This window comes from Kingella sp. SNUBH-2017 (assembly GCF_028680565.1).
GTDB classification, from domain to species: domain Bacteria; phylum Pseudomonadota; class Gammaproteobacteria; order Burkholderiales; family Neisseriaceae; genus Kingella_D; species Kingella_D pumchi.
This window is the reverse complement of record NZ_JAPHVK010000003.1, coordinates 1-55,234: the sequence shown is the minus strand read 5'-3', so window position 1 is coordinate 55,234 and position 55,234 is coordinate 1. Positions and strand designations below refer to the sequence as shown.

General features: G+C 59.6%; 56 protein-coding genes. 34 read left to right on the top strand and 22 right to left on the bottom strand.

What is annotated here, in order from left to right; translation table 11 throughout:
• The first annotated feature begins 24 nt into the window (after positions 1–24).
• The 7 genes from OP500_RS03695 (at position 25) to gap (ending at position 7,730) form a co-directional block, all read left to right on the top strand.
• Entirely contained in the window at positions 25–1,467 is a 1,443-nt protein-coding gene (locus OP500_RS03695) for a surface lipoprotein assembly modifier (RefSeq protein ID WP_238746186.1), read from the top strand.
• Between the two features lie 130 nt (positions 1,468–1,597).
• A complete protein-coding gene (locus OP500_RS03690) occupies positions 1,598–3,586 on the top strand; it encodes a transglutaminase family protein (RefSeq protein WP_274070209.1) in 1,989 nt (662 codons plus the stop codon).
• A 139-nt stretch (positions 3,587–3,725) separates the two neighbouring features.
• Positions 3,726–4,823, top strand: coding sequence for a TerC/Alx family metal homeostasis membrane protein (locus tag OP500_RS03685; protein WP_238746190.1), 1,098 nt, complete (start codon positions 3,726–3,728; stop codon positions 4,821–4,823).
• 27 nt (positions 4,824–4,850) lie between these two features.
• Positions 4,851–5,390 (top strand): KdsC family phosphatase, encoded by a 540-nt coding sequence (locus OP500_RS03680; protein ID WP_274070208.1) that lies wholly within the window; start codon positions 4,851–4,853, stop codon positions 5,388–5,390.
• Positions 5,387–5,965 carry an LPS export ABC transporter periplasmic protein LptC gene (lptC, locus tag OP500_RS03675; RefSeq protein ID WP_274070207.1) on the top strand — a complete coding sequence of 193 codons (579 nt, stop codon included), beginning with the start codon at positions 5,387–5,389 and terminating at the stop codon, positions 5,963–5,965. The genes OP500_RS03680 and lptC overlap by 4 nt, the downstream gene beginning before the upstream one ends.
• Positions 5,943–6,458: a lipopolysaccharide transport periplasmic protein LptA gene (gene lptA, locus OP500_RS03670; protein WP_274070206.1), complete on the top strand. Its 516-nt coding sequence runs from the start codon at positions 5,943–5,945 to the stop codon at positions 6,456–6,458. Before lptC ends, lptA begins: the two co-directional genes overlap by 23 nt.
• A 240-nt stretch (positions 6,459–6,698) precedes the next feature.
• Positions 6,699–7,730, top strand: coding sequence for a type I glyceraldehyde-3-phosphate dehydrogenase (gene gap / locus OP500_RS03665; RefSeq protein WP_238746196.1), 1,032 nt, complete (start codon positions 6,699–6,701; stop codon positions 7,728–7,730).
• Positions 7,731–8,150: 420 nt separating this feature from the next.
• Here the strand turns inward: gap and OP500_RS03660 are convergent, their stop codons facing one another.
• The gene (locus OP500_RS03660) at positions 8,151–10,142 is read right to left on the bottom strand and encodes a TonB-dependent copper receptor (protein WP_274070205.1); all 1,992 of its coding nucleotides are present in this window, start codon (positions 10,140–10,142) and stop codon (positions 8,151–8,153) included.
• Positions 10,143–10,340: 198 nt separating this feature from the next.
• Between OP500_RS03660 and OP500_RS03655 the strand changes: the two genes are divergently transcribed.
• From OP500_RS03655 to tpx, 3 genes are all read left to right on the top strand, one after another.
• Complete coding sequence (locus OP500_RS03655; protein ID WP_238746199.1) at positions 10,341–10,613, top strand: type B 50S ribosomal protein L31; 273 nt, start codon at positions 10,341–10,343, stop codon at positions 10,611–10,613.
• The gene (ykgO, locus tag OP500_RS03650; protein ID WP_238746201.1) at positions 10,613–10,738 is read left to right on the top strand and encodes a type B 50S ribosomal protein L36; all 126 of its coding nucleotides are present in this window, start codon (positions 10,613–10,615) and stop codon (positions 10,736–10,738) included. Before OP500_RS03655 ends, ykgO begins: the two co-directional genes overlap by 1 nt.
• Positions 10,739–10,862: 124 nt before the next feature.
• Positions 10,863–11,357, top strand: coding sequence for a thiol peroxidase (gene tpx, locus OP500_RS03645; RefSeq protein WP_238746202.1), 495 nt, complete (start codon positions 10,863–10,865; stop codon positions 11,355–11,357).
• Positions 11,358–11,439: 82 nt separating this feature from the next.
• Here the strand turns inward: tpx and hscB are convergent, their stop codons facing one another.
• A complete protein-coding gene (hscB, locus tag OP500_RS03640; protein ID WP_238746204.1) occupies positions 11,440–11,946 on the bottom strand; it encodes a Fe-S protein assembly co-chaperone HscB in 507 nt (168 codons plus the stop codon).
• Between the two features lie 93 nt (positions 11,947–12,039).
• Positions 12,040–12,432, bottom strand: a complete 393-nt coding sequence (locus OP500_RS03635; RefSeq protein WP_238746206.1) for a winged helix-turn-helix transcriptional regulator — start codon at positions 12,430–12,432, stop codon at positions 12,040–12,042.
• Between the two features lie 139 nt (positions 12,433–12,571).
• Between OP500_RS03635 and OP500_RS03630 the strand changes: the two genes are divergently transcribed.
• On the top strand, positions 12,572–13,117 hold the full coding sequence (locus OP500_RS03630) for an NAD(P)H-dependent oxidoreductase (RefSeq protein WP_238746208.1): 546 nt from the start codon (positions 12,572–12,574) through the stop codon (positions 13,115–13,117).
• Between the two features lie 66 nt (positions 13,118–13,183).
• On the opposite strand, the gene OP500_RS03625 is transcribed toward OP500_RS03630, so the two are convergent.
• The 7 genes from OP500_RS03625 to OP500_RS03595 form a co-directional block, all read right to left on the bottom strand.
• On the bottom strand, positions 13,184–13,660 hold the full coding sequence (locus tag OP500_RS03625; RefSeq protein WP_238746210.1) for a CYTH domain-containing protein: 477 nt from the start codon (positions 13,658–13,660) through the stop codon (positions 13,184–13,186).
• Positions 13,661–13,684: 24 nt separating this feature from the next.
• The gene (locus OP500_RS03620; protein ID WP_238746211.1) at positions 13,685–14,098 is read right to left on the bottom strand and encodes a CopD family protein; all 414 of its coding nucleotides are present in this window, start codon (positions 14,096–14,098) and stop codon (positions 13,685–13,687) included.
• Positions 14,099–14,681: 583 nt separating this feature from the next.
• Positions 14,682–15,065 (bottom strand): Fe-S cluster assembly scaffold IscU, encoded by a 384-nt coding sequence (gene iscU / locus OP500_RS03615; RefSeq protein ID WP_238746213.1) that lies wholly within the window; start codon positions 15,063–15,065, stop codon positions 14,682–14,684.
• A gap of 63 nt (positions 15,066–15,128) precedes the next feature.
• Entirely contained in the window at positions 15,129–16,343 is a 1,215-nt protein-coding gene (locus tag OP500_RS03610) for an IscS subfamily cysteine desulfurase (RefSeq protein WP_238746215.1), read from the bottom strand.
• A gap of 32 nt (positions 16,344–16,375) precedes the next feature.
• The gene (gene iscR / locus OP500_RS03605) at positions 16,376–16,822 is read right to left on the bottom strand and encodes a Fe-S cluster assembly transcriptional regulator IscR (RefSeq protein ID WP_238746216.1); all 447 of its coding nucleotides are present in this window, start codon (positions 16,820–16,822) and stop codon (positions 16,376–16,378) included.
• Positions 16,823–16,978: 156 nt separating this feature from the next.
• Positions 16,979–17,179, bottom strand: a complete 201-nt coding sequence (locus tag OP500_RS03600) for a hypothetical protein (RefSeq protein WP_238746218.1) — start codon at positions 17,177–17,179, stop codon at positions 16,979–16,981.
• A 255-nt stretch (positions 17,180–17,434) separates the two neighbouring features.
• Positions 17,435–18,418, bottom strand: coding sequence for a J domain-containing protein (locus tag OP500_RS03595; protein WP_238746220.1), 984 nt, complete (start codon positions 18,416–18,418; stop codon positions 17,435–17,437).
• Between the two features lie 219 nt (positions 18,419–18,637).
• Between OP500_RS03595 and fdx the strand changes: the two genes are divergently transcribed.
• The 11 genes from fdx (at position 18,638) to OP500_RS03540 (ending at position 29,001) form a co-directional block, all read left to right on the top strand.
• Positions 18,638–18,979: an ISC system 2Fe-2S type ferredoxin gene (fdx, locus tag OP500_RS03590; RefSeq protein WP_238746222.1), complete on the top strand. Its 342-nt coding sequence runs from the start codon at positions 18,638–18,640 to the stop codon at positions 18,977–18,979.
• A 142-nt stretch (positions 18,980–19,121) separates the two neighbouring features.
• On the top strand, positions 19,122–20,498 hold the full coding sequence (gene argH / locus OP500_RS03585) for an argininosuccinate lyase (RefSeq protein ID WP_238746224.1): 1,377 nt from the start codon (positions 19,122–19,124) through the stop codon (positions 20,496–20,498).
• Between the two features lie 191 nt (positions 20,499–20,689).
• Positions 20,690–21,031, top strand: coding sequence for an iron-sulfur cluster insertion protein ErpA (gene erpA / locus OP500_RS03580; RefSeq protein ID WP_238746226.1), 342 nt, complete (start codon positions 20,690–20,692; stop codon positions 21,029–21,031).
• 164 nt (positions 21,032–21,195) lie between these two features.
• Positions 21,196–22,314: a phospholipase A gene (locus OP500_RS03575; protein ID WP_238746228.1), complete on the top strand. Its 1,119-nt coding sequence runs from the start codon at positions 21,196–21,198 to the stop codon at positions 22,312–22,314.
• A gap of 143 nt (positions 22,315–22,457) precedes the next feature.
• Positions 22,458–23,132, top strand: a complete 675-nt coding sequence (locus OP500_RS03570) for a DUF502 domain-containing protein (RefSeq protein ID WP_238746229.1) — start codon at positions 22,458–22,460, stop codon at positions 23,130–23,132.
• A gap of 15 nt (positions 23,133–23,147) precedes the next feature.
• Positions 23,148–23,642, top strand: coding sequence for a hypothetical protein (locus OP500_RS03565; protein ID WP_274070204.1), 495 nt, complete (start codon positions 23,148–23,150; stop codon positions 23,640–23,642).
• 164 nt (positions 23,643–23,806) lie between these two features.
• Positions 23,807–24,283, top strand: a complete 477-nt coding sequence (locus OP500_RS03560) for an Ivy family c-type lysozyme inhibitor (protein WP_274070203.1) — start codon at positions 23,807–23,809, stop codon at positions 24,281–24,283.
• A 118-nt stretch (positions 24,284–24,401) separates the two neighbouring features.
• Positions 24,402–24,938 carry an Ivy family c-type lysozyme inhibitor gene (locus OP500_RS03555; RefSeq protein ID WP_238746234.1) on the top strand — a complete coding sequence of 179 codons (537 nt, stop codon included), beginning with the start codon at positions 24,402–24,404 and terminating at the stop codon, positions 24,936–24,938.
• Positions 24,939–24,968: 30 nt separating this feature from the next.
• Positions 24,969–25,313, top strand: a complete 345-nt coding sequence (locus OP500_RS03550) for a hypothetical protein (RefSeq protein ID WP_238746236.1) — start codon at positions 24,969–24,971, stop codon at positions 25,311–25,313.
• Positions 25,314–25,371: 58 nt separating this feature from the next.
• The gene (gene aspS / locus OP500_RS03545; protein WP_238746238.1) at positions 25,372–27,180 is read left to right on the top strand and encodes an aspartate--tRNA ligase; all 1,809 of its coding nucleotides are present in this window, start codon (positions 25,372–25,374) and stop codon (positions 27,178–27,180) included.
• Between the two features lie 366 nt (positions 27,181–27,546).
• Positions 27,547–29,001, top strand: coding sequence for a TrkH family potassium uptake protein (locus OP500_RS03540; protein ID WP_274070202.1), 1,455 nt, complete (start codon positions 27,547–27,549; stop codon positions 28,999–29,001).
• Between the two features lie 205 nt (positions 29,002–29,206).
• On the opposite strand, the gene era is transcribed toward OP500_RS03540, so the two are convergent.
• The 4 genes from era to OP500_RS03520 form a co-directional block, all read right to left on the bottom strand.
• Complete coding sequence (gene era, locus OP500_RS03535) at positions 29,207–30,112, bottom strand: GTPase Era (RefSeq protein ID WP_238746241.1); 906 nt, start codon at positions 30,110–30,112, stop codon at positions 29,207–29,209.
• Positions 30,113–30,188: 76 nt separating this feature from the next.
• Positions 30,189–30,632 carry a peroxiredoxin gene (locus OP500_RS03530; protein WP_238746243.1) on the bottom strand — a complete coding sequence of 148 codons (444 nt, stop codon included), beginning with the start codon at positions 30,630–30,632 and terminating at the stop codon, positions 30,189–30,191.
• Between the two features lie 93 nt (positions 30,633–30,725).
• Positions 30,726–30,908: an oxidoreductase-like domain-containing protein gene (locus OP500_RS03525; RefSeq protein WP_238746245.1), complete on the bottom strand. Its 183-nt coding sequence runs from the start codon at positions 30,906–30,908 to the stop codon at positions 30,726–30,728.
• On the bottom strand, positions 30,895–31,125 hold the full coding sequence (locus OP500_RS03520; RefSeq protein ID WP_238746247.1) for an RNA-binding S4 domain-containing protein: 231 nt from the start codon (positions 31,123–31,125) through the stop codon (positions 30,895–30,897). Before OP500_RS03520 ends, OP500_RS03525 begins: the two co-directional genes overlap by 14 nt.
• A 338-nt stretch (positions 31,126–31,463) precedes the next feature.
• On the opposite strand from OP500_RS03520, the gene mgtE reads away from it, so the two are divergent.
• From mgtE to OP500_RS03495, 5 genes are all read left to right on the top strand, one after another.
• Complete coding sequence (gene mgtE, locus OP500_RS03515; protein ID WP_274070201.1) at positions 31,464–32,897, top strand: magnesium transporter; 1,434 nt, start codon at positions 31,464–31,466, stop codon at positions 32,895–32,897.
• Between the two features lie 203 nt (positions 32,898–33,100).
• Entirely contained in the window at positions 33,101–34,339 is a 1,239-nt protein-coding gene (locus OP500_RS03510; protein WP_274070200.1) for an NAD(P)/FAD-dependent oxidoreductase, read from the top strand.
• A 61-nt stretch (positions 34,340–34,400) separates the two neighbouring features.
• A complete protein-coding gene (locus tag OP500_RS03505; protein WP_274070199.1) occupies positions 34,401–35,114 on the top strand; it encodes a hypothetical protein in 714 nt (237 codons plus the stop codon).
• Positions 35,115–35,139: 25 nt separating this feature from the next.
• Entirely contained in the window at positions 35,140–36,330 is a 1,191-nt protein-coding gene (locus OP500_RS03500) for an NYN domain-containing protein (protein WP_274070198.1), read from the top strand.
• Between the two features lie 257 nt (positions 36,331–36,587).
• Complete coding sequence (locus OP500_RS03495) at positions 36,588–36,839, top strand: peptide ABC transporter permease (RefSeq protein WP_238746256.1); 252 nt, start codon at positions 36,588–36,590, stop codon at positions 36,837–36,839.
• A gap of 228 nt (positions 36,840–37,067) precedes the next feature.
• Here OP500_RS03495 and OP500_RS03490 read toward each other — a convergent pair whose 3' ends face one another.
• From OP500_RS03490 to OP500_RS03480, 3 genes are all read right to left on the bottom strand, one after another.
• Positions 37,068–38,420 carry a DUF2868 domain-containing protein gene (locus OP500_RS03490; protein ID WP_274070197.1) on the bottom strand — a complete coding sequence of 451 codons (1,353 nt, stop codon included), beginning with the start codon at positions 38,418–38,420 and terminating at the stop codon, positions 37,068–37,070.
• A 285-nt stretch (positions 38,421–38,705) separates the two neighbouring features.
• Positions 38,706–40,202, bottom strand: coding sequence for a S41 family peptidase (locus tag OP500_RS03485; RefSeq protein WP_238746258.1), 1,497 nt, complete (start codon positions 40,200–40,202; stop codon positions 38,706–38,708).
• A 196-nt stretch (positions 40,203–40,398) separates the two neighbouring features.
• Positions 40,399–42,060 carry an NAD(P)-binding protein gene (locus OP500_RS03480; protein ID WP_238746259.1) on the bottom strand — a complete coding sequence of 554 codons (1,662 nt, stop codon included), beginning with the start codon at positions 42,058–42,060 and terminating at the stop codon, positions 40,399–40,401.
• A 173-nt stretch (positions 42,061–42,233) separates the two neighbouring features.
• Between OP500_RS03480 and OP500_RS03475 the strand changes: the two genes are divergently transcribed.
• Positions 42,234–43,559: a DUF2130 domain-containing protein gene (locus OP500_RS03475; protein ID WP_238746260.1), complete on the top strand. Its 1,326-nt coding sequence runs from the start codon at positions 42,234–42,236 to the stop codon at positions 43,557–43,559.
• A 71-nt stretch (positions 43,560–43,630) separates the two neighbouring features.
• Entirely contained in the window at positions 43,631–43,972 is a 342-nt protein-coding gene (locus OP500_RS03470; RefSeq protein ID WP_238746261.1) for a PepSY domain-containing protein, read from the top strand.
• On the opposite strand, the gene OP500_RS03465 is transcribed toward OP500_RS03470, so the two are convergent.
• On the bottom strand, positions 43,969–44,133 hold the full coding sequence (locus tag OP500_RS03465; protein ID WP_274070196.1) for a hypothetical protein: 165 nt from the start codon (positions 44,131–44,133) through the stop codon (positions 43,969–43,971). The genes OP500_RS03470 and OP500_RS03465 overlap by 4 nt on opposite strands.
• Here OP500_RS03465 and pseG point away from each other — a divergent pair.
• Entirely contained in the window at positions 44,132–45,718 is a 1,587-nt protein-coding gene (pseG, locus tag OP500_RS03460) for a UDP-2,4-diacetamido-2,4,6-trideoxy-beta-L-altropyranose hydrolase (protein WP_238746265.1), read from the top strand. The genes OP500_RS03465 and pseG overlap by 2 nt on opposite strands.
• Before the next feature lie 47 nt (positions 45,719–45,765).
• Positions 45,766–46,404, top strand: a complete 639-nt coding sequence (locus OP500_RS03455; protein WP_238746267.1) for a rhomboid family intramembrane serine protease — start codon at positions 45,766–45,768, stop codon at positions 46,402–46,404.
• Positions 46,405–46,481: 77 nt separating this feature from the next.
• Here OP500_RS03455 and ubiT read toward each other — a convergent pair whose 3' ends face one another.
• The 3 genes from ubiT to ubiU all read right to left on the bottom strand — a co-directional run bounded on the left by ubiT (position 46,482) and on the right by ubiU (position 48,958).
• Positions 46,482–46,928, bottom strand: coding sequence for a ubiquinone anaerobic biosynthesis accessory factor UbiT (gene ubiT, locus OP500_RS03450; protein ID WP_238746268.1), 447 nt, complete (start codon positions 46,926–46,928; stop codon positions 46,482–46,484).
• Positions 46,915–47,835: a U32 family peptidase gene (locus OP500_RS03445; protein ID WP_274070195.1), complete on the bottom strand. Its 921-nt coding sequence runs from the start codon at positions 47,833–47,835 to the stop codon at positions 46,915–46,917. Before OP500_RS03445 ends, ubiT begins: the two co-directional genes overlap by 14 nt.
• Positions 47,836–47,950: 115 nt before the next feature.
• On the bottom strand, positions 47,951–48,958 hold the full coding sequence (gene ubiU, locus OP500_RS03440; protein WP_274070194.1) for a ubiquinone anaerobic biosynthesis protein UbiU: 1,008 nt from the start codon (positions 48,956–48,958) through the stop codon (positions 47,951–47,953).
• Positions 48,959–49,588: 630 nt separating this feature from the next.
• On the opposite strand from ubiU, the gene OP500_RS03435 reads away from it, so the two are divergent.
• Entirely contained in the window at positions 49,589–50,581 is a 993-nt protein-coding gene (locus OP500_RS03435) for a TonB-dependent siderophore receptor (RefSeq protein ID WP_274070193.1), read from the top strand.
• A gap of 422 nt (positions 50,582–51,003) precedes the next feature.
• On the opposite strand, the gene pepN is transcribed toward OP500_RS03435, so the two are convergent.
• The gene (pepN, locus tag OP500_RS03430; protein WP_238746276.1) at positions 51,004–53,667 is read right to left on the bottom strand and encodes an aminopeptidase N; all 2,664 of its coding nucleotides are present in this window, start codon (positions 53,665–53,667) and stop codon (positions 51,004–51,006) included.
• Positions 53,668–54,164: 497 nt separating this feature from the next.
• Between pepN and coaD the strand changes: the two genes are divergently transcribed.
• Both coaD and OP500_RS03420 read left to right on the top strand, forming a co-directional pair.
• Positions 54,165–54,674: a pantetheine-phosphate adenylyltransferase gene (gene coaD / locus OP500_RS03425; RefSeq protein ID WP_274070192.1), complete on the top strand. Its 510-nt coding sequence runs from the start codon at positions 54,165–54,167 to the stop codon at positions 54,672–54,674.
• Between the two features lie 104 nt (positions 54,675–54,778).
• The gene (locus tag OP500_RS03420; protein ID WP_274070191.1) at positions 54,779–55,150 is read left to right on the top strand and encodes a hypothetical protein; all 372 of its coding nucleotides are present in this window, start codon (positions 54,779–54,781) and stop codon (positions 55,148–55,150) included.
• Positions 55,151–55,234 lie beyond the last annotated feature (84 nt).

Below are 55,234 nucleotides of genomic sequence, written 5' to 3'. Positions count from 1 at the left end.
CTACCCGATTTCGATTGGCCGAATATGAAACGCCCAACCCTTTTGCTTTGCAGCCTGATGCTGCTGACGCCGCCGCTTTTGGCCGATGATGTCGTTAAAACCGACGAACCGGAAACCCGCTTCGATATGACGAAGCCGACCAATCCCGACCAAACGCCCGCAAGCGCGCCGCAGCCGGCGGCGCAGGGCGGCGATACGCTCAATATCAGCCCCGAAGAGCTGCTCAAGCAGCCTGAACTTTTGGAGCGGGCGCTGTTTTCGTCGGTGCTGTTTAACAATGTTGAAGCGGTGAAAGTGCTGCTGCCGATTTATCTGCAGCTGCCGGAGCAGTACCGCCGCGGCGCCGATGCCGAGCTGCTGCTGATTTTGTCCCGCGCGATGGTGGCGCGTGCCGACGGCCGTTACGGCGAAGCGGTGCGGCTCTACCGCGAAGCGCTCGCGCGCAAGCCGGAGATGTCGATTGTGCGGCTGGCGCTGGCGCAATCGCTGTTTGAAGACCGCCAAAGCGAAGCGGCACGCGACCAGTTTGTCCGCCTGCGCAGCGAGCCGGAGCTGCCGGACAATATCCGCAGCCTGTGCGACCAATACATCGAAGCCATCGACAAGCGCGGCGGCTGGTCGGTTTACGGCGGCATGAACTATACCCGCGACAACAACATCAACAACACCCCCAGCCGCCGCCAGGTACGGCACGGCAACGGCGTATGGACGCTGCCCGAGCCCGAGCGCGCGCAGGGCATTTCCTATCAGGCCGGCGCCTCGCGCGACTGGAATCTCAAAGGCCGCTATTCGCTGCGCACCGCCGTCGATGTTTACGGCAAAAGCTATTGGGACAACCACAAATACGATGATTTGAACCTGCGCGCCACCGTTGGCGGCGTGTACCGCACCGCCCGCACCGAAACCGCCATCCTGCCCTATGTCGAGCGCCGCTGGTACGGCACCAAGCCATATGGTCGCGAAACCGGCCTGCGGCTCGAATGGTCGCGCTGGCTTACACCGCGCACGCAGTTTCAGACTGCCGCCGAGTGGGGCAAAGAGCTCTACGACCGGCGCAAATACCTTGAAGGCTACCATGTCAATGCCTCGGCTACCTGGCTCTTTGTGCAGAACGCGCGCCAATATTGGATGGCCGGCGTCGACGTCAGCCGCAAAACCGCACAAGACGACAGCGATGCCTACTTCCGCCGCGGCCTGCGTGTGGGCTGGACGCGCGAATGGGGCAAAGGCTTTTCCACTTCGCTTACCGGCAGCGTCGGCGAGCGCCGCTACGACGGCGTGGATATCACCAACGTGATCCGCAAAGACATGGAATACTCCGGCAGCCTGGCGCTGTGGAACCGCCGCATCCACCTGTGGGGCATCACGCCCAAGCTGGTGGCGGTGTGGCAGAAAACCCGCAGCAACCATCCTTTCTACGGCCACCAAAAGGCCAATGCCTATCTTCAGTTCAACAAAACCTTTTAAGGTTTTCAGGCTGCCTGAAAGCGTAACAGCAGGCAGCCTGAAAAGTGTTTTGCGCGCCGTTTAACCCCAAAAGCAGCCTGAAAACCCCGCCTGCCGCTTTTCAGGCTGCCTTTTTCCCGCTTATCCGACAATGAACAGCTACCATCTACCGGGCATCCGCCCCGCCTTCCTCGAAACCCAACCCGCGCTCAGTACGCTGCTGCTGGCGCTGGGCGCTTTATCGGTGGTGTCGCTGCCGCTGCTGCTGCAACTGCCCTTAAGCGTGGGCGTGCTGTTCGGCCTGCTGCTGGCGGTGCGGGTGGCGCTGCTGCTGGCCGGCGTGCGCGCGGTGGACAACCGCCTGCTGCTGCCGCTGCTGGGCGCCATCGTCGCCGCAGTGTGGAAGCTGCTGGGCAGCATTATCGGCCTGCAGGGCGGCATCGCTTTTTTGCTGCTGGTGGCGCTGCTGAAGTCTTACGAAGGCAAAAGCCGGCGCGACTGGCAGGTGCTGGTGCTGGCGATGCTGTTTCTCACCGCCGGTTCGGTGCTGTTCGACCAGGGGCCGGCGGCCGGTTTGTGGATGCTGCTGTGTCTGGTGGTGATGGCGTTGGTGCTGGCGTTGTTGAACGAAATGCCGTGGCGGCCGGCTTTGCGCCAGAGCCTGACCGGCTTTCTGCTGGCGCTGCCGCTGATGCTGCTGCTGTTTGTTGCCATGCCGCGGCGCGAATCGCCGCTGTGGCAGATGCCCAACCCGCAAAACAAGGCGGTTACCGGCCTTTCCGACCGCATGAAGCCCGGCAGCATCAGCGATCTGGTGCAAAGCAACGAACCGGCGTTCACCGCCACTTTCGATCAGGGCTATATGCCGCAGCGCCAGCAGCTCTATTGGCGCGTGCTGACCCTGTCCGCCTATGAAAACGGTGCCTGGCAGGCGGTGCGGGACGTGGCGGATGACGCCGTGCCGCAGGAAGGCAAACGCATCGGCTATCAGATGATTGTTGCCGACGAGCGCGGCATGTTACCCGCCCTCGACTATCCGCCGCCCTTTGAAAAGCGCGGTTTCAACCGCGAATTGGGCAATGTGTTGCGCGTGCCGGAAAACAGCGGCGTGCGCCGTGTGCGCCTTGAAGCGCTGCCCGACAGCCTGCTCTACCAGCGGCTGACCCGCGGCGAAGCCGATTTCTACCGCCGCCTGCCGTCGGCCGCCAGCAATCCGCGCACCGTCGCCCTTGCCCGCAAGCTGGCTGCCGCCAGCAACGGCAGCGTCGAGCGTTACGCCCAAAGCGTGCTCGAATATTTCCATCGCGAGCGTTTTGCCTACACCCTGCAGCCGCCGCAGATGCCCGATGCCGATGCCACCGACCGCTTTTTGTTCGAGCACCGCCGCGGCTTTTGCGAACACTATGCCGATGCCTTTGTCAGCCTGATGCGCGCCGCCGGCATTCCCGCCCGCGTGGTTACCGGCTATCAGGGCGGCGAATACGATGCCGAAGGCGGCTTCTGGCAGGTGCGCAGTAAAGACGCCCATGCCTGGGCGGAAGTATGGCTGCCCGAGCGCCAGGCCTGGCGGCGTTACGATCCCACCGCCGCTGTTTCCGCCGACCGCATCGAACAGGGCGTGGCCGCCGCCCTGCCCAGCGGCGAAGCCGAAGGCATGATTGCCAACACCGGCCGCTGGAGCGCCTGGCTCGACCGCAGCCGTTTTTACTGGCAGCAGTGGGTGGTCAATTACGACGACAACCGCCAGAAAAGCCTGTTTGCCTCGCTCGGCCTCGGCCGCGTCGGTGTGTTCAGCATCCTGGCGCTGCTGGCGCTGGGCGCGCTGCCGGTGCTGCTGCCGGTATGGCTGTGGTGGCGCCGCTCGCGCCGGCAGGATGCCGATCCGCTGCGCGACGGTTTCGCCCTGCTCAAATACCGCCTGCTCGGCGCCGACTATCCCGAGCTTGCCGCCGTCGGCCCGCAGGAATTGCGCCGCGAGCTGGCACGGCAAAACCGGCTCGAAAGCAGCCTGAAAGCCTTGATCGACGACTATATCCGCCTCAATTACGCCGCTGCCGGCAGTCCGGCCGCCGCCGTGGCGCAGGCATGGTTCCGCCGCGCGCGCCGGCTGTCGAAAAAATACCGCCTGGCCGACGGCTGAATACCGCTTTTCAGGCTGCCTGAACGCAGCAAAGCAGCCTGAAAAAGCCCTGCGCCAAAGCGCGAAAATAGATTAGAATGGCGGCCTTTTGCCCCGCCTTTTTTCCGCAACCACCACACTCCACACAAAGGAAAAGCACATGAACCATTTAGGCTTCCCGCTGGAAACCGTTGCCGTATTTGTCCTGCTCTCGGTCGGCGCGATTGCCATCGACCTTTTCGCCCATAAAAACGACCAGCCGATGTCGCTCAAAAGCGCTTCGCTGTGGTCGGTGTTTTGGGTATTGGTGTCGCTGGCCTTCGGCGGCTATCTGTGGGTTCACCACGGCAGCGAAACCGCCAGCCTGTTTATCACCGGCTATGCGCTGGAAAAAGTGCTGTCGGTGGACAATCTGTTTGTGATGATGGCGATTTTCGCCTGGTTCAAAGTACCGGAAGGCTACCGCCACCGCGTGCTCTACTGGGGCATTATCGGCGCGATTGTGTTCCGCATGGTGTTCGTGGCCATCGGCACCGGCCTGCTGGCGCTGGGGCCGTATGTCGAACTGGTGTTTGCGCTGATTGTCGGCTGGACGGCGGTGATGATGCTCAAAGCCGGCGACGATGAAGAAGAAAACGAAGACTACTCCGACCACCTGGCCTACCGCTGGGTGCACCGCTTCTTTCCGGTATGGCCGCGCCTGTTCGGCCACAACTTCTTCCTGAATACCAAAGAGCTGGAAGAAGCCCGCTCCGCCCATCCCGACGTGCATCTGGAATTGGCCGGCGAAGATGTCAAACATCCCGAAAAAAGCCATCCGCACCAGATGAAAAAAGGCGCCTGGGTGGCCACGCCGCTGTTTCTGTGCCTAGCGGTGATTGAGATTTCCGACGTGATGTTTGCCTTTGACAGCGTGCCGGCGGTGATTGCGGTATCTAAAGAGCCGCTGATTGTGTACAGCGCGATGATGTTCGCCATTCTCGGTCTGCGTACCATGTATTTCGTGCTCGAAGCGCTCAAAGGCTATCTGGTGCATCTGGAAAAAGCGGTGATCGTGCTGCTGTTCTTTATCGCCGCCAAACTCGGCCTGGCCGCTTCCGAGCATATTTTCGGCGTCGGCTACGAGATTTCGCCCAATGCTTCGCTGCTGGTGGTGATTGTGGTGTTGGCGCTGGGCATTGTCGCTTCATTCGTTTTCCCCGAACGCGAAGAAGCCGAAGACAAGCCTGCCGACGGCAACGATGCCGCCGGCGAATAAACCCCGTTTTTCAGGCAGCCTGAAACCATGTTTTCCCACTTGCCCCGCCCGCTTATCGAACGCGCCGAACGCATCCGCCTGCTGATTATGGATGTGGACGGCGTGCTGACCGACGCCAAGCTGCTGTTTGACGCCGACGGCCGCATGAGTAAAGCCTTCAACACGCTCGATGGCCACGGCATCAAAATGCTGCAGGAGAGCGGCGTGCAAACCGCCATCATCACCGCCCGCAGCGATGCCGCCGTCGATGCGCGCGCCGCGCAGCTGGGCATCGGTTTTTACCGCAAAGGCAGCAGCGACAAAAAAGCCGTTTATCAGGCGCTTCTGGCCGAAACCGGCCTGAGCGAAGCGCAATGCGCCTATATCGGCGACGATGTGATCGACCTGCCGGTAATGATCCGCTGCGGCCTGCCGGTGGCGGTGCCCAACGCCCACGCCGAAGTGCGCAAACGCGCCGCCTACACCACCGCCGCTGCCGGCGGCAACGGTGCCGTGCGCGAATTGTGCGATCTGATTATGTACGCTCAGGGCAGCTTTCAGGCTGCCTTAGACAGGTACCTGCAATGAGCCGCCTGCGCAATCTGATGTTTCCGCTGATGCTGGCGCTGATACTCGGCGGCCTGAGCGCCTGGCTCGGCCGTATCAGCGAAGTGAAGCTGGAAGAAGTAAAGCTTAAAGCCGACGAGCCGCAATACCTGATGACGCAGATGCGCGGCGTGCGCTTTGCCGAAGACGGCAGCCTTGGCGAGAGCCTCAGCGCCGAGCGCGCCTGGCAGTTGCCGGAAAAACGCTACGTCCATTTCCAAAGCCCCGAGCTGCACCTTTACCAAAACGGCCGCCAGCAATACCAAGTACGCAGCGCGCAGGCGCGTTACGACACCGAAACCCGCCAGGTATTGTTCGACCGTGAAGTGCTGCTCGACAAACCGGCCGACGGCGAGCGCCCTGCCGCCCAAGTCAGCACCGCCTCGCTTACCGTCGATACCCGCGCCCAAACCGCCTACACCGACCAAGCCGTTAACTACCGCTACGGCCGCTCCAGCGGCAGCGCCCACGGCATGCGCTACGACCACAAACAAGGGCGGCTCGATCTGCCCGCCAAAGTGAAAGCCCTGATTTATGACACCGACTCGCAACGCTAAATTCCTGCCTGCCGCCCTGCTCCTGCTGGCGCTCAGCTTCAGCGCCCACGCGCTCGAGAGCGACCGCAAACAGCCGATTTCCATCGACGCCGACAGCGGCTCGCTCGACCAGAAAAACCAAGTTACCGTGTTCAGCGGTAACGTCATCATCAAACAAGGCAGCATCAATATGCGCGCCGAGCGCGTGCGCCTGACCCGCGACAAACAGGGCAACCAAACCCTGCAGGCCGAAGGCAGCCCGGTCAAATTCGGCCAGCAGCTGGAAAACAAAGGCTATGTCGAAGGCCAGGGCAACCGCGCCGAATATTCGTCCGCCAGCAATATGATCCGCCTGTCCGGCAACGCCAAAGTCCAGCGCGGCGGCGATGTCGCCCAGGGCGAAGTCATCACCTACAACACCAAAAGCGAAGTCTATACTGTGCTCGGCGGCAAAGCGGCAGGCACCAAAAGCGGCCGCCGCGTCAGCGTGATTATCCAGCCCAGCGCCAAATAAAACTTTTACAGGCAGCCTGAAAACCCTTTGCGGCGGTTTTCAGGCTGCTTTTTTGTTTTGCCCAACCTTTCAGGCAGCCTGAAAAATCTCGATCGCAGCCGGCGGCAGGCAGCCTGAAAAGCTCGGCGGCAGTTTGTAGCCCGCTGTAGTTTTCAGGCTGCGTTTTCGGTATAATCCGCGCCGCCCGGCAACGCGAGTTTTGCCGTTTTTGTTTGTCCGCAACCCGTCAAGGAAACACTCATGTCTATCAAAATCGCCATCAACGGCTACGGCCGCATCGGCCGTCAAATTGTCCGCGCCATCTACGAATACGGTTTGGGCGACCAACTCAAAATCGTCGCCATCAACGGCAGCGGCGATCTGGCCACCAACGCCCATCTAACCCAGTTTGACACCGTGCACGGCCGCTTTGCCGCCAAAGTTGAAGAAGACGGCAGCAATCTGCTGATCAACGGCGACAAAATCCCCTTCTTCTCCACCCGCAACCCGGCCGAGCTGCCGTGGAAAGCGCTGGATGTCGATCTGGTAATGGAATGCACCGGCGCTTTTTGCAGCAAGGAAAAAGCCCAAGTCCATCTGGATGCCGGCGCCAAAAAAGTGCTGATTTCCGCTCCCGGCAAAGGCGATGTCGATGCCACCGTGGTTTACGGCGTCAACCATCAGGTACTCAACCCCGGCATGACCGTGGTGTCCAACGGCTCATGCACCACCAACTGCCTGGCACCCGTCGCCCAAACCCTGCACAATGCGCTGGGCATCAACAAAGGCCTGATGACCACCATCCACGCCGTTACCAACGACCAGGTGCTCACCGACGTGCGCCACTCCGACCTGCGCCGCGCCCGCAGCGGCATGCAGAACATGATTCCCACCAAAACCGGCGCCGCCAAAGCGCTCGGCCTGGTGCTGCCCGAATTGCAGGGCAAACTCGACGGCCTGGCTATCCGCGTGCCCACCATCAATGTTTCGCTGGTCGATCTCACTTTTGAAGCCGGCCGCAACACCGATGTCGAAGAAGTCAACGCGCTGATCAAAGCCGCATCCGAAGGCAGCCTGAAAGGCATACTCGGCTACAACACCCTGCCCCTGGTTTCCGGCGACTTCAACCACAACAGCCACGCCAGCGTGTTTGACGCCACCCAAACCAAAGTCTCACAAGGCAATCTGGTCAAAGTCTTTTCATGGTACGACAACGAATGGGGCTTCTCCTGCCAGATGCTCAACACCGCCCGCGCCATGTTCGGCGAAACCGTCCGCCTGCCGCTGGCCTAAGCCTTTCGCTTTTTATCCAAGATGCGCCCTGCCCCGTTTGCAGGGCGCGTTTTTTTTTTCAGGCTGCTTTTGTGTTTGAATCCCACAAAGGCAGCCTGAAAATCGTCTGATGCTGTTTTCAGGCTGCCTTTTGGCTTTCAGGCTACTTTTCAAATGCCGGCAGTTTGGGATGAACAACCAGCAAACGGCAGTACAAAAGCAGCCTGAAAGGTTCAGGCTGCCTGGTTTGAAACCCAAAGGCAGCCTGAAAAACTTTTGCTACTGCTTTCAGGCTGCTTTTTCGAGTGCCGGCATTTAGGTGGAAGACAAGGCAAACGACAGCACAAAAGCAGCCTGAAAAGTTTTCAGGCTGCTTTTGACTTATTGCCGATATAAACCGCCGCCGCATGGGAAACCATACGGCGGCGGTTTTACGCGCGCTTAGAAGCTGGCCTGCAGGCGCAGCCAGACTTGGCGGCCGGGTTCGTTGACGCGGATGGTCTGGGTACCGGCGGCGGGGTTGCCACCCTTGCTGACAAACTCGGCGTAGGTTTTGTTGAACACATTGTCCACGCCGGCCTGCAGTACGGCCTGTTTGTGGAAGCGCCAGCCGGCGTTGAGCGACAACACGCCGAAGCCGGCGGACGGGCCGATGTCGGTGCCGACGATGTTGCCTTGGCCGCGGGCGTAGCGTTTCTGTGCGGCCACCACGCGCCACAGGGCGCCGGCGCTGAAGGTACCGTTATCCCAGTTCAGGAAGGTTTTGGCTTCCAAGGGCGGGGTTTGCGCCAGCGGCAGGCTGTCGCTGCGGTTTTTGCCGTAGGTGTAGGCTAGGCTGCCGCCCAGCTCCCAGTTGCGGGCGAATTTCCATTTGCCTTCGGCTTCGCCGCCGTAGCGTACGGCTTTTACGTTGTCTGCGCTGGCGTCTTTAACCAAAATGAAGTCTTTGATGTGGCCGGCAAACAGCGATACCGAGCCTTGGACATTGCCGCTTTGGAACTGGTAGCCGGTGTCCAGCTGGGTGTTGCGCTCGGCTTTGAGACGGTAGGAGCGGTTGCGCTCCCAGTAGTCCGGCGCGCGCTCGGCCATGCCGAGGCCAACATAGTATTTACCGGACTCGCCCAGCTGCTGTTCGTAGCGGGCAAAAGCGGCTTTCAGATTGTAGGTTTGGTTGCGGTGGGCGTTGTAGAGCGCGTCGGGATCGGCGGGGGCGAGTTTGCGCAAGTATTCGGCTTTAACTCGGTCGTAGCGCAGGCCGCCGATTACTTTACTGCCGGCTTTGGGTGCCAGCGTGGCTTCGGCAAACAGGCCGTATTGGCGGAAGTCTTGGTCGCCAACAAAGGGGAAGGACGACAGACGATCGACATTGGCACCGCTAATGCGCATCATGCCGTTGGCCATGCGGCTGTTGTGGCGGTCGTGCGTCCAGTCGAGACCGGTTTGCAGCTCGAGGGCGCTCCAGTTCATGGTGGCGCGCAACTGGGCGGTATCGACGATGCGCTCGGGATTGATCAGGGCGCGCATATTGGGCGCGCGGCGGCGCATGGTGTAGTTGTCCATGATGTGATCGACTTTGCTGCGGCCGTAGCTGGCGGAAATTTCGCTGAGCCACGGAGTCAGGCTGCGCTGTTGGGCTTTAAGCGTCCAGGCGTCGCGGTCGAATTTGCTGCCGTCCATCATGCGGTCGGCGTAGGCCGCTTCGCCGCGGCTGCGCTCGTAGCCGGCAGAAAGCACGGTGTTTTCGGTGGGGGTAACGCCCAGTTGCAGCATTTGGTTGTGGCGGCTGAAGTGCGAGTGGACGCGGTTGCCGTCGCCATCGCGGTAATTGCCGGATTTGTTGTAGCTGGCATTGGCGCGCAGATAGCCGTAGCGGTTGTTCAGCTCGGCATCGGCGAAGATGTCGAAACGGTCAAAGCTGCCCACGGTCAGGCCGGCATTGCCGTGCGCTTTGAGTTCTTCGGCCTTGGGCGGCGTTTTGCGCACAAAACGCACCGAACCGGCCACCATGCCCATGCCTTCGCTAACGCTCTGCGGGCCTTTGGTTACAATCACTTTGTCGAAAGAGGCGGGGAAAATATAGGCGGTGGGCGGATCCATGCGGTTGCCGCAGCCGCCGTAGATAAACTGGCCGTCGGCCTGAATGCTCAACCGCGAGCCGCCCAAGCCGCGCAGCAACGGATCGCCCGAGCTGCCGCCTTTGCGGATAATGCTCATATTGGGCACCGACTGCAGCACGCTGGCGCCGTCGTTGGCAGGAAGCGGCTGGATAGATGTTTTGGGGTTGAACTGCACCGAATTGGCCTTGCCGGTCGGCGTGCCGCTGACCACAACCGGATTCAGCTCTTGGCTCTCCCCTTCATCGCCGGTATCCGCAAACGCGCAGGCGCAGGCCAGTGATAAAGGCAGCAAAACCCAGGAAGGATGCTTGGACATGATTTTCTCCTATGTGATTTGTTACAACCTAACGTTTACAGTATAGCCCTATTGTTTTCAGGGATTTTGACCTGCATCAAATAGTGTAATTTTTTGTAAACCGTTTTTGCTTTTTAAGCGTTTTCTTCTTTACACACCAATTTGCCGCGCACAAATTTATCGTGTTATACTATAACAAGTTTAACCACAGGAGAAACCATGAAACCCGGCATCCACCCCGAAAACTACCGCACCGTGCTGTTTTACGACAGCGGCGCCCAAACCGGCTGGCTGATCCGCTCTTGCGCCCCCACCAGCAAAACCATGCAGTGGGAAGACGGCAAAGAATATCCGGTATTTCTGCTCGACACTTCCGCCGCCAGCCATCCGGTTTATACCGGCAAGCAGCGCGAGCACAACCGCGAAGGCCGCGCCAGCCAGTTCAACCAACGCTACGCAGGCATGATGTCTGCCCTGAAAAAGGACAAATAATGCAAGTACTCTCTTCACTCAAAACCGCCAAACAACGCCACCGCGACTGCCAAGTCGTCCGCCGCAAAGGCAAGGTGTATGTGATTTGTAAATCCAACCCGCGCTTTAAAGCCCGCCAGCGCTAACCCAGACTTTTCAGGCTGCCCGCACCATTGGGGCAGCCTGAAAAACATTTCGCCGCCGCTTGGCAAGGGCGGCCGAACACATTATGCTGCCAGCGTTTTCCACCACTTTCCGAAAGGATTAAGCATGTCTCAAGTTACTTTTCGCGGCACACCCGCCCGCGTTGAAGGGCAACTGCCCGCCGTCGGCCAAAGCGCGCCCGCCTTCACGCTGGCCGCCGCCGATTTGAGCGACAAAACGCTGGCCGATTTTGCCGGCCAGCGCAAAGTGCTGAATATTTTTCCCAGCATCGACACCGGCGTCTGCGCCCAGTCGGTACGCACGTTTAACCAACGCGCATCGTCGCTGGAAAACGCCGTCGTGCTGTGCATTTCCGCCGACCTACCCTTTGCCCAAGCCCGCTTCTGCGGCGCCGAAGGTTTGGACAAAGTGCTGACCCTGTCGAGCTTTCGCAGCAGTTTTGCCCGCGACTACGGCGTACTGATGGCCGAAAGCCCGATCCGCGGCCTGACCGCCCGCGCGGTGATTGTGCTAGACGAACAAGACAAAGTGCTGCATGTCGAGCTGGTGCCGGAAATTGCCAACGAACCGGATTACGATGCCGCGCTGGCGGTGCTGTAAATCCGTCTTAAACGCCAAAACCGCTTTCAGGCAGCCTGAAAGCGGTTTTTGTTTGTGCGTTGTGCCGGGGTTTTCAGGCTGCCTATTCGGGCAGCGCCGCATACACTTCCTGCCGCATTTTCGCCAGAAAACGGCCGCGGCGCAGCAAGTCCGCTGCCGGCTCGAAACGGCTCTGGGCAAAAGCGTCCGCCAATTCGCGGTAGAGTCCGTCCTGCACTTGGGCAATTTCCTGATCCAGCGAACGCATCGCCGCCGCATCCTGCGCCGCCGCGGCATCGGCCAGCTGCTCGCGCCATTCCATCTGCTGCATCAGAAACTCCGGCGCGTAAGCCGTATGCTCGGGCGCATCGGCGTTAATGCCGCGCAATTCCAGCAGATAGGCGGCGCGCTCCAGCGGGTCTTTCAGCGCCTGATACGCCTGATTGACCGCCGACGCCATCATCACCGCCTGCCGCTGCTCAAAAGCCGAAGCCGCCGCGGTACGGTCGGGATGAAACTGCGCTGCCAGCGTGCGGTAGCGCGCCTCCAGCGCCGCATCGTCAAGCTCGAAACGCTCGGGCAGGCCGAATAATTCAAAATAGCCGGGCATGGGGTTCTCCTTAGGGACGGAACGGGCGATTGTATAGCGAAGCACGTCGCAACTCCAATATCGTTTTCAGGCTGCTTGGCTGCTTGCGGCCGTTTAACCGCTTTCTGCCGGCGCCTGGGGATCGATAAAGCTGCCGCGCTCGATTACCGCGCGGTTGCCCCATTCGGTGAGCGCCGCCAATACCGGCAGGAAGCTGCGGCCGAACTCGGTTAGCGCGTATTCGCTGCGCAGGGGCGGTTTGCTGCCGTAAACCCGCCGCGAAACCAGTCCGCTGTGCTCCAGCTGCTTGAGCTGCCGGCTTAAGATGGTTTCGGTGGCATCGCGCAGGTGGCTGTGCAGCTCGCCAAAGCGTTTGCTGCCCTCCTGCAGGTGGTAAAGGATAACGGCCTTCCATTTGCCGCCGACCAGATCCATGGCCACGCTCAGCGTGCAGGGATAGATTTTGCCGTTGTAAGCGAAGGCGCCGCTGCGGCATTCTGTTTTCATTTTGGGATACCTGTTTAAAAGGATAGTTATTGCCGCTCGGCTGCGCGCGTGCCTACAATCGCCGCGCTTTGCAGCAAAACAAGCTGCTCTGCGAAACCCGTCTCAAAAGCCCAATGTCGATATGTTTTAGGAGAAAAACATGGCTCTCGTTATTTTAGCCCATCCCGATTTTGCCCGCTCCGTTGCCAATAAAGCCGTACTGGCGCATCTGCAGGCGGTGCTGCCCGATATCGAAGTGCGCGATTTGGCCTCCCTTTACCCCGATTACCGCATTGATGCCGCCGCCGAGCAGCAGGCGCTGCTGCGCCACCAAACTGTGGTGTTCCAATACCCTTTTTACTGGTACAACATGCCCGCGATTCTCAAGCAGTATTTTGACAGCGTGTTTACCTACGGTTTTGCTTACGGCCGCGACGGCGACAAACTCAAAGGCCGGAATTTTGTGCCCAGCTTTACCGTCGGCTCGCCCGAAGAAGACTACCGCGCCGACGGCTTGGCACATTTTCGGGTATTGGAGTTTTGCAAAAATCTCGAACAAACCGCCTATTACACGCAAATGCGCTATATCGACCCATTCTATTTCCACGGTACTTCGCCCGCACTGTACAGCCGCGAAGAAGTCCAAGCCAAAGCCGAAAACTGTGCAACCGGTTTGGTAAGCCTGCTGCAAAAGCTGGGCGGGTAAATCAAAGTGAAGTAAAAAAGGCAGCCTGAAAGCTTTTCAGGCTGCCTGAATGCCGTCTGGCTGCGTTTACTCCTGATCCATCCATTGCGGATAGGGGTGCTTGCTCAGATAGGCGTTGGTAAAACGCGGATCGCTGCTGACTTCGCGCCCCAGCCATTCCGGCTGCGGATAGGCGGCGTTTTCGTGGGGCAGCTCGATTTCCGCCAGCAGCAGCGGGGCGTTGTCGCCCAGATATTCGTCGATTTCAAATACCGCGCCGTCAAGCGCGATGCGGTAGCGCAGTTTCTGCAAGCGGAACGGACATAGGGCGAGCATCTGCCGCGCGTCTGCCGGCGGCACCGGATATTCGAACTCACTGCGCGACAGATCGGAAATATATCCCTTAACCGTAAGCCACGCCTGCTCGCCGCACAGGCGCACGCGCACGCTGCAGGCCTGATCGACGCTCATATAGCCCTGCTCCAGCCGCTGCGGCTCACCGGCAAGCTGGCGCCAGCTGTCGTTGCGGATAAGAAAGCGGCGTTCGATTTCGATATGGCTCATGCGTTTGCTCCGGCAGCCTGAAAGTTAAAACGGTTTGAAAACGGCCAGATATACCGCAGCAATCAGCGCCAGCACCGGCAGTTCGTTAAACACGCGGTACCAGCGGTGGCTGTGGCGGTTTTGGCGGCGGGAAAAAGCGGCCAGCAGCAGGCCGCACCAGCCGTGATAAAGCAGCAGCAGCAGCCCCAGTGCGATTTTGGCGTAAATCCAGCCGGCAAAAGCGGTTTGTGTCAGCGGCATCAATAATCCGCACAGCAGCGCGCCGATGCCCCACGGTGTCATAAATTTAAACAGTTTGCGCGCCATCAGCAGCAGGCGCGCATATTCGCTTTCGCTGTCGGCCATCGCCAGATTTACATAAATACGCGGCAGGTAAAACAGGCCGGCGAACCAGGAAACGATAAAAAACAGATGCAGGAATTTAAGCCACAGATACATTGCAGGCAGCCTGAAAAAAAAGCGCGTATTGTACCAGCCGGCCGCCTTGGCCCGCACAGCCGTTTTCAGGCTGCCGGTACTTGCGGCGGGGGAAAAAGAGAAAACAAAAAATGACGCAGACCGCCCGTATCTGAAGCTGTCTGCGTTATGGCAAGCGCCATCAATCCTCTATTTTTCTCTGCCTTTGTACAACCTGGCATAATTGTGTAATGGAATGTAATTCATTTTGCCGCAGCAAACAAGCCCAAAAGCGGCGCATTTGGCCGATTTCAAAATTGATTAGGCTATAACGCTAATTTTACGCAACTAAATTTCAAATTTTTTTTATCTTTTTTCCGTCGTCTCAAACAAAAAACTACTTTAAGGCCGATAAAATCAGGCATCCAACACAAGATTACCGAAACATACAAAACTTTTCAGGCTGCCTGCCGGCTTATAGCGAAAACGTTTAAGCGGCGCATGTGGTACAAAACAGCAAAGGCACGGCCGGTATTTTTACCGTCCGTGCCTTTAATAGAGATGTGCTTAAAGCCTTTTCAGGCTGCCTGAAAGGGATACTGCATCTTCAGGCAGCCTGAAAAAATCAGGCATCACGTTTTTTTCGGTAGTCGGCTACTGCCGCTTTTACCGCGTCTTCAGCCAGAATCGAGCAGTGGATTTTTACTGGCGGCAGTTCCAACTCTTCGGCAATTTCGCTGTTTTTGATGGCCATCGCTTCATCCAGGCTTTTGCCTTTCAGAAGCTCGGTTACCAGCGACGACGATGCGATGGCGGAGCCGCAGCCATAGGTTTTGAATTTGGCGTCTTCGATGATGCCTTGGTCGTTCACTTTGATTTGCAGGCGCATCACGTCGCCGCAGGCGGGCGCGCCCACCATGCCGGTGCCGACGTCGCTGTCGTCTTTGTCGAATGTGCCGACGTTGCGGGGGTTTTCGTAATGGTCGATGACTTTGTCGCTGTATGCCATGATGTGGTTTCCTTATAACGAGTTATGTTTGTTTGCCGGTTACGGTTTTCAGGCTGCCTGAAATCAGTGCGCCGCCCATTCGATTGATTCCAAATCGATGCCTTCTTTAAACATCTCCCACAGCGGCGAGAGTTCGCGCAGTTTGTCGATTTTGGATTTGATCAGCTCGGCGGCATAGGCGGCTTCTTCTTCGGTGGTCATGCGGCCGAAGGTGATGCGCAGGGAGGAATGCGCCAGTTCGTCGTTGCGGCCGAGCGCGCGCAGGACGTAGCTGGGTTCGAGCGAAGCGGAGGTACAGGCGGAGCCGCTGGATACGGCGAGTTCTTTAACTGCCATAATCAGGCTTTCGCCTTCGACGTAGTTGAAGCTGACGTTGAGATTGTTAGGCGCGCGGTGTTCGAGATCGCCATTGATATAGACTTCTTCGATACCTTCGATGCCTTTCAGGAAGATGTCGCGCAGTTTGCGGTAGTGCGCCATATCCTTTGCCAAATCTTCTTTGGCGATGCGGAAAGCTTCGCCCATGCCGACGATTTGGTGGGTGGGCAGGGTGCCGCTGCGGAAACCGCGTTCGTGGCCGCCGCCGTGCATTTGGGCTTCTAGGCGGACGCGGGGTTTACGGCGGACGTACAGCGCGCCGATACCTTTGGGACCGTACACTTTATGACCGGACATGGACAGCAGGTCGATTTTGGCGGCTTCTACGTCAACAGGCACTTTGCCGCAGGCTTGGGCTGCATCAACGTGGAAGATGATTTTACGTTCGCGGCAGATTTCGCCGATGGCGGGAATATCTTGCACGACGCCGATTTCGTTGTTCACCCACATTACGGAAATCAGGATGGTGTCGTCGCGGATGGCGGCTTTGAGTTCTTCCAAATCAATCAAACCGTTTTCCTGCACGCCGAGATAGGTTACTTCGAAACCTTGGCGTTCGAGTTCGCGCATGGTGTCGAGCACGGCTTTGTGTTCGGTTTTGACGGTAATGAGGTGTTTGCCTTTGGTTTTGTAGAAGTTTGCCGCGCCTTTGATGGCGAGGTTGTCGGACTCGGTGGCGCCGCTGGTGAAGACGATTTCCTTGGGATCGGCGTTGATCAGCGCGGCGATATTGGCGCGGGCTTCTTCCACCGCTTCTTCGGCCACCCAGCCGAAGCTGTGGCTGTTGGATGCGGGGTTGCCGAAGGTTTCGGTCAGGTAGGGAATCATTTTTTCCGCCACGCGTTTGTCAACAGGGGTGGTGGCGGCGTAGTCGAGATAAACGGGGATTTTTACGGTCATGGTGTGGTCTCTTGTTGTCGTGTGTTCTCGGGTTAGTAAATGTGGGTAAGGGTTACGGTTTGTTCGCTCTGTTTGCTTTGCTCCTGCTCCAGCAGCCCGGCCAGCGTTACGCTGCTCAGATAGCTGTTGATGGTATGGTTAAGGTTTTCCCAGAGATTGTGCGTCAGGCAGCGGGCACCGCCGTGGCAGTTTTCCTGACCGCTGCACAGCGTGGCATCCAGCCGGTCTTCGGCTGCGGTGATGATTTGGGCGATATTGATGGAATCTGCGGGGCGACCGAGAATATAGCCGCCGCCGGGGCCGCGGATGCTTTCAACCAAACCTGCGCGGCGCAGTTTGCTGAAAAGCTGCTCCAGATAGGAAAGAGAGATGCTCTGTCTTTCGCTGATGGCATTGAGTTTGACGGCATTGCCTTGTGCATTCATCGCCAAATCAAGCATGGCGGTTACGGCAAAGCGTCCTTTGGTGGTGAGACGCATGATGTGTTTCTGGGTGGTTCGGTGCTGTTCTTATGGCGGCGGATTATCCGATACCCGAGTAAATCAGTCAAGTATATGGCGGTGAAAATTTTACATGCGTTCACAAATAAAAACGGTTCCGTTTTACGGAACCGTTTGCTATCGGAAATAAGCTAATCAGGCAGTAAAGCCAGCGGCTTTGGCGGCAGCTTTGTAGGCTTCGACATCGAAACCATCGCCGTGGGTGATGACGACATAGCCTTCTTCATGGTTGGCATTGACGAAACGCACACCGGCAACACCGGAAGTCTGTTCGACCAAACGATCGCCGTCTTGTTTGCTGGACATTCCGCCGACGGAAAGTTTAAGTTGCGGCATTTTCAACTCCTTACTCAATGAATTTAATAGATATATGCAACGCAGCGAGTTTGCGAAACCCGCAAGAAATTTGACAAACATCAAACTGCGTTAAGCGTGGCGATTGTGCCTGCATTTGGCATAAGTGTCCAGCATCGCGGCCGATGTGCGGCGGCAATCTCGGCAAAATGCTGCATTATTGCCACGAAAGGCAGCCTGAAAATTTTCAGGCTGCCTTAGCGGGATGTTTTTCTGGGCTTTTCAGTCTGGCGGCATTTACAGGGGGCGCTCTTTGGCGCGCTGCAGATAAACGGTGGCTTCGCTGTTTTTACCGCCGACATTCAGCGTTTCGCTGGAGATTTCTTCGCCGTTGTCGAGCTGGCGGTAGCGGATGCGGTATTCGCCGGCATCGAGTTTTTCCAAAGCCAGCTGGCTGCGCTCTTCGATAAAGAAAGTGCGGATGGGCTGGCCTTCGTGCATCAGCTCGGCGAAAACGTCGGAAGAATTGCGGATATTGTCAACGAAAATCCGGTAACTGCCCTGTTTTGAAAACTGCGGATAGCCGCCGATATAGCCCGAAGTTTTCGGCCACGGAGCACCGTTGGGGGCGGTGGCGGGGCGGATATAGTTCTCGCCCGCGGGGGGAAACGCGGCCAATTCGGGCTGCTGCTGCGGTTGGGCATCAGCGGGCGGGTTTTCAGGCTGCATTTCCGACATTTCGATGCCGTCGCCGCCGGGCTGGTCGATGCGGCCTTGCAGCGGCTGCGGTGCGGGAGCCGTTTCTTTCAGGCTGCCTGCGACGGCAGAAGCGTCATCTTGGGCGGTCTCATCGTTGCTACCCGACCAAAACAGCGACAACTGCCACGCCAGCAGGGCGCCGGCCATTACCACCGCCACCGCCAGCAGCGCGGCCGTCAAGCGTTTTTGCTGCTTGGTAGGCGCGGCGGCTGCAGCCGGCTGCGGCGGCGTGCTGGCGGCAGCGGGTGCCGCAGCGGGCTGGCGCTGCACGGTAATGCGTACTTCAGCCACTTTCTGCCGCGCCTGCTGCTCGGCAATCCAGCGGTCGTGTTCGGCGCGCCGTTCGGGGTCGGACAGCACCTCATAGGCCTGGTTGATCAGCTGCATGATGCGGTGGGCATCCGGATCGGGGTTCAGGTCGGGATGGTACTGTTTCGACAGCCGGCGGTAGGCCTGCTTGACGGTTTCGGCGTCGGCATCGGCGCTAATGTGGAGATTGTCGTAATGCGTGCGTATCGGCATGGCAATCGGTGGCGGACAAAAGCGCGGATAATACCGCCCTTGCCGCCGGCGGACAATCTTTCGGGGATGCGCCCGCTGCCGCTTTCAGGCTGCCTTTGCCGTACAAAGCCGCAAAATAAGCCTGCAAAAGTAAGGTTTTTAGCGCTGAAGCGCTTAGGCTTTTACGCTACAATACCGCCCGTTTTCCGCACACCATCCAACGATAAAGAAAGCCAAACCATGCCAAAAATCACCGTTTTGCCGCACGCCGACCTGTGCCCCGAAGGCAAAGTCATCGAAAACGCCCCCAGCGGCGAAACCATCTGCGACATCCTGCTCGACAACGACATCGAAATCGACCACGCCTGCGAAAAATCCTGTGCCTGCACCACCTGCCATGTGATTGTGCGCCAGGGTTTCGACAGCCTGGAAGAAGCCAGCGAACTGGAAGAAGACCTGCTTGACCAAGCCTGGGGCTTGGAAGCCGATTCGCGCTTAAGCTGCCAGGCGGTTATGGCCGATGAAGACCTGGTGGTCGAAATCCCCAAATACACCATCAACCACGCGCGCGAACACCATTAAAAGCCAAAGGCAGCCTGAAAAATACCGGCAGCCTGAAAGCCGCCTGTTTTAATTTGCCCCAATCCCCAAGCAGCCTGAAAGCCGTTTTTCCGTTTTCAGGCTGCCTGAACGAAGCACCTGCCCCACTACAAAGGAAGCGAAAATGAACAATAAAACCTGGTCCGGCCGTTTTGACGAGCCCGTATCCGAGCTGGTCAAACAATACACCGCGTCAATTCCCTTCGACCACCGTCTTGCCCGCCACGACATCCAAGGCTCGCTGGCGCACGCGCAGATGCTGTGCAAAGCCGGCGTATTGAGCGAAAGCGATTTGGCCGACATCCGTCGCGGCATGGCCGAAATCCTGGAAGAAATCGACGCAGGCAGCCTGAAATGGTCGCTCGATTTGGAAGACGTGCACATGAATATCGAGCGCCGGCTCACCGAAAAAATCGGCGATGCCGGCAAACGCCTGCACACCGGCCGCAGCCGCAACGACCAAGTCGCCACCGACATCCGCCTGTGGCTGCGCGACGAAAGCGACCACATTTCCGGACTGCTCGCCGATTTACAGCACGCACTGCTGGACGTGGCCGCCGAACATAGCGAAACCGTGATGCCCGGCTTCACCCATCTGCAGGTTGCCCAGCCGGTGAGCTTCGGCCACCATCTTTTGGCCTATGTGGAAATGTTCGGCCGCGACCGCGAGCGCCTGGCCGACTGCCGCAAACGGCTCAACCGCCTGCCCTTGGGCGCTGCCGCGCTGGCCGGCACCACCTACCCCGTCAGCCGCGAAACCACCGCCCGCCTGCTCGGCTTTGACGAAGTGTGCCAAAACTCGCTCGATGCCGTGTCCGACCGCGATTTCGCCATCGAATTCACCGCCGCTGCCGCGCTGTTGATGACCCACCTGAGCCGGCTTTCCGAAGAACTGATTGTGTGGATGAGCCCGCGTTTTGCCTTTATCGATCTGGCCGACCGCTTCTGCACCGGCTCGTCGATTATGCCGCAGAAGAAAAACCCCGACGTACCCGAGCTGGTGCGCGGCAAGTCCGCCCGCATCACCGGCCACCTGATGGCGCTGCTCACGCTGATGAAATCTCAGCCGCTAGCCTACAACAAAGACAATCAGGAAGACAAAGAACCGCTGTTCGATACCGTCGATACGCTGGTACAGACCCTGAAAATCTACGCCGAAATGGTGCGCGGCATCCGCGTCAAACCCGAAAACATGCGCGCGGCGGTGATGCAGGGTTTCGCCACCGCCACCGATCTGGCCGACTATCTGGTGAAAAAAGGCCTGCCGTTTCGCGACAGCCACGAAGCCGTTGCCCGCGCCGTGCGCCTGGCCGAAAGCAAAGGCGTCGATCTGGCCGACCTGTCGCTTGCCGAGCTGCAAAACTTCAGCGATCTGATTGCTGACGACGTTTACCGGGTACTCACCCCCGAAGGCAGCCTGAAAGCGCGCAACCACACCGGCGGCACCGCGCCCGAACAAGTACGCCGCCAGATCGAGCGCTGGCGAAAGCTGCTGGCGTAAATTTTCAGGCTGCCCGAGCGTACAGGTGGGCGGTTTTCGCCATGCAAATGCGTCGCAATTAGCCCGCTACAACAAACGCTTATTGCCCTTTAGCCCCGTTCGGCGTAGCATTACGCCTGCGCGGTCTTGAAACCCATAGCCCGCGCCCATATAAACGCACCCTTGCAACATCTTCCGAAAGGAGACACACCATGTCCGACGAAAGCCCGATTATCTTTACCGATTCCTGCTGCGCCAAAGTGGCCGACCTGATTGCCGAAGAAAACAACCCCGACCTGATGCTGCGCGTCTTCGTAAACGGCGGCGGCTGCTCCGGCTTCCAATACGGTTTTACCTTTGACGAAATCAAAAACGACGACGACTTCGAAATCGAAAAACAAGGCCTGAAATTCCTGATCGACCCGATGAGCTACCAATATCTGCTCGGCTCGGAAATCGACTACACCGAAGGCCTGCAGGGTTCGCAGTTCGTGATCCGCAGCAACCCCAACGCCGTAACCACCTGCGGCTGCGGCTCTTCTTTCTCGGTCTGATCCCGATGCCGCACAGGCAGCCTGAAAAAGTTTTCAGGCTGCCTTTTCGCGTCTGCCGTTTTCACATAAAAATCGGTTAGAATGCCGCCCTGAAAATTCTTTGAACCCATTGCCCCAGCCGCTTTTAGGCTGCCCGAACAACCCTTTTCCCCGGATTCGTTCTGATGAAAAAAACCGCCCTTTTGCCGCTGCTGCTGGCTGCCGGCGCCGTCCACGCCGAAAACCCCCAAGATGCCGCGCTCTCCTGCACGCTGATTGAAGACAGCATCGTGCGCCTGGCCTGCTTTGACAAAATCTACGGCCGCCAGCTGCCGCCGAGCAAGCCGATTGTACCGCACGAAGGCGATCAGGCGTCAAAAACCGTCGATCTGGAAAACAGCTACCGCAGCAGCATTGAGAGCAAATCGCCGCAAGTGGTGTTCAGCGAAGCCAACCTGCCCGAGCACACCGCCGATGCCTACAGCGACCTGAGCCTGCTTTACGATTTGGACAAAAACGACGAAAACGGCCTGCTGTCGGTGCGCGAGCACAATCCGATGTACCTGATTCCGCTGTGGTACCGCAGCAGTCCCAACTACTACCCGCAAACGCCTACCCGCGGCGTTACCGTAAACGACGTCCATTCCGAGCAAAAACATCTGGAAACCAAAATGCAGGTTTCCTTCAAAACCAAGCTGCTGCAGGACTTGTTCAAAACCCGCGCCGACGTGTGGTTCGGCTACACCCAGCAGTCGAACTGGCAAGTTTACAACCAGGGCAAGAAATCCGCGCCTTTCCGCAATTCCGACTACCAGCCGGAAATTTTCATCACCCAACCGGTGAAAGCCGCGCTGCCCTTCGGCGGCAAGCTGCGGATGGTGGGCGCCGGTTACGTCCACCAGTCCAACGGCCAGAGCCGCCCGCTGTCGCGCTCGTGGAACCGCATTTACCTGATGGCCGGCGCCGAATGGGGCAAATTCACCGTGGTGCCGCGCGTATGGGCGCGCATCGACCCCAGCCGCAAAGAAAAGGACGACAACCCCGACATCGGCAAATACATGGGCTACGGCGATTTGCGCACCAGCTACCGCATCAACGAAAAACACACCCTCTCCACCCTTACCCGCTTCAATTTCGGCAGCGGCAAAGGCGCGATGGAAGTGAGCTACACCTTCCCGATCAAAGGCAAGCTCAAAGCCTATCTGCAAGGCTTCTACGGCTACGGCGAAAACCTGATCGACTACAACCACAAGCAAAAAGGCATCGGTCTGGGCGTGATGTTCCGCGACTGGGACGGTCTGTAAAGCACGTTGCCGCCAATTTTCAGGCTGCCTTGCGCACCATAAAGCCGCAGGCAGCCTAAAAACCGTTTCCCGCACGCAAAAGCCATACGGGCGCCGCCCGCTTTGCGCTATAATCCCGCCTTTTCCCCCGCACAGTTCCCCCAATGAGCGAACCACGGCCGACCATCGGCAAAATCATCCGCAAATATCTGGTTACCGGCATACTGGTATGGCTGCCGATCGTCGTGACCATCCGCATCATCGCCTACATCATCTCCGCCAGCGACGGCCTGACCAACCTGCTGCCTGCCCAATGGCAGCCCGCCACCTATCTCGGCTTCAACCTGCCCGGCCTGGGCTTTTTGCTGGCGCTGGCCGTATTGTTCGTTACCGGCGTGTTCGCCGCCAACATACTCGGCAAAACCATACTCGAAGGCTGGGACTCCCTGCTTGGCCGCATTCCGGTAGTCAAATCCATCTATTCCAGCGTTAAAAAAATCTCCGAATCCCTGTTTTCCGACAACAGCCGCTCCTTCAAAACCCCCGTGCTGGTGCCCTTCCCCCAGCCCGATATCTGGACGCTGGCCTTCGTATCCGGCAGCCTGCCGCCCAATATCGCCGCCGTTTTGCCCGACGAAAACTATATTCCCGTTTACGTTCCCACCACCCCCAACCCCACCGGCGGCTACTACATTATGGTGCGCGAAAGCGATGTGCGCTTTCTCGACATGAGCGTGGACGACGCCCTGAAATACGTGATCTCCCTCGGCATGGTCAGCCCCGCCGAACCCGCATCCGCCATTATTCTCGAAAGCGACTTCCGCCGCGAAACCGACTAAGGCAGTCTGAAAACCATGCGCAGCTACGACGACTTCCAACACCACCTCGGCCAGCGCCTGCACGGCATCGGCCAAACGCAGGCGCGGCAGCTGGTGCAGGCGCTTGTCGTCGCCGTCGATGCCCAAATGCCGGCCGATAACTTCCTGCGCGAGCCGCCGGCCATGCAGCCCCATTTTCACGCCCTACGCCAAGCCGTGCGCAGCAATAATTGGCAGCCTGAAACCATCGCCGCCGAGCTCGATGCCCTAACCGCGCTCGAGCAGCAGCACGGCAACGGCGATACCGAACTACACAACCTTGCCTTTCTGGTGCTGCTCGACAACTGGATGCTGCTGCAAGAGCCCGGCCTAAATGTCGACGAATGCTTTGCCGCCGCCTTTGCCAGCGTCGCGCAATATATGGATCTGGCCGACAACCAAAGCGAAGCCGATTTGGACAGCTGGCTAGACGACCCGCAAATCGCCGCCGCCGCCCGCCGCCTGGAAGCCATGCTGTCCGCTCGGCCCTAAACCGTTTTCAAGCTGCCTGAAAGCAGGAAAAAGCAGCCTGAAAACCTGCACAAAAGCCCGCAAAGCATTACAATCCGCCCGTTTGCCCTTTTCAGGCTGCCTTAGGCAGCTTCAGGCAGCCTGAAAACATTTTTCCACTTGCCCCACCCCCAGGAGAATCTGCCATGACCCTCACCCTAAAAACCCTTGCCACCCTCACCCTCGCGCTGGCCGTAGCCGCCCCCGCCGCCGCCAAGCCCGCGCAAACCGGCCAAACATCCCAACAGGTCAGCCAAAAAGACGCCGACACCTACCTGTTCTACCTGCTCGAAAAACCCGCCTACCGCAGAGTGTGGCGCAGCCAAATCGTGCCGCACACGCCCCAAAGCGACAGATATTGGATTAAAGACGCCGACGGCCCCACCGTTCCCGAAGGCGCGGTAACGGTGGACGGCAAACGCTACATCGCCACCACCATGTGCCAGCCGCATAACTGCATCAGCAACAGCATCTACATCCTGCTGAACAAACAGCGCGCCGTGGTGCTGCATGTCGAAAGAAACGGCACCCAAGAAATCCTCGCCACCCGTTACTACGGCAAACCCACTGATGCTGAAAAAGCCGCCCTGCAGAAACTCGCCACCGACAAAGAAGAAAAATAAACCTTTTCAGACGGCCTCTGAGGCCGTCTGAAAGCCCGATTAAAACCGCACAAAGTTTTGCAATCCGCCCGTTTGCCCTTTTCAGGCAGCCTGAAAAGGCTTTAACCCGTTTTATCAAATGCCCGCCATGCCCCGCCTTGCCCGAATTGCCGCCGCCCTTGCCCTGATGCTGGCCCTTGCCGCGCCCGCCGCCGCCAAATCCGTAGAAATTGAATGGATAGCCGATCGCCATCTGTCCGAGCTGCTCAAAAAATCCGCCTACCGCCAAGTTTGGCGTAGCCAAATCCTGCCCGAAATCCCCGCAGAAGATCAGGTTTGGATTGAAGACGCCCTGAGTTCGAGCGGCCCCAACGGCGAAATAAGGATAAACGGCCGACGCTATCTCGCTTCCACCCTGCGCCATCCGCGCGACGACAACAAGCTCTATATCCTAATCAACGAGCAACATGCCGTGGCAGCGCACGCGCAGTTTCACGAAGCCGACCGGATACCTGCACACAACGAATCCGGAAAACGCACCGAAGCCTTCACCCTCCGCTACTACGGCCAACCCGACACAGCCGAAAAAGAAGCCCTAAGAGAACTGATATTTCAGGAATGGAAGGCGGAAGCCGAAGAAAATGCCCCGCAAAAACCGGATACCAAAAACGAATAAACCTTTTCAGGCTGCCTAAAAAGAGCCCCCATGCAAGTAGAACCCAGTTATTACAACCTATCACGCCCTGCCGATTATTATTTTTGCGTGGGCGATTGCGCGTTTATTGACTTTATTAACCACGGCGATGCCGTTTGTTTACGGCGCATTTCATTTGACGGCTACGGCTGTTGCGATGTAGAAACCGCCCAAGCCATCGCGCTTGATGCCCACGACAGCGCCGCCATTAAACGCATTTGGCAACATTATGCGTTTGAAGAAACCGTATCCGAACCCGAGCTGTTCAAACAAATTGTTAAAAGAACGCTTACCGCCAACCGTCATTTGCTGTGGGAAGATGCCCTTGCAGAATACGATTTAATTGAGGCAGCCTGAAAACAGTTTCTAAAACCCCTTTTCCCCTACTTTATTATTGAAACCAGAAAGAAAAACCATGCGTACCAACTATTGCGGCCTAATCAGCGAACAATATCTCGACCAAACCGTTACCGTGAAAGGCTGGGTGCACCGCCGCCGCGACCACGGCGGGGTGATTTTCATCGACCTGCGCGACCGCGAAGGCATCGTCCAAGTCGTGATCGACCCCGACACGCCCGAAGCGTTTGCCACTGCCGATTCCGCCCGCAACGAATACGTTTTGAGCATTACCGGCCGCGTACGCAACCGTCCCGAAGGCACGACCAACGACAAAATGATTTCCGGCAAAATCGAAATCCTTGCCAAAGAAATCGAAGTCTTGAACGCCGCCGCTACGCCGCCGTTCCAAATCGACGACGAAAACATCAGCGAAAACGTGCGCCTGAGCAACCGCGTTATCGACCTGCGCCGTCCGGTGATGCAGCGCAACCTGCGCCTGCGTTATCAAGTCGCTATGGGCGTTCGCCGTTATCTGGACGCACAAGGCTTCATCGACATCGAAACCCCGATGCTGACCCGCTCCACCCCCGAAGGCGCGCGCGACTACCTCGTGCCGAGCCGCGTTCATCCGGGCGAGTTTTTCGCTCTGCCGCAATCGCCGCAATTGTTCAAACAACTGTTGATGGTGGCGGGTTTCGACCGTTACTACCAAATCACTAAGTGCTTCCGTGACGAAGACCTGCGTGCCGACCGCCAGCCTGAATTCACCCAAATCGACTTGGAAACCTCGTTCTTGAACGAGGATGAAATCATGGACATCACCGAAGGCATGGCAAAACAAGTCTTCCAAGACGCGCTGGGTGTGGACTTGGGCGATTTCCCGCGTATGCCTTACGCCGAAGCCATGTTCTACTACGGCTCCGACAAACCCGATATGCGCATCAGCCTGAAATTCACCGAGTTGACCGACCTGATGAAAACGGAAGAGTTCAAAGTCTTCCGTGGCGCAGCCGACATGAAGGGCGGCCGCGTGGTTGCCCTGCGCGTACCGAACGGCGCGAAATTCAGCCGCAAAGAAATCGACGAATATACCAAATTTGTCGGCATCTACGGCGCGAAAGGTTTGGCGTACATCAAAGTGAACGATGTCAGCAACCTCTCCAACGGCGAAGACAGCGGCCTGCAATCTCCAATCGTGAAATTCCTGTCTGAAAACGCCCTGAAAGAAATCATTGCGCGTACCGGAGCACAAAACGGCGACATCATCTTCTTCGGCGCGGACAAAACCAAAGTCGTGAACGAAGCCATCGGCGCGTTGCGTATCAAAGTCGGTTTGGAACACGGCAAAGACAACGGCTACTTCGTGGACGAATGGAAACCTTTGTGGGTTGTCGATTTTCCGATGTTCGAATACGACGAAGAAAACGACCGCTGGGCAGCCATGCACCACCCGTTCACCTCGCCCAAACCCGGTCACGAAGACCTGATGGACAGCGACCCCGAACACTGCCTCGCCCGCGCCTACGACATGGTGCTCAACGGCTGGGAAATCGGCGGCGGCTCCATCCGTATCCACCGCGCCGAAGTGCAGGAAAAAGTGTTCGCCGCCCTCAAAATCAGCCCCGAAGAGCAGCAGGAAAAATTCGGCTTCTTGCTCGACAACCTGAAATTCGGCGCCCCCCCGCACGGCGGTTTGGCCTTCGGTTTGGACAGACTGGTTACGCTGATGACCGGCGCCGAGTCCATCCGCGACGTCATCGCCTTCCCCAAAACCCAGCGCGCCCAATGCCTGCTCACCAACGCCCCCGGCGCGGTGGACGACAAACAACTACGCGAACTCGGCCTGCGCCTGCGACAAAAAGCGGCGGAGAATAAAGAAGCCTAGGGAGCTGTTGGCAATCGGCTTTTGAAATACAAAAGACAGCCTGAAAGCCCCGGCAAAACCCAAGATTCGCCCAAGCAGCGTCATTCCCGCGCAGGCGGGAATCTTGGTTGGGACGGCGGCAATGCGCGGATAAGCAGTCCGATATCCAATCCGAAACAAGATTCCCGCCTGCGCGGGGGTAGCGTAGCGGACTTGCGTAAGCTGTCGGCATTGGAAGTTTATGCCGCAAAAGCCGCTGCAATGCTGATTGTCAAAACACCCCGGAATCCCAGCATCCTGAAACATTCAGGTAACACCAAACAAGGCAGCCTGAAAACCGTTTTTGCCGTTTTCAGGCTGCCTTTATCGCGCCTTTGATGTTCTGTTATGCGAAAAATCCTGCCCACCCTGCATATTCTCGTCAAGCTCGGCATGCTGCTCGCGGTGCTGATGCTGGTGCCGGCGGCGGTGTCGTTTTATTTTCACGACGGCGCCGAAACGGTGTTTTCCGCCACCGGCCTGATCACCTTTTCGCTGTGCCTGCCGGTGTGGTTTTTCACCCGCAGCCACCACCACGAATTGCGCCCGCGCGACGGCTTCGCGCTGGTGACCATGCTGTGGCTGGCGTTTGCGCTGATTGCGGCGATGCCGTTTTATTTCTACTTTGAAGAGATGTCGTTTACCGATGCCTTTTTTGAAGCCATCAGCGGGCTGACCACCACCGGCGCCACCATTATGAGCGGGCTAGATACCCTTGCGCCCTCGCTCAATTTCTGGCGCCACATGCTTAACTGGCTCGGCGGCATGGGCATTATCGTGCTGGCGGTGGCGATTTTGCCGATGCTCGGCGTCGGCGGCACGCGCCTGTTTCAGGCCGAAATCCCCGGCATCGAAAAAGACGCCAAAATGGCGCCGCGCATCTCGCAAACCGCCAAGCGGCTGTGGCTGTTTTATCTCGGCTGCACGCTGCTCACCGGCCTAGGGCTGCACCTGGCCGGCATGGGCTGGTTCGACGCCGTCTGCCACGCCATGTCCGCCTTCGCGCTGGGCGGCTTTTCCACCCGCGACAAAGGCATCTCCGCCTTCGATTCGGCCGCGGTCGAATGGGTAATCGCGCTGGCCACCCTGGCCGGCGGCATCAATTTCGCCACCCACTTCAAAGCGCTGCGCCACCGCTGTCTGCGCCCTTACTGGCGCGACGAAGAAGTGCGCACCCTGCTCTTGCTGCTGGCCGCCAGCATTGCCGCCGCCACCCTTTATTTCTACTTCACCGGCCGCTACGGCTTGGGCGATGCGCTGCGCTACGTCGGTTTCAACTTCATCTCCATCGGCCTGGCCAGCGGCTTTGCCAACACCGATTTCGGCGTGTGGCCGCTCACCGTATCGCTGTGGATGTTCTTTCTCTCCAACGTACTGGCCAACACCGGCTCGATGGGCGGCGGCATCAAGCTCGCCCGCGCCATTGCCCTGGCCAAATTCTCGCTGCGCGAAACCGTACTGCTGCAGCACCCCAACGCCGTGCGCACGGTAAAAGTCAACGGCAGCAGCCTGACCGAACACCTCGCCATGGCGATTATGGCCTTTATCTTCGCCTATTTTATGACCGTGGTTGCCGCCACCTTCGCCCTGATGATCAGCGGCATGGACTTGATCAGCGCCATCAGCGCCGTGATTGCCTGCATCACCAACACCGGCCCCGGCCTCGGCATCGTCGGCCCCGCCCACAACTACGCCGCGCTGACCGACCTGCAAAAATGGCTGTGCGCCGCCGTGATGCTGCTGGGGCGGCTGGAAATCTTCACCGTATTTATCCTGTTTACGCCCGGCTATTGGAAAAAATAGTTTTCGGGCTGCCCATGCCTGCAATACACTCAAAAGCAGCCTGAAACAGCGTTTGCCGCTTTCAGGCTGCTTTTGCTTTGGTTTGCACACTTCGGTTTCGCCAACGCCGCCGTTAGCGCTTTTCCCGCTGCGGCAAATATTTTCAGGCTGCCTTGGGGATTCAAGGCAGCCTGAAAATATTGGACGAAGACGGCTCGGATGCGGGCTACATGCCCAATTCGCGCAGGAAACGGATGTCGTCGGCCCAGCCGGATTTGACTTTCGCCCATACCCGCAAAAAGACTTTGGCGTCGAACAGTTTTTCCATATCCAGCCGCGCTTCGGTGGAGATTTTTTTCAGCTTTTCGCCGCCTTTGCCGATCAGGATGGCTTTTTGGCTGTCTTTCTCCACCAGCACGGCGATGTGGATGCGGTGCAGGCCGTCTTCTTCGACTTGGAACTGCTCGACTTCGACGTTCATCGCATAGGGCAGCTCTTCACCCAGATAGCGGAACAGCTTTTCGCGGACGATTTCGCTGGCGAGAAAGCGGCCGGATTTATCGGTAACCATGTCTTCGGGATACAGCGGTTCGCCTTCGGGCAGGTAGGCTTTGAGCTGCTGCAGCAACGCGGCCAGCCCCAGAGCGTGTTTGGCGCTGACGGTGGCGGTGGCGGCAAAAGGGAACTCGGCTGTAACGCTGTCGATAAAGGCCTGCAGCTCGTGGGCGTTTTGCGCTTTGCTGCGGTCAATTTTGTTGAGCACCAGCACCACCGGCACATGTTTGGGCAGCTGGCGGATAACGGTGCGGTCGGCCTCGGTAAAGCGCATGGCTTCGATGACGAAGGCAACGGCATCGACGCCGGAGAGCGCTTCGGTTACGTTTAGGTTCAGGCGGTCGTTGATGGCGTTGCGGTGGTGGGTTTGGAAGCCGGGGGTATCGACGAAAATGAATTGGGCGGTGTCGTCGGTGTAAATGCCGGTTACTTTGTGGCGGGTGGTCTGCGCTTTTTTGCTGGTGATGCTGATTTTCTGGCCGATCAGGTGGTTCATCAGCGTCGATTTGCCGACGTTGGGGCGGCCGACGATGGCGATGAAACCGCAGCGGTAGCCGGGGGGGGCGGTGGGATACATGCTTAGTCTTTCGGTGGGACAAACGTTCAGGCAGCCTGAAAAGGGGAAAACCGCTTTTTCAGGCTGCTTCGGGTTTTCAGGCTGCTTCGGCGCGCAGGGTGTCGAGCACCTGCTGGGCGTGGCCGGCTACTTTGACCTTGCGCCATTCGTGGCGGATTTCGCCGGCGGCATCGAGCACAAAGGTGCTGCGTTCGATGCCTTCGTATTCGCGGCCGTAGAGTTTTTTGCTTTTGATGACGTCAAACAGGCGGCAGACGGTTTCGTCGGCGTCGCTCAAAAGCTCGAAACGGAACTGCTGCTTGGCGCAGAAATTCTGATGGCTTTTGACGCTGTCGCGCGAGATGCCGGCCACGGTGTAGCCGAGCGCTTGAAAGTCTGCGAGCCGGGCGTTGAAGTCCAATCCTTCGGTGGTGCAGCCCGGGGTGCTGTCTTTGGGGTAGAAATACAGCACCAGCGGTAAGTTGTCTTCGCTGTTGAAGATACTGCCGGATGAAGACGGCAGGGAAAAACGGTAGGCCATCGGGCTTCCTTTCACAATCAAACGGCTTTCAGGCTGCCTGCTTTGCGCTGGCGGCTAAGGCAGCCTGAAAACGGATAAAGGGGCAAAACGGGATTATTCGGCCGGCGGCGACTCGGCAGTTTGCGCGGTTTCTACCAGCTCGCGCTGCTGCGCCCGATAGGCGGCCAGTTCGCGGCGGTAGATGTCGTGGATGCAGGCTTCGCCGCATTCGCTGCCGCAGCATTCCCAGTCTTCCGGCGCTTCCGGTTCGCTCAGCAGGGGTTTATCCGGCGTCATGGCCCGCCCTCACTTCGATGCTGCTGCCGGCAAATTCGATGCGCTCGCCGGTGCGGATTTTGGCGGTTTTGCGGGTTTCGGTCTCGCCGTTGCGGCTCACTTCTCCGGCGGCGATGGCGCTTTTGGCGGCGCCGCCGCTCTCGGCCAGGCCGGCGGCTTTGAGCAGATCGCACAGGGCGATGTGCTCGTGGTTTTCGAGATAAAAAACGGTGTGCATGGCAGTTTTCTTTATTGGTGGTGAAACGGGATTTTCCGGCCTCAGGCAGCCTGAAAAGCGTTTTCAGGCTGCCTGCGCGCAGCCGCGATTATCCGCCAAAACCGCCGCCTGCGGAAAACATTTGCCCGCGGCGCGGCGGTTGCGGTTTTCAGGCTGCCTGAATTTCCGCTGCCGCCGCCGCGCAAAGCGTGTAGAATGCGCGCCGTTTCCAACCGCCGGCCCGCTTTCAAACGCGCGGGCGCCGATTATGGACCTTCCCAGTTCGTTACCGAGCCATTCTTTCCCACACACACCCTAAACCTGCCTGAATGCCCGCCGCACAGGCAGGCGGAGCATTTATGGAACCTCAAACCACCGACGATCGCCGTCCTGCCGAACAGGGCGCCATCGACATCGAACGCATCCACGATCTGGCCGAGTCGCTGCTGCCGCACTACGCGCTGATCGCGGCCGACAACACCCTTTCCGACCCGCAAACCAACAGCCGTCTGCAAACGCTGACCGGCATCCTGCACGAGCTGCATCCGGCCGACGTCGCCGACGTGCTCGAACAGCTGCCGCCCAAAGAGCGCGTGCTGGTGTGGCGTTTGGCTGCGCCCGAAGAAGACGGCGAAGTGCTGCTGGAAGTGTCCGACGCGGTGCGCGAAACGCTGATCGAAGCGATGAACAGCGAAGAGCTGCTGGCGGCGGTGGAAGACTTGGAAGCCGACGATCTGGCCGATTTGGCCGACGATCTGCCGCAGGATGTGGTAGCCGAAGCGCTGCAAACCCGTGATGAAGAAGAGCGCGCCCAGGTTCAGGCTGCCATGTCCTACCGCGACGACCAGGTGGGCGCGGTGATGAACTTTGAAACCGTCAGCATCCGCGCCGATGTGAGCTGCGAAGTGGTGCTGCGCTATCTGCGCCGTTTCGACAGCCTGCCCGACCATACCGACAAAATCTTTGTGGTGGACGACAACGACACCCTGCAGGGCGTGCTGCCGATCCGCAAACTCTTGGTATCGGCGCCCGAAGAAATGGTGGCCGACGTGATGGCCACCGACGTGGTGCGCTTTCGGCCGGAAGACGACGTCGAAGAAGCGGCGCAGGCCTTCGAGCGCTACGACTTGGTAACCGCGCCAGTGGTCGATGCCGCCGACAAGCTGATCGGCCGTCTGACCGTGGACGAAATGGTGGACGTGATCCGCGAAGAATCCGAAGCCGATATCTTGAATATGGCCGGTTTGAAGGAAGAAGAAGACCTGTTTGCGCCGGTGTGGGATTCGGTGAAAAACCGCTGGATGTGGCTGGCGATCAATCTGGTTACCGCCTTTGTGGCCAGCCGTGTGATCGGCGCCTTTGAAGGCAGCATCGAGAAAATCGTCGCACTGGCGGCGCTGATGCCGATTGTGGCCGGCATCGGCGGCAATTCGGGCAACCAGACCATCACCATGATTGTGCGCGCGCTGGCCGTCGGCCAGATTTCCGGCGCGCAGGCCATCCGGCTTTTGAAAAAAGAAATCGGCGTGGCGCTGGTCAACGGCGTGATTTGGGGCAGCGTGATGGGGCTGGTGTCGTGGCTGCTCTACGACAGCATCGGCATCGGCCTGGTGATGGTGGCGGCGATGACGCTCAACCTGCTCTTGGCGGCGGTGGTCGGCGTGCTGATTCCGATTCTGATGGAGCGCTCCGGCCGCGACCCGGCGCTGGGCAGCTCGGTGCTGATTACCGCGGTAACCGATTCGGGCGGCTTTATGATTTTTCTCGGCTTGGCAACCATGTTTTTATTGTAGAATATGCCTTATTACATACAGTTTCAGGCAGCCTGAAAAAACCCGCTGTTTGCTCTTTTCAGGCTGCCTGAAGCGCGCACGGCGTTTGCGCCGGCATAGCTTTTTACAGAACATAAACTTACGCGCTAGCCCCGCGGATTGCCGGCAGGCAGCCTGAAAGCGGTTTTGCCCCTTTCAGGCTGCCTGTCACCCGAGAGCCACACATGATCCACCATTTCGACATCGCCATTATCGGCGCCGGACCTTCAGGCGCAGTTGCCGCCACCCTGCTTGCCCGCCGCGGCTACCATGTCTGCGTATTGGAAAAGCAACACTTTCCGCGCTTCGTTATCGGCGAAAGCCTGCTGCCGCATGCCATCCAGATTCTGGAAGAAGCCGGCATGGCCGACGCGGTGCAAAACGGCATCGGCTTCCAATACAAAAACGGCACCGCCTTTTCATGGGGCGAGCGCTACGCCAGCTTCAATTTCAACGAAAAAACCGCCGCCGGCCCCAGCCATGCCTTTCACGTCCAGCGCGACCGTTTCGACCAGATTCTGATCGACACCGCTATCAAAGCCGGCGCCGAAGTGCGTTTCGGCGAAACCGTTTCCGCCTTCAACAACGGCGGCGACAGCGCCAAGCTCGGCGTGGAAGACGAAAACGGCACCAAATACGTGATCGACACCCATTTCGTGCTCGATGCCAGCGGCTACTACCGCGCGCTGCCGCGCCTGTTGGGCTGGGACATGCCCTCGACGCTGCCGCCGCGCCAAGTCCACTTCACCCATATCGACGACCACATCACCGATCCCGATTTCGACCGCAACAAAACCCTGGTCTGCGTCCACCCCGAGCACCGCGACGTCTGGCTGTGGCTCACCTGCTTCAGCAACGGCCGCTCATCCATCGGCGTCGTCGGCTCGGGCGAGCATTTCGCCGGCATCAGCGGCTCGGAAACGGTGATCGAACAATTCGCCAAAGAAATGCCGCTGCCGGCGCGCATCCTGCAAAACGCGGTGTGGGACAACGGCTTTCCCGCACTGTATCTGCGCGGCTATTCGGCCAGCGTCAAAGCGCTATACGGCCGCCATTTCGCGCTGTTGGGTAATGCCGCCGAGTTTCTCGATCCGGCGTTTTCCAGTGGCGTGACCACCGCCGTCCATTCCGCCAAACTCGCCGCCGACATCATCGACCGCCACTTTCAGGGCGAGAAAGTCGATTGGCAGAGCGAATTTGCCGACGCGCTTAATCTCGGCGTCAATGCCTTTCGTCATTATGTTACCGGCTGGTACGACCAGAGTTTCCAAAACATCGTCTTTTCCGAAGCGCTGCGCGGCGAAGCGCGCCGCCAGCTCACTTCGATATTCGCCGGCTATGCCTGGGATGCCGACAACCCCTTCGTTACCAAGGCCGAACGCAATCTGCAGCTTTTGACGCAGAATGTCGGCAAACCCGGCTAAGCCCCACCCACCGCCGTTTCAGGCTGCCTGAAACGGCGTTTGTGCACGGAAAGGAAGCCTTATGCAGCATCTGCTTATCGACACCACCAAAGTCCAAGCCAAATGGCGCCGCCTGCCCGTCGAAGGCTGGCGCATCAGCCTGTACGGCAGCGAAAAATCGCTCAGGCGCGTGCTGCCGCAGCTCGGTGCCGAATGCGGCCTGTGCGCCACCGGCAAACCGCTGCGCCGCATCGCCGCCGAAGCCGAAGCGGTGCTCTCCGCCACGCCCGCCGCCCGCGTGGTGCTGGTTTCGCCACGCAAAAAGCTCAAACGGCTGGCCAAGCGTTTTCAGGCTGCCTATCCGCAAGCCAGCGTGCGCTATGCCGCCAAGTTCGGCAAAAAACTCGCCCGCCGGCTGCAGCGCTCAGAATCAGACAATGCCCCGCACAAGCAGCCTGAAACGGCAAACGCCAAACTGCCGCTGCCTGCCGCACCGCAGATGCCCGCCGTATTCACCCCGCCGCCACCGCCCGCCGTCCGTGCGGCAGCACCGAAGCAGCCTGAAAAAACCGCCGAGCCGGTGTTTACCCTGCTGGCCGATTGCGACCTGCCGCCGGTAAACGAAGCCGAAGTGCTGGCGCTCTTGAAAAAAAACCGTCCCAAGAAAAAAGCCGCGCTGATGCAGCTTCTGACCGCCAAGCTGCACAGCCCCGCCACCGCCGCGCTGGTCTTGACCCGCCTGCTGCGCAGCGGCCGCATCCGCATCGACGCCGCCGAAAACGTGCGCTACCGATAAACCCGTTCCCGAAAGCCCCCGAAAAATGACGACCGCCAACAACGCCAACACCAAACTCGCCGTCCTGATCGACGCCGACAACGCCCCCGCCGACATCATCGACCGCCTGCTCGAAGAAATCGCCAAATACGGCATCGCCAGCGTCAAACGCATCTACGGCGACTGGAGCCACGGCCTTTCCAAATGGAAAGCCGCACTCCTGCCCCACGCCATCATCCCCGTGCAGCAGTTTGCCTACACCAAAGGCAAAAACGCCACCGATATGGCGCTGGTGATCGACGCCATGGATCTGCTTTACAGCGGCAATTTTGACGGCTTCTGCATTGTTTCCAGCGATTCCGACTTCACCCGCCTGGCCAGCCGCCTGCGCGAAAGCGGGCGCACCGTATATGGTTTCGGCGAAAAGAAAACCCCCGAAGCCTTCCGCAAAGCCTGCGACAAATTCGTTTACACCGAAATCTTCCGCCCCCACAAAAACCAAACCAAAGCCCGCAGCGACGGCAAAAACAGCAGTGATGCCGACAGCACCACCGAACCGGCCGCCGACGCCCTCACCCTGATCAAACGCGCCGTACGCGAAAACGCCGACGATCTCGGCTGGGCGAACCTCGGCCCCATCGGCAGCTACATCAACAAAACCAACCCCGATTTCGACTCCCGCCTTTACGGCTACGGCAAACTCTCGGAACTCATCAAATCCTTCGACATCTTCGAACACCGCACCGACAACAACCAGCTCCAAGTGCGCCGCCGCAGCGACAAAGCCGCCGACAAAACCGAAACCAAGCAGCCTGAAAGCCAAAAGCAGCCTGAAAACACCGCCAACAACGCCGATGCCGTCGAAAGCCAAGCCAAAGGCCGCAAACCGCGCAAAACCGGCAGCGAAGGCAGCCTGAAAAGCCAAGAGAACGCCGCCGCAGAAACCCCGGCTGCCCAGCCCAAACCCGCCGCCAAAGCCAAAAACGGCAAACTGCCGGTAACCCGCGTCATCCCCACCGTGCAGCAGGCCGTCGATGCCGCCGCCGACGCCGAAGGCTGGGCGCGCCTAAGCGACGTGCTCAAACAGCTCGCCGCCCTCAACATCAACCCGCAAAACTACGGCTTCGACACCGACCGCGAACTGATTCACGCCATCTACGCCGACTGGCTGGAAATCAAAAAAGCCGGCCGCGGCGAGCGCCTGCGCGTAAACAAACGCTTTGTCAGCAAAGACTAAACCGCCGCTGCAGACTTTCAGGCTGCTTTTTGCCACACAAAGCAGCCTGAAAAACAAACCAAGCCGTCATTGCCCGCATAGCCAGCAATCTTGGCGGCATCCGAAGCGCCAGTTTTGCCAAATAGCGTTCCCCAAAACAAGGCACCCGGCCGGGCAAAAATAAGCGGATACCCGATCGCCAATCGCCCGCCGCGTCTTAAAAATTTTCAGGCTGCCTTACACCCAAGCAACCTGAAATCCCCAAAAAGGACCGCACCATGCGCGAACGCCTGCAAACCCTGTGGCGGCATTACCGCAAGCCGCTGATCCTGCTTGCCGCCGACGCTTTCTTCTACACCATACTCGGCGGCTCCACCGCCGAATGCAGCCGCTGCCCGATGCCGCCGATGAGCCCCTGGGAGCGCGGGCTGTTCGCCTTTTCCTATTTCCTGGTTTTCGTCGGCGTCTGGTGGATTGTCCTGATCGCCATGTCGCGCAGCAGCAGCGAATTTACAGACTTGGGCGGCTGATTTTTCAGGCTGCCCAGCCAAAGCAGCCTGCAACCCATCTGCGCCCGCCAAAAGCATTTCAGGCTGCCTTGAATACCCAAGGCAGCCTGAAAATATTTGCCGCAGCGGCATTCTCAAAACCAAAGCGCGCCAACCAAAACAAAAGCAGCCTGAAAGCGGTAAACGCTGTTTCAGGCTGCTTTTTGATATTTCGCAAGCATAGCAGCCTGAAAGCGGTTTTGGACGTTTTCAGACTGCTTTGCCGGCTGATGCTTTAGGCGGCAGTTGGCTGGTTTGCGGCGGTTCGATCCACGGCCAGCCGTAGCGGTGCAGGGTATCGCGCCATTGCGCCAGTGTTTCTTGCAGGCTGCCGGCGGCGGGATCGGTGCCGGCGGGCAGGTAGAGCTGAACGATCAGTCCGCCGGCGGCCTGCGCGGACAGGGTTTCCAGCCGGCGGGTCATACCGCGGTCGGGCGGCAGGGTGGCGCGGATGCCGACCAGCAGCTGTACCGGTGCGGCGGCGTGTTGCAGGCGTTCGGCCAGCGCCGCCAGCTCGCTGCGTTCGGCAATCACGCCGCAGTCCTGCCAGTCGCGGCCGAGCAGGTCGCGGTACCAGTCGCGCTCGGGATGGGCGGTATCGAGCAGCAGCGCCCAATGCTGGGCGGCGGCGGCCGGCAGCGCGGGCGCAGGCTGCGGGGCGTCGGCGCGGTAGTCGGCGGCGCTGTCGGTAATCCTGCGCTGCCAGCGGCCGATAATGGTTTGGTAATAGGGCTGCGACCAGTCGGGCTCCAGACGGCCGCGGCCGTGCCACAGGCAGAACAGCCACGCTGCGGCGCGCGGCAGCAGGCCGTAGCAGACGATGCTGCCCAGCAGCAGCCCCGCCCAGGCGGCGGCATCGCCGGCCTGCGCCTGATTGCGGTTGGCGGCAACGGCGGCGGCATCGGGCACGGCAAAGCCGAGTTTGGCCGGCAGCCAGCCCAGCACCTGCACCAGATGGCCGAAAGCGGCGCTGTCCAACAGCGTGCTTTCCCAGTTGAAGCCGTACTGGCGCACCGAGAGCATTAGCAGTACCGCCAGCGTCATGCCGCCCAGCGCCGCCAGCGAGAGCCGGTGCATGGCCGCGCCCAAACGCCAGCGCTGCACGGTTTGGCCGGCGGCTTCGGCATACAGCCGCAGCATCGCTTGGGAAACGGCGTCTTTGCCGCGCAGCCAGTTGTCCGGCGCCAGCAGCGTTTTCGGCGGACGCCGGCCGAGCGCCGATACCAGCCACAGCAGCAGCATCACGCTGTGGACGCTGAGCACGCCGGCCAGCAGCAGCAGGAAATTCAGGCTGCGTTGCGCCATCAGCGCCCAGCCGGCGGCAAAGCCGGCACCGAGCCACAGCAGCGTGGCCAGCCGCAGCAACTGGTGCAGACGGCGCTCGTGGGCGGCCAGGCGGTCGCGCAGCGCGTGGTCGCGGTCGGCCATTTCGGCGCGGCGCGCCAGCCGCTCGGCAAAGGGCAGCGGGCTGTCGCGCAGGCTCTCTTCGGCCACGCGCGGGTCGGCGGAAAAAACATGGCCGCGCTGCTCGAGCAGGCGGACGAGTTCGGTTAGAAAATACATGGCGTCGCGGGCGGTTGAAAGCGGCGGATTATAGCGCAAGTGTCGCGCTTCTCAGGCAGCCTGAAACGGCTTTTGGGTGCTTTCAGGCTGCTTGCGTTAGGGACTGTTGTTGCGGGACAAAGCAGCCTGAAAGCGGATAGCGGCACCCTGCCCCAAGCGTTTGGCTTTTCAGGCTGCTTTGAAACGCCATCCGGCGGCGTGTTTTTCAGAACTTTCAGGCAGCCTGAAAGTTCTGTCGGCAAAAAAACCGCACGCCAAAGCGTGCGATCGGATGGGAGACGGTGCTTATTTTTTACCTTTGGCGGCGTCTTTGCCTTTGGCGGTTTTGTCGTCGGTTTTCTTGGCAGCGGCCAGGCCGAGCGATTTTTGCCATTGGGCGGGGTCTTTGACCAGTTCGAGCGCTTTGCGCAGCTGGTCGTCTTTGCTCGGATCGGGTTTGCGGCGGGAGCCGACATCTTCGTCTTTGTCTTTTTTGCCGTCTTTGGCTTTGGCCTGCTTGGCGGCTTTTTCCGCTTCTTCGGCCTGCTGCTCCAAGACGCCGCCTTTGACTTCGTTGGCGCCGGTGGGGTTGTTGATGTGGCCGGAGAGGTCGGCTTCGCGGCTCTCGAAGGTGCGGTTTTTATCCTGCACTTCCACATCAGGCAGGATGCCGGTGGCTTGGATCGAGCGGTCTTTGGGCGTGTAGTAGAGCGCGGTGGTGATTTTCAGCGCGCCGCCGTTGCTCATCGGGATCACCGACTGCACCGAGCCTTTGCCGAAGCTGCGGGTGCCGACCAATACCGCACGGCGGTGATCCTGCAGCGCGCCGGCCACGATTTCGGAAGCAGATGCGGAACCGGAGTTGATCAAAACGGCCATCGGCACGGTTTTGATTTCCGGCGGCAGGTCTTTGAGCGGGTCGCCGCCCGGGGCAAGCAGATAGTCTTCGGGGCGGGATTTGAGTTCCATCGCCGAGCGGTTGTCGCGGCCTTTGGTGCTGACCACCAGCAAATCGGGCTTCAGGAAGGCTGCCGATACGCCGACCGCGCCGTTGAGCAGGCCGCCGGGGTCGTCGCGCAAATCAAGAATCACGCCTTTGAGCGGGCCTTTGTTTTCTTTGGAAAGCGCGGCAATCGCTTCGGCCAGCGCCGGCACGGTGCGCTCTTGGAACTGGCTGACACGCACATAGCCGTAGCCGTCTTCCAGCAGGTGGTGGCGCACGCTTTTCACTTTGATCATGGCGCGGGTGATGTTGACCACAATCGGCTTGGTGCTGTCTTTGCGCGACAGGGTCAGGGTGATTTTGGTACCGGGTTTGCCGCGCATTTTTTTCACCGCGTCGGTAACGCTCATGCCGCGTGTGGATTCGTTGTCGATTTTGACGATGAAGTCGCCGCTTTTTACGCCGGCACGCTCGGCGGGCGTGTCTTCAATCGGCGAGACCACTTTGACAAAGCCGTCTTCCGCGCCGATTTCCATGCCCAGGCCGCCGAATTCGCCGCTGGTGCTCTCCTGCATGTCGGCATAGCCTTCTTTGTTCATATATTCGGAGTGCGGATCAAGGCCGGAAACCATGCCTTTGATGGCGTTTTCGATCAGTTTTTCGTCTTTTTCGTCGCTCACGTAATTGGCTTTCACCTGACTGTAAACTTCGGCCATATTGCGCAGGGACGAGATCGGCAGCCCTTCTTTTTTCTCGGCGGCCTTATCGGCGGCGATCGACTGGGCGCTGACCGTCAGCACGGCGCCGGTTAAGGCGCCCATAGTGTAAAGGGCGATTTTTTTCCAAGTTTGCTGAGCCATCGGCTGGTTCTCCGTCGGCCGCCTAAAGGCAGCCTGAAAAATACACTCAGGTTTTGCCCGCAGGCAGCCTGAAATCGAAAAAGGCGTAAGGGTATGTGATTTTTGGGACGATGGAAAGTGGCGGTGGGAAAATTTGGCAAAATTTTGCGTTGGCGCGGCATTTTCTGCTGCGCCCCAAGCGTGCGGACGGCAGTTTTCAGGCTGCCTGAAAACCGGCTTGGTCTTGGGAGAGCCAGTATTGGGCCGCCGCTACGCCCCAATGCGCGGCTTCTTCAAACACTGAATAGCCGCTCAAATCGCTGTGGGCAAAGACAATGCGCGAGCGGTGGCGGCGCAGCGCCAGCGTTGGTGCATCGTCCAGATAACCCGGCAGCGGCACGCGCATGCCGTGGCCGCGCACGCAGATATCGACCGCTTCCACCCGCCGCCAGAAACCGCGCCCGTAGGCCGCCAGCAGATCCTGCGCCGCTTCGGCCAGCAAATCGTCGGCGGATGCCGCCAGCAGACGGCGGCGCACGCTTTGCGGGTCGGCCATATCGAGTGCGGTGTAGGCGGTGAGCAGGGTGCGCTCGGGCGGTGCGCGGCGGATAAATTGGTTGGTGGCGCAGACAAAACCCAGCCCGCGGCTGCCGTGCACCACGTTGTCCCACGCCAGCTCGCTGCCGCCGCGCTCGGCGGGAAAGCCTGCCAGCGCGAAATTGGCCACCAGCCACGGCGCATAGGCAGCCTGAAAACGGCTGCCGGCAAAACCGTAGCGCTGCGGTGCAGCAATAATCCGTGCCGCCGCCATCAGCGGCATCGCGCACAGCACGCGGCGGGCGCGCACCAGCGTCTGGCGGCCGCTGGTATTGTGGCGCAGCAGCACCGCCACGCCGTCGGCATCTTCCGCAATCGACAAAGCCGATACGTCGCAGCTGGCGGGGCGGGCAAAAGTCCATTCGCGCGCTTCAGGCAGCCGCGCCAGCGTTTGCAAGCCCGCCTTTTCGCGCAGACATTGCGACAGTTTTTCCAAGCCCTGCGGCCAAGTCAGCACCGGCGTGTGGCCGCTGTGGCCGCGGGCGGCGAAATAATGCAGGCCGGCGAAAGCCGAAACGGCGGCGATGCCCCGGCCGTAGTCGTCGCGGCAGCAGTAGTCCAGATACCACAAAAGCGCGGGCGAACGGTAGCCCTGCGCCGCCAGCCATTGGGCGAAGGTTTGGCTGTCAAGGCTGCGCCAGCGGCTGTCGGCGGACGATTCGCTTACCGGTATGGCAAACAGCTTGCGCCCGTCGCTGCCGTATTGCTGCGCCAGCCGGGCGGTCAGCGCGAAAAAACGGCGGCTGTCCTTGTCTTGCGCCGGCAGCAGGCTGCTTTGCCAGCGGCCGTTCAACAGCAGGCGCTCGTCGGGCTGGCTGACCAGGTCTTCGTCGCGGTAAAGCGGCTCGCCCGCCGCGTTTATCCCCGCCACCATGCCGAAATCGTCGAGCATCAGCCGCACCGCCGCACTTTCGCGCGAAGGCTGTGCCAGATAATGCGCGCCGCTGGGAGCGGCAAGCGTGCCGTGGAGGTAGGCGGCGTTGTTGCCGTTGCGCTCGAAGCCTTCGGCGAGCAGAAAATCGTGTACGCCGTGGCGCGCCAGATACCATGCCGCGCTCAAGGCCGCCGCGCCGCTGCCGAGTATCAGCGTATTGCAGCGGTGTTCCGACTGCGGGGCAGCCTGAAAAGTGCCGTCGCGCACATCGTGCCCCGCCGGCAGGCCGGCATAGCGCACGCGCACCGGCGGGCGCGGATTGAGCCAGCGCCAGCCCGCCCACGATGCGGCGGCGCTGCCGGCAAAAAGCGCGGCATTGCTGAGAAAACGGCGGCGGGAAATCGGCATATCGGCGGCGGGAGCGGCGGGAACACGAAAGGCGCGGATTATACGGCAGCGGCAGGCGTTTTTGCTTTTCAGGCAGCCTGACGGCACAGGCAGCCTGAAAGCCGTTTGCCGCGCCTTTCAGGCTGCCTGCTTCTGCTAAAATCGCCCTTTTTCATACCGCCCGCGAGAGAGCCATGCACGAAATCAAATGCCCGCACTGCCACACCGCCTTCACCATCAACGAAGCGAGCTACGCCGACATTCTCAACCAAGTCCGCACCCAAGAATTCCAAGCCGAAGTGCATGAGCGGCTCGCCCAAGCCCAAGCGCAGGCGAAAAGCGAAATGGCGGCGCAAGAAGCCAAAGCCCAGCAGCAATACAGCCAAAATCTCGCGCAAAAAGACGCGCAAATCGCCGCGCTCCAGCACCAAATCGCCGGCCACGAAAAAGACAGCCAGCTCGCCATCGCCAACGCATCAGGCAGCCTGAAAACCGAGTTAGCCGAAAAAGAGCGCCAACTTGCCGAGCTGCAAACGCAAAACCAAGCACTCGCCCAACGCATGACGCTGGAGCGCGAACTCGCCATCCGCGAAGCCCTGTCCGCCAAAGAGCGCGAACTCTCCGCGCTTGCCGCCCAACTGCAACTGCGCGACAGCGAAAACCAACTCGCCCAAAACGCCCTGCGCGAGCGCTACGAAATCCAGCTCAAACACAAAGACGAAGAAGTCGCCTTCTACAAAGACTTCAAAGCCCGCCAGTCCACCAAAATGGTGGGCGAAAGCCTGGAAGCCCATTGCGAAACCGAGTTCAACCGCATCCGTACCACCGCTTTTCCGCAGGCCAAATTCGGCAAGGACAACGACGCTTCCGGCGGCAGCAAGGGCGACTACATCTTTCGCGAAAGCGACGAGCATGGCAACGAAATCATCTCGATTATGTTTGAGATGAAAAACGAAGGCGACGAAACCGCCAGCAAAAAGAAAAACGAGCATTTTTTCAAAGAACTCGACAAAGACCGCCGCGAAAAATCCTGCGAATACGCGGTGTTGGTGTCGCTGCTGGAAAACGACAACGAGCTGTATAACGGCGGCATCGTCGATGTTTCCTACGCCTACCCGAAAATGTATGTGGTGCGGCCGCAGTTTTTTCTGCCCATCATCTCGCTGCTGCGCAATGCCGCGCTCAATTCGCTGCAATACAAGCAGGAAGTGGCGCAGATGCGCGCGCAGAATATCGACATCACCAATTTTGAAAACGAGCTGGACGACTTCCGCGAAAAGTTCGGGCGCAACTACCGCCTGGCCAGCGAGAAGTTTCAGGCTGCCATCAAGCATATTGACGACACCATCCGCCACTTAGAAAAAACCAAAGCCGACCTGCTCGGCGCCGAAAACAACCTGCGCCTTGCCAACAACAAAGCCGAAGATTTGACCGTGAAAAAACTCACGCGCAAAAATCCGACCATGAAAGCCGCCTTCGCCAAGCTGGCTGCCGAGCAGGCGCAGGACGAGCAAGACTGAAAGCCGCTAATTTTGCGCTCATTCGGCAGCGCTAAGATGGCCGGCGTTTACCCGCAACGAAAGGACAAAAAATGCCATCCAAATACCTGACCGCCGCCGCCTTGGCCTTATCCGCCCTGCTGCTGGCCGCGCCGGCCGCCGCCGACAATGACTGGGACGACGGCTACCGCCACAGCCACTACAAAGCCAAAAAAAGCGGCAAGAAATCCCGACAGCGCCAAGGCTTTATCAGCCCCGATCAGGCAGGGCGCGCGGCGCTGGCACGGGTGGGCGGCCGCGTGAAAGACGTGGATTTCGATTACGACGACGGCTATCCGCACTACGATGTCGAAATCGTCAAAAACGGCCGCGAATACGATGTGAAAGTGGATGCCCGCAGCGGCCGCGTGCGCTCGGTGCGCCGCGACGACTAAACCGCGCCGGCACGCTTGCGCCCCACCCCGCCCGAATCTCTGTATTCGGGCGGTTTTCCCTTGCCGGCAGTCCAAAAGCAGCCTGAAAACGCCGTGCAGCCATTTTCAGGCTGCCTGCTTTGCCCTACAATCCGCGCCGCCTTGTTTTCGGGATTGTCCATGAACTTCCTTATCCGTGCCGACGCATCGCTGGCCATCGGCAGCGGCCACATCATGCGCTGCCTGACGCTCGCGCGCGCGCTCAAAGCCGACGGCCACGGCGTGCATTTCGTCTGCCGCGCCCTGAACGGCCATCTGGCCGATTGGATTCGGGCGCAGGGTTTTGCCTGCAGCCTGCTCGAGTCCGATACGGCAAGCAGTCAGCCTGAAAACCCCGCGCCGCCCGTTGCCGGCGCCCCGCCGCACGCCCATTGGCTGCCGGTATCGCAAGAGCAGGATGCCGCCGACTGCGCGCCGCTGATTGCCGCGCAGCGCCCCGACTGGATTATTTGCGACCACTACGCGCTCGATGCCGTGTGGCAGCGCGCCGCCCGCGCGGTGTGCGGCTCGCGGCTGATGGTGATCGACGATTTGTGCGACCGCGCCCACGATGCCGATCTGCTGCTCGACCAAACACTCAACCGCCGCCGCCAAGACTACGCCGGTCTGCTGCCTGCCGGCTGCCGCGTGCTGGCCGGCACCCGCTATGCCCTGCTGCGCGACGAGTTTGCCGCCGCACGTCCTGCCGCGCTGGCCGCCCGCGCCGCAGAACCCAAGCAGCCTGAAAGCCGCATCCTGCTCAATCTGGGCGGGGTGGACGAACACAATTACACGCTCGCGGTGCTCAAAGCGATGCAGCCGCTGGCCGGCAGCCTGAAATTCGCGCTCACGGTAGTAATGGGCGCCACCGCGCCGCACACCGCCGCCGTGCGCGAATTTGCCGCCGCCGCGCCCTACCCCTGCCGCGTGCTGTCTGCCGCCGGCAATATGGCGCAGCTGATGGCGCAGGCCGATTTGGCCATCGGCGCCGCGGGCAGCACGTCGTGGGAGCGCTGCTGTCTCGGCCTGCCGACGTTGCTGCTGGTGCTGGCCGACAACCAGCATGCCGTTGCCGCCGCGCTGCAGCAGGCCGGCGCGGCGCTGGTGCTGGAAACGCAGGAATTGTCCGCCCCCGCCTTTGCCGCCGCGCTGCGCGAACTGCAAAAGCGGCAGCTTGAAATGTCGCAGGCCGCCGCCGCGCTGTGCGACGGCTTGGGCGTTAAGCGCGTACTGCGCCATTTGGATGCCGACACAGACTTTCAGGCTGCCTTCGTGCGGCCGGCGCGGGAAGAAGACAGCGCCCTACTCCACCGCTGGCGCAACCACCCCGATATCCGCCGTTTTATGTTCGACAACTGCGAAATCCCGTGGCCGAACCATGAGCAATGGTTTGCCCGCGCGCTCGCCGATCCCGATTTTGCCATGCTCGTTTACTGCGCCGGCAGCGAGCCGCTGGGCTACGCTTCTTTCCGTCGCCGCGATAGCGGCGTTTACGAATGGGGCTTTTACACCGCGCCCGACGCCCCGCGCGGCCACGGCACGCGCCTGGGCAGACTGGCGCTGCAGTACGCCTTTGCCGAACTGGGCGCCCGCCGCGTGCTCGCCCGCGTGCTGCCGCACAATGCCGCCAGCCTTGCCCTGCACCGCAAACTCGGCTTCGCCGAAGGGCAGCCTGAAAACGACGGCAGCCGCTGTTTCGCCCTTGAAGCCGCCGACTTTGCCGATTAGCCTGCTTGCAGGCAGCCTGAAAACCTTTTACCCGCCTATACAAAACCATGAACACCCAAACACGCCATCCCCTGCGCCCCGATATGCGCACGCTCTATATCCTGATCGCCCTGAACGTGCTGGTTTTTCTGATGCAGCAGTCCGGCACCCTGCCCACCGAAGCCGGCGCGCTGTGGTATCCGCAAAACGAAGCCTACGCGCCCTACCAGTGGCTCAGCCATATGTTTTTGCACGCCGATCTGGCGCATCTGCTGCTGAATATGTACGCCGTCGGCATGTTCGGGCGCTATGTGCTGCAGGTGTGGGGCGAAAAACGCTTTTTGCTGCTGTATTTTCTCGGCGGACTCGGCGCGGCGGCGCTCTATCTGCTGTGGGTGTATGTCAAACTGCAAACCGGCGGCAGCAACGCGCTGGCTTATGTGCATGTAATCGGCGCTTCCGGCGCGGCCTTTGCCATATTGGCGGCGTTTTCGACGCTGTTTCCCGATGCGCCGCTGTCGCTGATGTTTGTCCCCGTCGCGTTTAAGGCCAAGCATTTTGTGCTGGGGCTGGTGGCCTACGAAGCCTTTGCCGAAATCAGCGGCGTGTCGCTGTTCGGCAGCAACATCGCCCACGTCGCCCACATCGGCGGCGCCCTTACCGGCTGGCTGCTGGCCTGGTGGTGGCAGACGCGCCGGACGCGCTGAATACGGCTGCCTTGCTGACGGAAAAGCAGCCTGAAAACCCTTGGTATGGGTTTTCAGGCTGCTTTTGGTTTTGCCGCTCAGCCGGCGTGGCGCTCCTGCCATTTGGCCAGCTTGTCGGCAAACGGCCATTCGACGCTGTCGAGCAGGTTTTTGGTAATCAGGCCCAGCTCGGTATCGCCTTCGATGTGCAGCTTGCGTTTGAAAAACAGGGTGTCGGGGTCTTCTTCGCGCAGCATCATGCGCAGAAAATCGACGGCGTTGGCGGCCAGCCGCAGATCGGGCGCGCCGTCGAAGGCATCATCGGTAAACTTTTCGGCGTCGGCGGAAAAGCGCACGCGGATGCCGGCATCGAGCACGTCGATTTCGAACTTGCGGCCGTTAAACAGCGCCATATCGGCCGGCAGCAGGCCGCGCTCAAGCATCAGGTTGAGGGTTTTGACCAGCGCGAAACGCGGCGGCAGGCCGGGCAGGCGGCGGCCGATGCCGGTGGCAAACGGGGGCAGGACGATGTCAGGCAGTGGCATATTGTTTCTCCAGTTGTTTGAGATGGACGGCTTCGATGCCGGGCTGGCCGCGCCAGTAGCCGTCCACCGGCGTGCCGGTGGCGTATTCCTGCAGCTCGGCGCAGGCGGTGTCGGCGTCGGTGGCACCGTCGAGCACGGCGCGGTGCAGCTCGATGATGCGCGGCATTTCGATCAGCTGCGGCGACAGGCGCAGCACGCCGACGCCGGCATCGGCAATTTCCTGATGGTGCGGCAGCAGCATCTGGCTGCCGTAGGACATGGTCTGGATGCCGTTGATGGTAAGAAAGGGCTTGTGCTCGCGGGTATTCATGGTCAGGCCGTGCTCATGGTCGAGGCAGCGGAACTCGCAGCTGTCTTTGTTGAGATTGTAGTGGCGGGCGGTAAAGCAGCGCGAAGAATAGGCCAGCGGGATTTTGCCCCAGGCAAAAAGCTCGGTTTCGATGGCGGGCTCGGACAGGGCGATGGCGGCGACTTTGTCGCGCGCAAGCTCGGCAGGTGCCACCCAGCGGTAGGCGTTGAGCTCGCGGAACACCTGCAAGGTGGCTTCGTTGTAGATATTCAGGCTGGCGCCGGCCACAATCGGGATGCCGTGTTCGCGCGCGAGTTTGACCGCGCCCATATCGTTGGCTTCGATTTTGAAACGCTCTTGTCCGGCGATTTTGCGCAGGCGCTTGAGATCGGACTCGCTCTCGAGCAAAACCTGCGAGGACAACACAATCTCCTTACCACTCTCGGCCAGGTCGCAAGCTAAACCGAACCAGTCGGCAAAGCGCATTTTCTGCCGGCGCGAGCAGACGGTTTCGCCCAGATAGATGATGTCGAGCGGGGCATCGAGCATCTGCAGGTAAAACTCGAGCAGGGTTTCTTTTTGCCAGAAAAACTGGATGGGGCCGAGTGAAAGTTTCATATTTGTTCCTTTGCAATGCTTTGTTATTTTGCTTTTCAGGCTGCCTTTAGAGCCGTTTGGACGTAACCAAAGCAGCCTGAAAACAGCGCAGGCGTTTTTCAGGCTGCCTGCGCCGCTATTTCCAAGGCCGGCTGTAGGCGCCCAGCGTGCTCTGGCTGCCTTCGGAGACCTTGCCCAGCGCCCCACTCCACGCTTCGGCCACGCGGTAGTCCTGCGGGTGCGCGGCAGCGGCATCGAGCGCCTGGCGCAGCGCGCGGGTAACCTGAGCGGTGTACATCGGGCTGCGCTGGCGGCCTTCCACCTTGATGGCCGCCACGCCGATTTTGATCAGCTGCGGCAGCACTTCCAGCACGTTCAGGCTGGTCGGCTCTTCCAGCGCGTAATAGGTTTCGTCGTTCACTTCAAAACGGCCTTTGCACAGCGTCGGGTAGCCGGCCGGCTCGTCGGGGTTGAAGCGGTCGATCAGCACGCGGTTTAAGCGCACGTCCATGCGGTCGGGCAGCTGCTCCCAGCGCACCGCCTTGGCCGGCGAACACACGCCCTGCATATTCGGCGACTCGCCCGTGGCGTAGCTCGACAAAATGCAGCGCCCTTCCACCATCACGCACAGGCTGCCGAAGCCGAACACTTCCACTTCGACATCGGTGTTTTCGATCACATGCTGCACCTGGTCAATGGTCAGCACCCGCGGCAGCACCACGCGGCGGATGCCGAACAGATCGCGCATCAGGTTGATCGATTCGTAATTGGTGGCCGAACCCTGCACCGACATATGCAGGCGCAGATTCGGATGGCGCTTGCAGGCATAGGCCATCAGCGCCGGATCGGCGACAATCACCGCGTCCACGCCCAGCGACGCGGCGGTATCGACGGCGCCGTACCAGCGCTCCACTTCGCCGGCCTGGGCAAAGGTGTTGATCGCCATCAGCACATGGCGGCCGCGCTCGCGGGCGTAGGCGATGCCGGAGGCGGCGGATTTCATATCGAAATTCAGGCCGGGGAAATTGCGCGCGTTGGTTGCGTCTTTCAGGCCGAAGTAAATGGTGTCGGCACCGTTGTCGACGGCAGTTTTCATCGCGGGGAGATTGCCGGCGGGACACACCAGCTCGGGGACGGCTCTCACTTTGTCTGCTCCTTATTTTTGTTTTCAAACGATGCGCTTGCGCTTTTTCGGCATGCTTAAACGCAGCGGGCGCCTATTCTAAAATCAAGTGTCGCCGCCGGCCGCCCAAAGGCTAATTTGCTTGACTTGAGTTAAGCAAAGGCGAAAAAAGCGGCTGAAATTTCTTCAGGCTGCCTGAAAAAACAGCGCCGTTGCCCGGATACAACTTTTACATTGCGCCAATAATAATTTTCATTTTGAGAATCGCATCAACGGGCTTACAATCCGCCGCCGCAAGAATCGGACAAAACGTCCCCCCCCCAACCAAATCCGGCAGCCTGAAACTGCCGCTTTTTTTGTGAAAGCACACACCGATGAAACACCCCACCCGCCACAAAACCTTTGTGCTGATGCTGGCCGCCGCCGGCTGCATCAACCTGGCTTATGTGTAAAAATCAACAGCGTTGTTTACACTTTTCGGATTTCGGATGCAGACCCAACTGGCAGGTTTTGCCGCTTGTCAAGAATGCCGCAAGGCACGGCGAAGCCGCATGGTTCTTGATAAGCGGTAAAACCTGCCAAATCATCATGCAGCCGAAAAACGAAAGCCGGGCAGCCTGAAAAAGTGTAAACAACGCGACCTTTTCCAACATGTATAACCCGGTGTACGGCGGCATGTGGCCGCGCCCCGGCGTCAATACTTTCGACGGCCAGGGCAATAACACCCGCCAGACCGAAATCCTGAAAACCGCCGCGCTCTATGCCAACGATTCGGTGTATTTCGGCGACAAATGGATTGTTTCCGGCGGCGCCCGTCTCGACTACTACGACCAGTATGCCGGCTGCGCCAACAAAGCCGGCGTGTTCAAAGCCAATACCGACAACCACGGCTGGAGCCTGACTCCGCAGCTGGGCGTAACCTACCGCATCACCCCGCAATGGTCGCTCTATGGCAGCTACTCGTCGTCCTTCCGCCCGCAGGTATCGATTGCCAACGCCATCCCCGGCGGTGCCAAACCGGAAAAAGGCCGCTCCTTTGAAGCCGGCGCCAAATTCTCCGGCAAACAGCTTTCCGCGACGCTCGCCGCCTTCCACATTCTCAAAGAGAACGTGCGCTATGTAGTCGATAACGGCGGCAGCACCGAAGACCGCTTCGCCGGCCGCGCCCGCTCGATGGGCTTTGAAGCCGAACTGGGCGGCCAGATTACCGACAAGCTCGGCGTCAACGCCAACTACGCCTACACCGAAACCAAAACGCTCGAAGCCGAAGCCAAAGCCCAAGGCCTGCCGCTGAACAACACCCCGCGCAACCAGTTCGGCCTGTACCTGACCTACGACTTCGGACAGGCGCTGGGCGGCCGCTGGCGTGCCGGCGCCGGCGCCAAATACAACGGCGCCTGGTATATCGGCCGCAATGTCGAAAGCGGCCAGCGCCTGTGGAAAATCCCCGCCGCTACCGTTGCCGATGCCTTTATCTCCTACGACACCACCGTCGGCGGCCGCAAACTCAACCTGCGGCTCAACGGCAAAAACCTGACCAACCGACTGTATTACACGTCCACCGTCGGCTCTTCCACCCAGTACCCGATGATTGCGCTGGGCAACCCGCGCGAAATCAGCCTGTCGGCCCGCTTCGACTTCTGACAGCGGATACCGCCCCGCCCGGGCAGCCTGAAAACCACAGGTGCAAAAAACACGCCGCCCGCAGGAAACTGCGGCGCGGCGTGTTTTTTTCAGGCTGCCTTGGGTTTTCAGGCTGCCTTGGACTTTCAGGCTGCCTTGGACTTTCAGGCTGCCTTGGACTTTCAGGCTGCCTGCGGTACCTGATTTCCGCCATTCCCTTAATTCCCTCCCCCGCTTGCGGGGGAGGGCTAGGGTGGAGGCGCCTGCTGCTACGGCAATGCCTGCGGACATCTGCAGGAAGTAAACAAAAGCAGTTCTGCGAACTGCCACCCCCACCCCGTCCCTCCCACGAGCAAGCGCAGGAGAGAGAGTTAAGCGGCGGGCATTGCCGGCTTTCAGGCTGCCTGTTATCGGTCGGAGGCAAAAATCCGACCGATAAACTTTCAGGCTGCGTTGGCGGCCAAGATTTTTTCGACAATCTCGCCGCTGTCTTTGGACAAATCGGGAATCTTCGCCAGCTGCTGCAGGATGTCGAGCACCAGTGCGCGGCGTTGGGGTTCGAGGCTGCGGCAGATGTTGAAGGCCTGCACCAGCCGCGAGGCGACTTGCGGGTTGAAGCGGTCGATTTCTTCGATTTTCCCGGCGATAAAGCGGTAGCCCGAGCCGTCGGCGGCGTGAAAGTGCGGGATGTTGCGGGTAAAGGTGTTCAAGAGCGCGCGCGCTTTGTTGGGGTTTTGCAGATCGAAGGCCGGATGCTGCAAGGCAGCCTGAATCTGCGCGGGAGTGTCGGCGCGGCGGCTGGAAGCGATCAGGCTGAAGTATTTGCCCATCACCAGATCGTCGCTGCGGAATTTGGCGGCAAAGCGCTCGAGCAGCTCGTCGCGCAGCGGGCTGGGATTGCTGTTGATTGCGCTCAAGATGCCCCATTCGTGGGTCATGTTCTGCGCCATCGCGTCGTAGTTTTGCGCCACTTGCGCGATGTGCTCGGGATCGGCGCGCAGGATAAAGGCGCGGCAGACGTTGCGCAGGGCGCGCCAGCCGGCGGGTTCGGGGGCGTAGTTGTAGCAGTCGCTCGCCTGCTCTTCCTGCTCGCGGGCTTTTTGGTTGAGCGCGTCAAACTCGGCTTTGAAGGTGGCGGCAATCAGATCGAGCAGCGCTTCGCGGGCGTGATGGACCAGCAGCGGATCGAGATTATCGCGGCCGGCCATCAGCTCGGCCTCGGCGGGAACGTGCATCAGGGCAGCCTGAAACGCCGGGTCGATGTCGGCGCGCAGCACATAGCCGACGGCGTCGAGCAGGGCGCGGTGTTCGGGCAGCGGTTCTCCGGCCGCCAACGCAGCTTCGTTGGCGGCAACGGCGCGGCGCAGCAGGGTTTGTCCGGCTTCCCAGCGGGCAAAGGAATCGGAATCGTGTGACAGCAGCAGCGCCAGTTCGGCATCGCTGTAGGGGTAGTTGAGTATCACCGGGGCGGAGAAGCCGCGCAGTAAAGACGGCACGGCGGCGCGGTTCACGCCCGCGAGCACCAATTCCTGCTCGGCCTGGTTGAGCAGCAGCACCGCTTCGCTGACGGTTTCGCCGCTTTCAGGCAGCCTGAAAGCGAGCTGCGTGCCGGCATCGGCGCCTTCGGCAGCAAACAGCGCGATTTTCAGCGGCAGCGCCACCGGCTGTTTGTCGGCCATATCGGGGGTGGCGGGGGTGTGCTGTTTGACGCACAAGACAAAGTCGCCGTTGTCTTTCAGGCAGCCTGAAACGTCCAAAACCGGCGTGCCGGCCTGGCTGTACCAGCGGGCGAACTGTTCGAAATCGAAGCCGTTGGCATCGGCCATTGCCGCGCGGAAGTCGTCGCAGGTAACCGCCTGGCCGTCGTGGCGCTGAAAATAGAGTTTCATGCCTTTTTGGAAGCCTTCTTCGCCCAAGAAGGTGTGATACATGCGCACCACTTCGGCGCCTTTTTCGTAAACGGTGAGCGTGTAGAAATTATTCATTTCCACGTAGCTGGCGGGGCGGACGGGATGCGCCATCGGCCCTGCGTCTTCGGGAAACTGGAACTGGCGCAGATAGCCGACGTTTTCGATGCGCCGCACTTCGCGGCCGGCGCGGTCGGCGGAAAATTCCTGGTCGCGGAATACGGTCAGGCCTTCTTTGAGCGACAGTTGGAACCAGTCGCGGCAGGTTACGCGGTTACCCGTCCAGTTGTGGAAGTATTCGTGGGCGACCACGCTTTCGACGCGCTCGAAATCGGCGTCGGTGGCGGTGCAGCGGTCGGCCAGCACGCAGGAGGTGTTGAAGATGTTCAGGCCTTTGTTTTCCATCGCGCCCATATTGAAATCGCCCACGGCCACGACCATAAACACGTCCAAATCGTATTCCAGGCCGAAGCGGGTTTCGTCCCACTTCATCGCGTGCTTGAGCGACTGGATGGCAAAGCCCACCTTGTCGGCGTCTTCCCTGCGGGTGAAAAATTCCAGCGCCACTTTGCGGCCGCTCATGGTGGTGAAGCTGTCGGACGTGCGCACCAAATCGCCGGCCACCAGCGCAAACAGATAGCTGGGCTTGGCAAAGGGGTCTTCCCATTCGGCCCAATGGCGGCCGTTGTCCAGCTTGCCCGAGCCGGTCAGGTTACCGTTGGACAGCATCACCGGAAAACGCGCGGCATCGGCGGCAATGCGGGTGGTGTATTTGCCCATCACGTCGGGGCGGTCGGGGTGGAAGGTGATTTTGCGGAAACCTTCCGGCTCGCATTGGGTATAGAGATTGCCGCCGCTTTCATACAGCCCCATCAGCGTTTTGTTTTCGTGCGGATAGAGCTTGGTGCGCACGCTAAGCGTAAACGGCTCGGCAGGAACGGCGGCGATGGTCAGCGTTTCGCCGGCAAGCGTGTAGGCGCTTGGCGCCAGCGTTTCGCCGTTGAGCGCCAGCGACACCAGCTCGGCCGAACCCTGCAGCACCAGCGCGCCGGCACCGGCCTGCGGCTCGACCGACAAATCGGCGCTAACCAGCGTGTGCTCGCTGCGGATATCGAAATCAAGTCGCACCTGCGGCACCAGATATTCGGGCGCGCGGTAGTCTTTCAGGTATTTGGCGGTTTGTGCGGCGGGAAGGTTCATGGCAAAACTCTTGTCTGATTGGAAAAGCGGCGGATTGTAAAACTTTTCAGGCTGCCTGAAAATGTACCTGCCCACCGCGCAATGCCGCCGATATAGTGAGCCAAAATGAAAAATCTACGGCGTTAGCTCGCCTTGCCGTACGTGTGTACTGTCTTCGGCTCGCTGCCTTGTATCTTTTTCATTTTGACTCACCATAGCTTCAGCGTCCGGCATCCGGCCGGCGGCGTGATAGAATCGCCCGCCGCTTGGCAGTCCGAAAGCACTCCGAAAGCAGCCTGAAAGTTCAAAGGCAGCCTAGGGGCTGTTTACAATTGGTTTGCGCAGCGGATTTGATGCCAGAAAACAGGCTATGCAAGGCGCAAACCGCAGCAAGGTTGGACACCTTGCGAGGATTTGCAACGCAGCAGAGCCTGTTTTATGGCGTAAAAGCCGCCACAATACCAATTGTAAACAGCCCCTAACCCCACCCCGAAAAACCAAGAAACCCTACACCGACCATGACCACCCTCTCCCCGCGCCGCGCCGTCTATGCCGGCAGTTTCGACCCGCCCACCAACGGCCATCTGTGGATGATTGCCGAAGCGCAGCGGCTGTTTGACGAGCTGATCGTTGCTATCGGCATCAACGCCGACAAAAAAAGCACCTACACCATCGACGAGCGCCGCGCCATGCTCGAGAGCATTACTGCCGGTTTTCCCAATGTGCGCGTCGATTCCTTTGCCAACAAATTTCTGGTGAACTACGCCCATTCGGTAGGCGCCGGCTTTATCGTGCGCGGCATCCGCACCGCCTCGGACTTTGAATACGAACGCGCCGTGCGCCACATCAACGCCGATTTGCAGCCGGACATCCGCACCGTCTTTCTGATGCCGCCGCGCGAAATCGTCGAAATCTCGTCCACCATGGTCAAAGGCCTGGTCGGCCCCGACGGCTGGCAGCAGATGGTGCGCCGCTACGTGCCCGAAGCGGTATACCGCAAGATGATTGAAGACAACGGCGGCGCCTAAACCAAGCAGCCTTATATATTCCGCCCCGTCTAAGGGGCACTTGACAACTTGAGAAACTTACAAACCCCTTAGATTGACTAACGTTAATTTAAGGGGTTTTTAACATGCGTGAAGAATATCCGGTTTATATCGCTGAAAGATTGGGTATTGATTTGGGTTACAAAATTTATCCGGAAGGTGATCCTGATAATTTGATCGATGGTTTTTTTCTAGGCTATTCCTCCGTGATGAATGCAGTAGAAAAAGAAATCGGTCTTAAAAGGGCAAAAGTTATTTTTATTCACGGCGAAGAGAAAGAAGATTTTTGGACAAGCAGAGTTAGAAACGTAAATGGTGTTTGGATAGATATATATGGGGAATATGAATTCAATATTAAAGGCATCCGCCGACAGGCGGACAGCCGCGCAAGCGGCGGCCGGCAGGCGGCGGATGCCCCCCCTAGGCTAATAGGGGGGGAGCAAGAAAAAAGCCCCTAAGTACCAAAACGGGGGAGCAGTTTAGGTTTATCCGAATAACTTTTTAATCACGATTTAAAACATCTATGAATGTGGATTTTCAAA

Coding starts and splice junctions, on each gene's coding strand:
- pepN (WP_238746276.1), bottom strand. CDS start 53,667: ATGAACCTTCCCGCCGCACAAACCGCCAAATACCTGAAAGACTACCGC.
- OP500_RS03470 (WP_238746261.1), top strand. CDS start 43,631: ATGCCATCCAAATACCTGACCGCCGCCGCCTTGGCCTTATCCGCCCTG.
- OP500_RS03655 (WP_238746199.1), top strand. CDS start 10,341: ATGAAACCCGGCATCCACCCCGAAAACTACCGCACCGTGCTGTTTTAC.
- OP500_RS03510 (WP_274070200.1), top strand. CDS start 33,101: ATGATCCACCATTTCGACATCGCCATTATCGGCGCCGGACCTTCAGGC.
- OP500_RS03685 (WP_238746190.1), top strand. CDS start 3,726: ATGAACCATTTAGGCTTCCCGCTGGAAACCGTTGCCGTATTTGTCCTG.
- OP500_RS03480 (WP_238746259.1), bottom strand. CDS start 42,060: ATGCCGATTTCCCGCCGCCGTTTTCTCAGCAATGCCGCGCTTTTTGCC.
- OP500_RS03695 (WP_238746186.1), top strand. CDS start 25: ATGAAACGCCCAACCCTTTTGCTTTGCAGCCTGATGCTGCTGACGCCG.
- iscR (WP_238746216.1), bottom strand. CDS start 16,822: ATGCGTCTCACCACCAAAGGACGCTTTGCCGTAACCGCCATGCTTGAT.
- OP500_RS03475 (WP_238746260.1), top strand. CDS start 42,234: ATGCACGAAATCAAATGCCCGCACTGCCACACCGCCTTCACCATCAAC.
- OP500_RS03660 (WP_274070205.1), bottom strand. CDS start 10,142: ATGTCCAAGCATCCTTCCTGGGTTTTGCTGCCTTTATCACTGGCCTGC.
- OP500_RS03635 (WP_238746206.1), bottom strand. CDS start 12,432: ATGAAAACAGAATGCCGCAGCGGCGCCTTCGCTTACAACGGCAAAATC.
- OP500_RS03490 (WP_274070197.1), bottom strand. CDS start 38,420: ATGTATTTTCTAACCGAACTCGTCCGCCTGCTCGAGCAGCGCGGCCAT.
- OP500_RS03420 (WP_274070191.1), top strand. CDS start 54,779: ATGCGTGAAGAATATCCGGTTTATATCGCTGAAAGATTGGGTATTGAT.
- OP500_RS03500 (WP_274070198.1), top strand. CDS start 35,140: ATGACGACCGCCAACAACGCCAACACCAAACTCGCCGTCCTGATCGAC.
- OP500_RS03690 (WP_274070209.1), top strand. CDS start 1,598: ATGAACAGCTACCATCTACCGGGCATCCGCCCCGCCTTCCTCGAAACC.
- argH (WP_238746224.1), top strand. CDS start 19,122: ATGAACAATAAAACCTGGTCCGGCCGTTTTGACGAGCCCGTATCCGAG.
- era (WP_238746241.1), bottom strand. CDS start 30,112: ATGTATCCCACCGCCCCCCCCGGCTACCGCTGCGGTTTCATCGCCATC.
- OP500_RS03595 (WP_238746220.1), bottom strand. CDS start 18,418: ATGCCGATACGCACGCATTACGACAATCTCCACATTAGCGCCGATGCC.
- lptC (WP_274070207.1), top strand. CDS start 5,387: ATGAGCCGCCTGCGCAATCTGATGTTTCCGCTGATGCTGGCGCTGATA.
- OP500_RS03570 (WP_238746229.1), top strand. CDS start 22,458: ATGAGCGAACCACGGCCGACCATCGGCAAAATCATCCGCAAATATCTG.
- OP500_RS03520 (WP_238746247.1), bottom strand. CDS start 31,125: ATGCACACCGTTTTTTATCTCGAAAACCACGAGCACATCGCCCTGTGC.
- OP500_RS03550 (WP_238746236.1), top strand. CDS start 24,969: ATGCAAGTAGAACCCAGTTATTACAACCTATCACGCCCTGCCGATTAT.
- OP500_RS03620 (WP_238746211.1), bottom strand. CDS start 14,098: ATGTATCTGTGGCTTAAATTCCTGCATCTGTTTTTTATCGTTTCCTGG.
- OP500_RS03530 (WP_238746243.1), bottom strand. CDS start 30,632: ATGGCCTACCGTTTTTCCCTGCCGTCTTCATCCGGCAGTATCTTCAAC.
- OP500_RS03495 (WP_238746256.1), top strand. CDS start 36,588: ATGCGCGAACGCCTGCAAACCCTGTGGCGGCATTACCGCAAGCCGCTG.
- OP500_RS03445 (WP_274070195.1), bottom strand. CDS start 47,835: ATGAAACTTTCACTCGGCCCCATCCAGTTTTTCTGGCAAAAAGAAACC.
- OP500_RS03555 (WP_238746234.1), top strand. CDS start 24,402: ATGCCCGCCATGCCCCGCCTTGCCCGAATTGCCGCCGCCCTTGCCCTG.
- mgtE (WP_274070201.1), top strand. CDS start 31,464: ATGGAACCTCAAACCACCGACGATCGCCGTCCTGCCGAACAGGGCGCC.
- erpA (WP_238746226.1), top strand. CDS start 20,690: ATGTCCGACGAAAGCCCGATTATCTTTACCGATTCCTGCTGCGCCAAA.
- coaD (WP_274070192.1), top strand. CDS start 54,165: ATGACCACCCTCTCCCCGCGCCGCGCCGTCTATGCCGGCAGTTTCGAC.
- ubiT (WP_238746268.1), bottom strand. CDS start 46,928: ATGCCACTGCCTGACATCGTCCTGCCCCCGTTTGCCACCGGCATCGGC.
- OP500_RS03565 (WP_274070204.1), top strand. CDS start 23,148: ATGCGCAGCTACGACGACTTCCAACACCACCTCGGCCAGCGCCTGCAC.
- pseG (WP_238746265.1), top strand. CDS start 44,132: ATGAACTTCCTTATCCGTGCCGACGCATCGCTGGCCATCGGCAGCGGC.
- OP500_RS03625 (WP_238746210.1), bottom strand. CDS start 13,660: ATGAGCCATATCGAAATCGAACGCCGCTTTCTTATCCGCAACGACAGC.
- OP500_RS03465 (WP_274070196.1), bottom strand. CDS start 44,133: ATGGACAATCCCGAAAACAAGGCGGCGCGGATTGTAGGGCAAAGCAGG.
- gap (WP_238746196.1), top strand. CDS start 6,699: ATGTCTATCAAAATCGCCATCAACGGCTACGGCCGCATCGGCCGTCAA.
- OP500_RS03600 (WP_238746218.1), bottom strand. CDS start 17,179: ATGCCGCAACTTAAACTTTCCGTCGGCGGAATGTCCAGCAAACAAGAC.
- tpx (WP_238746202.1), top strand. CDS start 10,863: ATGTCTCAAGTTACTTTTCGCGGCACACCCGCCCGCGTTGAAGGGCAA.
- OP500_RS03540 (WP_274070202.1), top strand. CDS start 27,547: ATGCGAAAAATCCTGCCCACCCTGCATATTCTCGTCAAGCTCGGCATG.
- OP500_RS03630 (WP_238746208.1), top strand. CDS start 12,572: ATGGCTCTCGTTATTTTAGCCCATCCCGATTTTGCCCGCTCCGTTGCC.
- iscU (WP_238746213.1), bottom strand. CDS start 15,065: ATGGCATACAGCGACAAAGTCATCGACCATTACGAAAACCCCCGCAAC.
- aspS (WP_238746238.1), top strand. CDS start 25,372: ATGCGTACCAACTATTGCGGCCTAATCAGCGAACAATATCTCGACCAA.
- OP500_RS03505 (WP_274070199.1), top strand. CDS start 34,401: ATGCAGCATCTGCTTATCGACACCACCAAAGTCCAAGCCAAATGGCGC.
- OP500_RS03560 (WP_274070203.1), top strand. CDS start 23,807: ATGACCCTCACCCTAAAAACCCTTGCCACCCTCACCCTCGCGCTGGCC.
- OP500_RS03485 (WP_238746258.1), bottom strand. CDS start 40,202: ATGGCTCAGCAAACTTGGAAAAAAATCGCCCTTTACACTATGGGCGCC.
- lptA (WP_274070206.1), top strand. CDS start 5,943: ATGACACCGACTCGCAACGCTAAATTCCTGCCTGCCGCCCTGCTCCTG.
- hscB (WP_238746204.1), bottom strand. CDS start 11,946: ATGCCCGGCTATTTTGAATTATTCGGCCTGCCCGAGCGTTTCGAGCTT.
- OP500_RS03680 (WP_274070208.1), top strand. CDS start 4,851: ATGTTTTCCCACTTGCCCCGCCCGCTTATCGAACGCGCCGAACGCATC.
- OP500_RS03455 (WP_238746267.1), top strand. CDS start 45,766: ATGAACACCCAAACACGCCATCCCCTGCGCCCCGATATGCGCACGCTC.
- ykgO (WP_238746201.1), top strand. CDS start 10,613: ATGCAAGTACTCTCTTCACTCAAAACCGCCAAACAACGCCACCGCGAC.
- OP500_RS03435 (WP_274070193.1), top strand. CDS start 49,589: ATGTATAACCCGGTGTACGGCGGCATGTGGCCGCGCCCCGGCGTCAAT.
- fdx (WP_238746222.1), top strand. CDS start 18,638: ATGCCAAAAATCACCGTTTTGCCGCACGCCGACCTGTGCCCCGAAGGC.
- OP500_RS03610 (WP_238746215.1), bottom strand. CDS start 16,343: ATGACCGTAAAAATCCCCGTTTATCTCGACTACGCCGCCACCACCCCT.
- OP500_RS03575 (WP_238746228.1), top strand. CDS start 21,196: ATGAAAAAAACCGCCCTTTTGCCGCTGCTGCTGGCTGCCGGCGCCGTC.
- OP500_RS03525 (WP_238746245.1), bottom strand. CDS start 30,908: ATGACGCCGGATAAACCCCTGCTGAGCGAACCGGAAGCGCCGGAAGAC.